Origin of the sequence: Ureibacillus massiliensis 4400831 = CIP 108448 = CCUG 49529, from assembly GCF_000772965.1 — a bacterium.
Taxonomy (GTDB): Bacteria; Bacillota; Bacilli; order Bacillales_A; family Planococcaceae; genus Ureibacillus; species Ureibacillus massiliensis.
This window is the reverse complement of sequence record NZ_JPVQ01000013.1, coordinates 1-57,671: the sequence shown is the minus strand read 5'-3', so window position 1 is coordinate 57,671 and position 57,671 is coordinate 1. Positions and strand designations below refer to the sequence as shown.

The following is a 57,671-nucleotide window of genomic DNA, read 5'->3' as shown; positions in this document are numbered from 1 at the left end:
ATACAGAAATTGAAAGTTGGATTTTAGAAGGTAGGGTTGACTTTGGATTTTTGCGGCTTCCTACCAAAGCACAATTTGAAACGATTTTTTTGGAGCAAGACCGTCTCCTCGTAGTGATTCCCGAAGATCATCACTATGCAGATTGCGATAAGTTTCCTATAAAAGAATTATTAAACAGCCCATTTATGCTATTGGAGAAAGGTGCAAAAGCTGAAATCTCTGAAATTTTTGAGCACCACCAAATTTCTCCGCGAATTTCTTTTACGACATGGGATGACTATGCCATTATGTCCATGGTAGAAAACGGGCTTGGGATTAGTATATTGCCCGAATTAATATTGCAACGTATTCCCTACAAAATAATTGCAAAGGAGCTTGAGGTTCCTGCTTTTAGAAATATCGGAATCGCTATGAGAGAACAAAAATCCCTCTCACTTTCGGCTAAGAAATTTATGGATTATTTACCTTATAGAAAAGAACATGTTTAATTCGAATGAAAGATAGGATATACATATTCTTGAATTTCATCATTTTCATGTAACCTTATAACCTATTTTGTAATTTTACCTCTTTCACAAAATTAAATTTCATCTATTGCAAATACTAAAATTCTATGATACATTACTTTATGCGAAACAAATGACCAATTTTCTCATTTGGTCAATTTTGAGTGAGGTGAGTTGGGTGGCGATTGATCGAAGACAATTAATACTCGAAGCTGCAACAAAATCATTCTCTTTATTTGGTTATAAAGCAACAACAATGGATCAAGTTTCAAAGCTTGCTAATGTCGGTAAAGGGACAATCTATACCTTCTTTAAAAACAAAGAGGAATTATTTGATGAAATCATCAGTTCTCTTATCAAAGATATGAAAGCAGTAGCGGAACAGGAAATAAAACATGATAGCACAATTGATGAAAACGTAAATCGTGTTTTATTCAGGCTATTAGAATTCCGTAAATCTCATCAGCTAACCATTAAGCTTTTCCAAGAAGAACGTGAAATTGGTACACAAGCAGTAGTTGATGTAGTAAACCGTGTGGAGCAAGCCATCATTAACTATATGAAAGGAATCATACAAGAAGCAATCGACCGCGGTGAAATTAAGCCATGTAATCCAGAAATAACCGCGTTTGTAATGCTTAAAATGTATGTTTCATTGATATTTGATTGGGAGCAACAACATACGCCTCTTGACAAGGAAGAAATATCAAAGTTATTCCGATTATATTTTTTTGATGGATTATCCAATAAACCTTTACATCCTTAGGGTTCTCAACATTAGAGTACCCTACTCATTTGCACCAAAATGACCAATTGAACAAAATGGTCAATACATCTAGGAGGTTATTATATGAAAAGGTCAGCCTTTTTAGCAGAACTTAAATCTATCCTCTTAAACCGTAAAATACTTATTCCAATTTTAGCAGTCGCTTTTGTTCCTGTACTGTATGCTGGAATGTTTTTATGGGCGTTCTGGGATCCCTATGCTCATATGGAAGACTTACCCGTAGCGATTGTCAACGAAGATACAGGTGCTGATTTTGAAGGCGAAGCATTACACCTCGGCAATGAACTCGCCAATAAGCTAGAAAATAGCGAGCAGTTTAATTTTCAAATTGTATCTAAAGAAGAAGGCTATGAAGGATTAGAAAATCGAGAATATTACTTGCTTATTGAAATTCCAAAAGATTTCTCAGCAAATGCGACAACTATTCTCGACAACGATCCAAAAAAATTAGAAATTACCTATGTTCCAAACGAAAGTACAAACTTTCTTTCATCGCAAATTGGTGAAACAGCTATAAAAGAAATCAAAGCAGAAATCTCTAAAAACATTACTTCAACTTATGCAGAAACAATGTTCAGTAAAGTAACTGATTTAGCAAGCGGACTAGACCAAGCAAGCGAAGGCTCAAGCAAACTTGCAGATGGTGTCATCGAGCTTAGTGATGGTTCAAAAACATTGCATGAAAATCTTGAACTATTAGCATCTAAATCTATTGAATTTACTAATGGTATTAATAGTGCAACTTCAGGTGCTAGCCAAATCGCAGTAGGAACTGATCAACTATCAGCAGGTCTTAAAGAAGTAAATGCAAACTTACCTGCACTGATTGATGGCACAAATACTGTACAAAACGGACTAGAGCTAATGAAAGAACAACTTCCATCACAGGTTGCAAACGGCATATCCGAGCAGCTTGCAGGAAGTGTAGATAATATAAATGCTGGTATTGACCAAATGGATACTCAGTTATCAGCAAATTTATCATCACAGCTGACAGAAGGAATCGTAAATGGCTTGTCAAATGAGTTAGCCGAACAAATGGTTACTACGCAGTCAACACAAATGGAACAAATTAAAGCTGCACTTGTTGCAAATCAGGTCATGAGTGAAGAACAAGCTAATTCCTTTATCACTCAGTTAGTAAGTAATTCACCTACTAAAGAACAAATTCAACAACAATATGAGACTCAGTTGACAAATCAATTACAGCCTCAAATTACTGCTGGTATTGAAAATGGATTAGATCAAGGATTTACACAATTAAAAACATCTCTAAGTGACCAGTTGCTTTCATCTACAGCAAATTTAGATGAACAACTTGCTGAACAAGTTGCTCCTTCCTTCGATCAAATGCTTGCAGGACTAGGAAAAATTAATGAAGGTCAGCTTAGCTTACAACAAGGTGTAAACGAGCTTTATAAAGGATCTGTTGACCTAAATACAGGTGCAGGTAACTTGAATAAAGGACTAAAACAATTATCTTCAGGCGCAGATCAATTACATGACGGAGCAGGCCAACTAGCTGAAGGATCTAAAGAATTAGAAACCGGTACAGATAAGCTATTGGACGGTTCAAATGAATTAGCCACAAAACTAGCTGATGGTGCAGAACAAGCAAACTCTGTTCATGCAGATGAAGACACTTACGATATGATGGGTGAACCTGTTCTAGTAAACAAACAAGAAATTAATGCCGTACCAAACTACGGAACTGGTTTTGCACCATACTTTATCTCATTAGGTTTATTCGTTGGTGCCCTACTGATTTCCATTGTCTTCCCATTAAAAGAACCAGTAGTGAAACCTAAAAACGCTCTACAATGGTTTATTAGTAAATTTGGCGTGTTAGCGATTATTGGGATTATTCAGGCTCTATTAGTCGACCTTATTCTTTTAGTTGGCTTGAAAATGGAAATTACAAACCTTCCATTATTTATTATTACATCCATTATTACTAGTTTTGTATTTTTAACACTCGTACAAATGCTTGTAACAATGATGGGAGACCCTGGCCGTTTCATTGCAATTATAGTTTTAATTTTGCAACTGACAACAAGCGCTGGTACATTCCCATTAGAATTAATACCAAATGCATTACAACCATTTAGCGCTTTATTGCCAATGACATATTCAGTTCACTCATTTAAAGCGGTTATTTCAAGTGGAGATATTTCATATATGTGGCATAACAATGCGATTTTATTATGTTATATGGCTGCCTTTATCCTAATGACAATAGGATACTTTAAAGTTAGTATGAAACGTTATAGTCGCGTTGCTACAGAAACTAAATAATCATTACTATGACAAGAGCCATTTCATCATGGCTCTTGTTTTTTCTTATGTAGAAATCCTCTTTTTTAAAAGTCCCATCTTTTTTATTTCTCCGTTTTAAATACTAGCAATTCTTTATTAATTCCCACCGTTAAGACATTATTTCCCTATCACAATAATTAAAGAAATATATGCACAATTAATGATGATTGTTGTAGAAATAGGACTTTTTTCTTTCGAATTAATTCTTATAATAGGTAAAGGAGTAGTGTTTTTCGATTAGTTTCCAATTCATTTTATCAAAAACATATTATGGAAATAAAATTAATTACAAAATCACGAGAATTTTCTCTTCTACTCTATAAAATTTAGTTAGGAGTTTATGTTGATGAAAAAGTTAATACCAGTCTTATTTCTATCATTATTGTTATTAGTAGGTTGCTCTGGATCTGGACCAGCTCAAACGGTAGCTAATTTGTATAAAGCAGCAGTTGACCATGATACAGAATCATTTGTAAAAATCATGTCTCATTTTGAAGAAGATGTCATTGGTTATGAAGAAGAAGCCATGGATGACATTGCATCAATGGTCATTGATGCTGGCGGAATCGATAAAATGAACATTACAGAAGTAAACAAAAATAATATTATCGATGAGGCATCAGAATTTCTAACGGACGAATACGGTGAAAACTGGCATGTAGTTTCAGCTGATCTTGGTGATGAAGTGTATTTCGTTTGGGTATTACATGAATTAGATGGAAACTATTACGTAGTTAGTGGCGATGATTTAAGTAAAGATGAATTTTTAAAATAACGTTACAATTTTAAAAGCAGTCAGTGTTTAGAGGAATGTAAATGTCACTTTTACATTATCTTAGAATAAAATAAAACTCCTTGATGGAATTACCCTATTTCCTTCAAGGAGTTTTTTTCAAACGAATCATTTTTTCAATTTATCTCCGATTTTTTCAATTCGATATTTCCCTCTTAAACTGTTTTATAAAGGTGTTGTACTTACTAAAAAATTTGTTAATACATTATATGGGTATTACATCAGTTATATTTAACCTCATATTGATAAACAATTTATTCGGTACTAGGTAGTAATAGATTAAAAAACCATCTTAAATGGTCTTTAGCCAATTAAGGTGGTTTTAATTATATTGCTTTTAATACTTCATCTACAGAATTGCTAAACATATTTGGGTCTTCACTTTTTATGTCTCTTAATAAGTTTATTATTATCTCTTTTGTCTTGTCGTCTAGCTTAGATAGTACACTACCGTATATTCTTCTTACTTGTTCATGATTTAAAATTCTATAATGTAAAACTTCCATCCATTCTCTTGCCCTATCAATAACACTAGGGACAGCTAAAGCGACTAAATATAATCCTTCTTCTATATTTTCTTTATAAAGATGCTCTATGCCATGTACTAATCCAAACATTATTTCATATTGTTCTGTATCATCGTAACGCTTTTTAAACGAATAGCGAGTATTATACGACCATCTCTTGTAAAGATACAACCTAAAATTTAAAATAGAACGCAGAGTAAGAACACCTTTTTACGTTATCCATTGTTTATCGCCACGACCTTTGTCAATCTCTTTAGTTTTTTAGCCATTCCATACAATAACTACCCCTACTATGTAAAATGTCATCTCGCCTAATTCTCGTTATTGTTCAGTTCATCCAACTGTTAACACGATACTCCATGATGGTACAACCATCATGAGCTCTCGATTTTCAATTAAATAATTTTCTTTTTGTCTCACTCTAAAATCCTCACTTTCTTTTTATTCACTAGATTTATGTATCTGTGTCTTTACCATCTTTAACATTACGAGCTTTGTCATTATCTTTAGTTTGTGGGTTTTGCAGTACATAAGTCTTCCTGCCACTTAAAATGTCATCTCGCCTGTTTATCGTACTTCTCACAAAATCCAAATATTAACTCCATGAGGGTACTACCTTCATGAGTTATGAATTCTCAAATAAATCATATTCATTTTATCCCACTTGTTTATCAGCTAAATTAAGGTAAAAAACCTTGAAAGGCATTTAGCCAATCAAGGTTTAGTAATTTTTTGTAATTAACAATACTTTATTTCAATGCATCTTCTAATGTCTTCTTTTCATGTTCTAACATACCACTTACTATAATGCCACAAACCATTTTATTTTTATCTAAAGCAAATCCCACAGTATCATTTTGTACAATAGACACAGTATCATTTTTCGAAAATGAAATTAACACCTTATCAATTCCTATATAAACGTTCAATTCACCATTTTCGTCTATATATGTCTGATCATTATATTCTTCAATCTGAAAAATAGGTACACCTTTAATCAAAGTCATATTATTCATATCCAAGTTTAAACTTTCCATTTTGTGTACATTCTCACTTAAAGTTAGTGTAATAGAACGAATATTACCTGTATATTTCCCTATGCCTACTTCAATTAAAGATTTCCTGAAATCCCCAGTTCTCCAATATATCGTTGGTTCCTTTGATATATTCCAAGAACCGAATTCAATATTAATCGGTGTATAAACATCATATTCAATATTTACAGTCTGACTTTCTTTATATTCTGTTACTTTTAACATAATCATTTCTCCTTCTAAGGCCTATACACAGCGTGCTTTATTACCGGTAGTAATCCGTCTCCACGGGGTTTACTAAATATTAACTCCCAATTGCCTATGTTCATGATTTCTTCATATTTAATGCCTTCCTTAACAGCATTTTTAACAGAGTTTTGGAAACTTGACAATAAAGTTTGACTATTTATCGGCATACCATGTGTAGTTGCATCTCTTGTTATATACTCGACCATATGTTTTGTCCCATTTGGATGTACCCAGAATTTTTTTCCATCTGCTACTAATTCAAATGATTTTGGAATTTTTGTACCTTCATAAAGTGGTTGAGTAATTTTTATATTTTCCCACACTGTACCATCACCTAAAACATTACCCGTACCCTTACCAACTACCTCATCCACATTACTTTTCTTAACGACATCATCTACATTACTATCTATAATATTATCAACTAGTTTGGCACCTTTCAAAACTTTTCCAACAGGAATAATGGAAGCTATGGCAATTCCTTTATCAACACCTGATGCATCGGCATCCATTATGGTATTGATATCATCCAAAATTAAAAAATCCGCTACTTCTTTTCCTACATTTAGAGCGCCTTTTCCTAATTCGACGGCACCGTTTCCAACATCCCCTAAGAATGCTAATAATTTATTTTCTTCTTCTTTGACCTCATCCACATCTGTTGGCGCAGGGCAAGATAGATCCTTTGCGACTTCTTCTTCACGTTTCTTCATAAATGAAACAAAATTCGTCGATACTGTTGCTCCTTGGATGCCGAAGTTGAATAGGGGCTGTTGGCCATTTAACTGAAGGCTTGATAATGAATACGGATTTGTCCCGCCAACCATACCTAGTGCTAACAGCGAATTCATGGCGATTAAGCTGTCCATAGACTGGGTTCGTGCAGCAAGTTGAATCATAAGTGGATTTTGGCTTGCAAATGCCTTCCACTGCTCAGCAGGGAAGTTCACATCCGTCACATCTTCAGTCAACATCGATTCAATGTTTGTAATCCATGTTTGCATCAGTAAAAGATCATTTTGAATGGTCGCTAAAGCCATTGTTTGCGTTAGATCAAAGGTATTTAAATGTTCGACAGTTTGATCACGATGAGATTTCGCTTTAAGCACCTCAGCTTGCACTTCACTATCATCTAAATTTGGTAAACTCACAATATCGCAAACTTGATTCATAATTTGGTTTGTTTCATTCGTCAGCTCTTCTGTTACTTGTTTCGCATGGTTTAATCCTTGCTCAACTTCACCTTCTAAAGCTTCTTGACGGATGAAGCCGGATAAATCTGGTTCAAGTGTTGAAAGGGCGGATGCCATCTCTTGAAGTACAGTTGAAAAACTAGCCTTAAATGTGTTGAAAAATTCGAGAAAGGGTAAGTGGCAGTTTTCGTAATATCCACGTAACGCTTCCCCTCCCTGCCCTTTGAGTGACTCTTCTAAGTTTGTGAGGCCTTGTATGGTAATTTCAATCTGTTTCATTTCACTTTCGAGTCGAGTTAATCGATTTAGATTTCTTTCGAGTCCCTCTTGAAACGTATTTACATCTAATACCTTCATTGCATCACCTTCTATTTTCAGACTAAGGAATAGACGGAGAACGTAATCCTTCCGATACTCCGACACTCATTTCCACATAAGCAACTCCAGAATGGCTACGTTTGAATTCTACGAAAACAGGGCTACTTTGAACTAATTTATGCTCCTGTATATACTGGACAAGTTCCCAATATTTCACTTGTGATTGTTCATCAAACTGATCCTTAATTCTCGTAGTAATCATACGATTCACAGTAAAATAACTTCTAAAGCGGATGTCTTCCGAATTTGGCATCGCAGAAAAATCACTTTCTTCAATAGGACGGAAAATTTCTGCCGTCATTACGGTTGCAGTTGGATCACTGATGATTGCAAAAAATAAATGATCCTCCACATGAAATCCATATTCCTCTAGGGTTTGATCAAAGTCTGCGAAAGCGAGTTCAATTTCTTCTGGTACAAAATTATAGTATTTCGAAGCCACGTTCCGATAAGTAATCTGATGGTTTTCTACAATCATTGGACACCGCTCCGGTCTTTCAATGGAACATATAAATCAATCATGTATTCCCCATAAACCTCGAGTAACACACAAATAAAGGAATCCTCTGTCGGTAAATTTTGCGCCTTCGCATACGTTTGTATTTTGTTGTAAGCTGCATTAAAATCAACTTCATCCTGTGCTTGACGTAATAACAAAGCCCTCTCTAATCGAAATTGATTTAAATAAGCGAAATCCGTAACGTCTTCTTCAAATTCTACTTCCTCATTTATCGGTAAATAGTAGGTGAAGATCCCTTCATTTTCTTGATTTGAATCGGCTTCATAGGAGAAAAACACTGGACCATTTTTATAGATTTCATGATTTAAAGGGAAATCCTCCAATAATTTAACCCCTTCAAGCCAGTTTTCTTTGACATCTCTCATTTGGAACGTAATTAAATGATCGAATTGCAATGAGCGTGTTTCCATTTTAGTCACCCTAACTTCCATTATTTTTTATTCACTTTTGCTTTATCACTTTCCCGTGCTCCCTATTAGTTGAGGCGCTTGTATAAAGGTATCCACGTTCATCAAAGTTGAAGCTTTTAAATCGGAACTTACAATACAGCATCACAAGCTGCTCAGGTAACACGAAGATCATTGTGTAAAAAATAGCAAGCGGTAAAAAGACAAACATCAATGTATCAAAAAAATCGGAGCTACCCATTTTCATCACAAATTGGATTAAAAACACAAGACCAATTCCACCAATAATGGCAATGGGGATATAAGACGTCGTTTCAAACTTTCCGCGCAATTCGTCCGCTCTTGTACCTTTACGATAGTGCCCTTTCTTTAGTAGAACAAAGAATCGGGTAAACGTTGAGATAAATAATAACGCTCCAATGAGAAGGGTAATCCATGTGAACGATAGTAGTGACTCAATTGACGCCCCCTCCTCTTCCCCTAACATAAACAGTGCAGCTAAATAAATAAGGACAGATAGGTTTTGAGAAACGACAATGGACAAAAAATATTGAAACTTTTCGTGCATTTTAAATACTGTGGGAATCCCAAAGAGTAGCGATAATAGTATGAATGCCGCCGTTAACCAGAAATGAATCTTGAAAATGGTGTCCACATTTGGATAGACAGTGTACTCTGCTGCCACGTAATAAGTTAAGTAAAAAATAAGTGCTTGTAGGAAAATCCCCAAAATTAATGTTGTAGCTAGGGAATTCGGGCTTTGTCTACCAGATTCTAGAGGCCCTCGTAAGACGGCAAAATCTTCTTCAGTTAATTTTTTAATCATGGAATTCGTGCCTCCATCTGTTAGTGGAACCAACCTTTAATTTTATCCATGGCTGATTTCCCTGTTTTCTTATTTTTCTTGTTTAACATACCGTTTACGAAGAGCCCTACTCCAATCCCAATTGCCGTACCGACTCCAGGGATTGGAACGGCAGCGGTAAATAATGCAACACTTGCTGCTTGAACGGCCCCACCAACTGCTGTATCAATGGCTGTATCCACCGTTGCCCTAGCATGCGCCTTTGCACCTGTTACCCCATCATCGACAGCATTATGATAATTACTATAATAATTCAACCCTGCAGATACAGGACCTAACGCTTTCGTAAAGCCTTTTGCGTATCCATTTGTAAAGATTCCTTTTACATCGACGATATCTTTGAATGCTTTCCCAGTCCCTGAGAGAGTTGCTTTCCCAACTGTTTTAGCTTTTTCAGTAATTGTTGCTTTGTCATTCCAATAAGCGAGGGATGAGTGATCTTTTAATGCTGCTTCACCAACTGTTGACCATCCAGAGGTACCTGGTTTTCTTGTACCGTATTTCAGGATTGCGCGATTGTTTGCCTGTTGCTGATGATGTTTTGGTTTCCATGGTTTATTTCCTTTAGGCAGCTTGTAGTTTAACTGACGTTGTGCTATCGCATCAGGCGTCACTCTTAAATATTGCAGTGCCTTTTCACTAGCTACAAGGCGATAAACGTTCCGCCCCGTTTTCGTGTCTCGAACCAATTCCATTTTAAGTCCTGCATTTTTTCCTGCCATAAACAGTCCGAAGCTTTCTACCGCACCATTGACAGCCGTGCTAAATCGCTTCATATTTGCAACATCTTGCTTATGTTCTAGAACGGTTTCATCCGCAGAAGTGACATCTCCAGTAGTTTCTTCTCGGCTCTCTCCTGTGACATCATCCATTTCATTTGTTCTGCTTGTTAATGCGGTTTGAAGTGCCGTTGTACTAGCATATTGCGCCCAGTGCTCGGCTGGGAAATTCACGTCGGTTAAACCCTCTGTAATCATCGTTTCAAGATCACGAATCCATGCATTCATTGCAATTAAGTCACTTTCCACAATTGAAAGTGCGCTCGTTTGACTACTATCAAAAGCTATTAAATCATCAATCGTCGTATCACGATGAAGTTTTGCTGCTTGAATTTCCGATTGTACCTCGCTGTCATCTAAATTCGGCAAAGGCACAATATCCGAAACTTCCCTCATAATGCTATTCGTTTCACTTGTTAGTGTTTCTGTCACATCTTTCGCGTTACTTAGGCCTTGTTCGACCTCGCCCTCTAAATACCCTTGATGAATATAACCAGTTGCATCAGGCTCTAGCGTATCAAGTGCAGCTTCCATTTGTGTGAGCACATCATGAAAACTATTTTTAAACAAATAGAAAAATTGCAAAAAGGGCAGGTGGCAATCTGTATAAAATGCACGTATCGCATTGCCACCTTGCCCCTTTAAAGATTCTTCTAACTGTGTGAGTCCTTGAATGGCCGTTTCAATAGTTTTCATTTCCGTCTCTAGTCTTGTTAGTAAGTTTAAATTGCGTCCAAGACCATCATAGAAACTTGAAGCATCTAACACTTTCATTAGTACATCAGCCTCCTAGGACCTGTAGCTGCACCACTAATATTTGTTGAAATGCTTTGATCCTGTTCACGCATATACTGTACAGAATTTCTAGTAGTTTCGATATTTTTCAGTAATACCGTTTGATAGCTTATTAAGATTCGGTCCAACTCCAAAGCGAGCTCATTCAGTTTTGTGACAACATCTAATGTATTTCCTTCGATAGCGGGTTCGGCAGTTGGATTTAGCGATGTCGTCGCATTCTCCATCACACCTAGCTGCTCCTCCACATCCGCATACACCATTTTTACTTCTCCTGACATTTGACTCCTCCCCTTTCCTTTTATTGTTTTTTTATAATTGCTTTTCCTGCTTACACTTTCTCTCCTTGAACCATTTTTGGAACAAGCCAAATTAGAACAATGATGATACACACGAATAACAACCCAATATATATATACTGTAATCCTTTATTTCCACCGTCGTTTTTTGAAATTGACTGACTCACTGCAACCTTCGCTGTTTCTATATCATCTGAAAACAAACCAAGTTTCATAGATTCATATGCAACCGTTTTTCGATCTTGGAAATTTTTTACGAAAAGCTCTGCCTTCATTTTTTCATTTAGATCAACATCTTTAGGAATAAAGTCGAGCTGCTTTTGCTCGTCTGGAATCCCTTTTTTATTCTCTAGCAATGAATTATTGTGAAGGAATTCTTTATTATCCTTAAAGTCATTTTCTTTGTATTCATTAGGATTCAAGGAGTTAATATCATTTGTCATAGCATAGCCGGATCCGTTGCCAGATCCGACCATAAGCCATAAACTTAACGCTAACCCAAACACTAAGCCTACTTTATCCTTCATAAGTCGCTTCCTCATCTAAATTGGTCGCACGATTTTTCATTCGATTTACTATATATGGCACTATTGCAGCAATCCCGATAATCACGATAAGTATAATACTCGCTGGGAGTATCAAGGATTCTGGACCGTATTGAATCGATAAGTACACCTTTGACATCGGATCCTCATAATCAATGTTCGATGCTAATAATGTAAGCATCGGTGTTACGAAGAACGCAATGACCGCTACATTTACAAACCATCCGACAAGTTGACCAATCGTGAAGCCTGCAAAGATGACAGTCGAAACAGCAGTTAATAAAAGAACGGTGAAAATTGTCCATTCTATCGAACCTATTCCAGTTAACGGATAAATATCCATTCCATAAATACTTATGATTAACCCTACGATTAAGTTCAATAAGACAAATAGCGCAATTCGCAAATTTGTTTTATTCGTTTTGAAATAGTAACAGAAATAACCGATCAATAAGCTACTGATTAGCACAATTACCAACACGATTACTGGTGGCATTTTATCCTCTTGAACTGTTGGATCTAAACTATTTACTGAAAGTGGATTAGATAAATGCTCATATATTTGACCGTTCTTTTGCCCGTCAACAAACGCATTTTCTAACACATCATGAATGTCATCACGGTATTTCTCTGTTGTTCCTACGTTTTCACTCCACTTAAAGGACAGTTCGTTTGTATCTGCATTCACGTTTGCAGCTTTGTTGTGGAGTTCCTCTGTTACTGACATGATATTTTGTTGGTTTTGAGTTATGTTGTTCATGGCATTACTCATCGATTGTAAGCTTTGGCTAATGCTTTGTTGGTTCGAAAGAAGTGCGTTACCGTCCAATGCTTCCCCAGATGCTCTTGGCGTCCCTGCAATTAGAATATCCAAACTTTCCTGCACATGACCTGCACTCGTCTTAACAGCATCTAACTGTTTGGACATGGCATCATATTCTGTATCGAGATCTTCCATGTACTCTGTGAAGAATAATTGTATCCCCTCTTCTAATGATGCAAACTGTTCTTGTGATGTAGGAATTCCATCTTGCAATTGATGAAGATAGGTATTGCCATCTTCGTTTATCCCTAGTATTTTGTTCACACTTGAAGCCAATTCTTGAGAAGTTGAACCCGAACTCATACTTGTCTTCAACGCAGATTCATATCGCGCTAATGCTCCGTAATAGTTCAACAATAAATCTGCATCTTTACTGCCTATCGATTTGGAAAACGCCTTTTCTAAGCGCTCCTTTTTCTCATTATTCAAAAGTTCGTAATTTATAATTTCAGTTTCTTTACGTTCGATTTCCCTAATAATCGAATCGTTAATTTCTTGCGTTGAAGGAATGTTCTCCTCAACTTCTTTCTCTACTTCTGATTGGGATTGATCCAACTGTTGTTGTAACTGTGATTCTTGTAGTTGTTTAATGGTTGAATCAACATTATTAATTAGTTCTGACAATTGATTTAATTGGTCATTCATCATTGAATTTACCGCTTCAGTGGAAGAATTAGTTGCTTCCTCCATAGCTTTTTCTGGATCAACCGTTTCTTCTGACTTAATTTCTGGCTGAGCAAGCTGTTCTTTCACTGTGCTGATTTCCTGTACCAAAGCCAACAGTTTTTCACGCTCAGTTTCTAGTGCAGCAATTTTAGAGGACGCAACAAAGTCCTTTGTGTTGTTGACTTGCTCGTTTTCTCCACCGTTATTTACTTGCTTTGTAGGATCTACGGGTAAGCTTCCCGTAATTTTGTTTTTTAAATCAATGACTTCTGTTTCATATTGAACAAGCTTTTCTCCTTCAACTTCCATTAGTAGCTTGATAATTTCATCCCGTTGTTCCACAACCAAATCAGATAAATTAGCAATGTTTTGATGATTTTTTGCCAATTGTTCACTTAGAGCTTGCAAATTCTCAGAAAGCTTGACATTTTGCTCTTCTAGGTAAGTCTTCATGTTTGAATAGGTTGGATCATAGCCATTTACTAAGTTCATGACTGCTGTGATATTTTCACCTTGTAATGTTTTTAAAAGCTGTTGCTGTGACATTTGATATTCCTGATATTGATTTACGTAACTAACGAATTGCGCTAGATTCTCCTGGAATTCTTGTGTCTGCTGGACATTTTCTTCAAATGGCGTGCTATTGATGGAAGACAAAAGATTCTCTAACATACCTTTTTGGTTTTCAATATCATAGGTGACACTTTCTAAATCTGGGCGATAATATTCAGAAATTGTTTCAAGAAACTCCATTTCTTTTTGTAAAATATTATCGAATTCCTGGCGTACCTTTTCTAAATCTTGGGATACGTAGCTCCAATATAACGTTGAGATTTTCCCGTTCACTCGTGCTGCTGCATTGTCAATTTCTCGCAGTACTTTTTCACGGTTTGCTGTATTTAATTGACCTGAAACAGTATATTTAAATTCAGCTTTTACCGGCTGTAGCTCTTCATAAGTCATAATATTTTCTGAAAAATTGGATGGGATGTAAAGAATCGCATCATAATCTTGATTTGCTAACCCGTTTTCTGCGGTGCTTCTACTGACGACAGACCATTCATAATTAGATTCATCCGATAGTAGTGGCACCACTTCTTTCCCAAAATCAAGTGGATCATCTAGCATCTCTGCACCTGCATCCTCATTAACAACGGCAATTTGTTTCGTTCCGCCTGCCTCACCTGATAACGGATTATTGCCTAGACTAAGGAAGTAAAGAATCGGGGCTCCAACAATCAAAATCATGACGATGGCAATCTTTATAATCAGCTTCTTTTGGGTCGTCATGAATAAATCTTCCTTTCAATATCACATAATGGGATTTGTATTTTGACTTCTTTATTGTTTACTACGTAATAACCAAATCCAGCTTGAATTTCCTCCTCCTTCCGATCATAAGGAAGGCTGAAAAGAGTTTGTTCGGATTTTTTCATTAAAAGAATCGCTTGGCGAATTTGTTTCACTTCTGTCGTTAAGGCATCATAGCCCTTTGTTAAATCATTCGAATTTCCTGTTACAATCACATTAAATCCGAGATAGTTTGCGTGCTTCATAAATTTCACGATGCGTTCTTGCAATTTGACATCAAGGTTTGAGAGAAAGCGTGCATAATCATCCACCACAAGTAAAATTGGCGTGAATTGCAGTCCGGTCGTATCATTTAGGCTTCTATTGACATATGCGACTTCACGGGATGAGAGCTCTGCTTCTATTTCCGTTAACCATTCTTCAATACGTTCTTTTGAATCCAAATAAGAAACTGCCTCTTCCTCACTAAAGCTTGCTAATCCTCTTTCAAATGAATCAAACAAACCGATATACCTAATATCCTTTTGGAGCGCAGTGTTCAAGATTACTTTCAACAAATTTGTTTTCCCTTTTTGCGCTTGCCCTAATACGATACAATGCTTATTGTTTAAGAGGTTAATCGCAACTGGCTGAACAAATTCTTCATCTAGCCCAATCGGGAATAAATGCGGCTGTTGCATTTGCCCCACATAATTCTCAAATTGCATCAATGTTAAATCACTTGGAAGCATTGGGATTTTGTTAGGAATAGCGTGACCTGCATATTTTATCTTCAACGATTTCACTGTTTCTTTTACAGCTTCAAGTATTTCAAAATCATTCGCACCATTAGCCGGTAAGAAAATTTGTGAGAAATGGGCTTCATCTTTTTTAATAATTGCCCGACCTGGAATCGGCTCAGGGGATAACGTCATTTTCCCTAATACTGTATATGCCTCACTTTGATCTAATAAATAATGGACAATTTTCGTTTTTAAGTTGTTCATCACTGCTTGGCGAATGGATGAAATGCGCGTTGCTGTAAAGATCATGTAAATACCTAATGATTGGCCATCTCGAACAAACTGATTAAAGCTAGGCTCAAAATCTGGCAATTCTTCTTTAATAAAGTCATAGTTTTCAACAACTACAAATAGTAATGGCAGCTTTTTATCAGAAATATTGTTGTATAGCTTGATGCTACTTACTTCCATTAACTGAAGCTGCTGCTTTCTACGAACAATTTCCTCACGAATCATCCGCAAAAATTTCTCCATTTTGCGAACTTCCTCCGCTAAGAAGAAATCCGCCGTATGAGGTAACTGCTTGAGTGGTAGCATCGATCCATTTCCAAAATCCATCAAGTAATAATGCACTTCTTCTGGGCTATATTGTTCCGCTATGTTTAATAAAATCGTTAATACCGTTGTTGACTTTCCATAACCAGTTGAACCAAAAATACCGAGATTACCATCCTCCATTACGTGATAATGATATGGTGTTTGACTTTGTTTTTCAGGTTCATCTATTAATGCAATGGCGATATGGTCTTGCTCAGTCGATGTAAGTCCTTGTTTAAATAGTCGTTCTTCAAGTGGTGGTAGCCATGGACTTTTCAGCTTTTGGATACCAAATTCTTTTTGCGTCTCTTCTATTTTTGTCACAATGGCCTCGATTTCTGTGATACCTTTGCGTTTACTTTCCTTCGCAGAAATATTCGATAAAGGAATCAAACCCAAATCCGTAACGATGGCGATTTCATCTTCTCCATCCGAATGCTCTGAAAGATAAGGCGCTCCACTCCATGCCGATTGGAAAAGTTCATATACTTCGTTGTTACCAACTTGCAAGTATCCTCTACCCGTTACGGTGATAGAAGCAGCATCCGCATTTTTCAAAATCTCTTTACTATCGTTTGCATCCTGAACCTTTAACGCCACTTTAAATCGAGCATTACTCCAAATTTGATCATCAATAACGCCACCTGGTTTTTGGGTTGCTAAAATTAAATGGACACCTAAACTACGACCGATTCGAGCCGCGCTTACTAGCTCTCGGATGAAATCTGGCTCTTCATTTTTCAATTCCGCAAACTCATCGGAAATTAAAAATAGATGCGGTAGCGGTTCATCTACTAGCTGTTGTTTATAAAGTTGCGTGTAATCATGAATGTGGGTAACGTTATTTCGGTCAAATAATCGTTGACGGCGCTTCAACTCACTTCGGATGGAAGCAAGCGCTCGATTTGTAAAGTTCACACTGCCTTCAATATTCGTAATCGTTCCTAGAAGATGTGGCAATGTTCTAAATGGCTGAGCCATCCCTCCGCCTTTGTAGTCGATTAACAAAAAGGCCACTTCATGAGGGTGAAAATGCACAGATAGCGATAATATATAAGTTTGCAAAAATTCACTTTTCCCTGAACCTGTTGTCCCGGCTAATAATCCGTGGGGACCATGGGCTTTCTCATGAAGGTTTAAATAGACAAGGTCATCTTTCCCCTTCAATCCAATTGGAACAGCGAGTGATTTGGATGACTCATTTTCCGACCATTTTTGTGGAATGTTCAAATCATCTACTTCTTTCACATTCAACATTTCAAGGAATGACGTACTTTCTGGAATAGAGTTCGTGATGCCCGTTTGATGGTTTAATGTGCGTAACATCCGCGCAAATCGCTCATTATCATCTTTTTTATGGAGATCTAGCGTAAATGGGATGCTCACTGCTTTTTTATTTTGAATTAAAATATCTCCTTCAGAATCATTGAGTAAGCGTACGAGTGTGTGTATATTATCCGCCAGACTCTCCTTTGCATCGCTCGCAAAAATTACTGATATTCCAAGCTGTTGATGATCCCCTTCTAAATACTCGAGGATGACATGATCTTCAATTAGCTTTTGGTTCGTGATGACGAATACAAGATGTGGTGTAAAGCGAAGTTTATCCTTCTCTTCCTCTAAATCACGTTCACGAATCATTTCATAGATTCTTGAAAGTAGTTGGTCACGTGTTTTTTCGTTATAAATTAAACCTTTAGCGTACATATTTGGAATGTTGAAATGAGGAAGCCATTTCATCCATTCGATTTGTTTGTAATCTGCTTCGTCAAAAATAAAGACAAACCGTAAGTCATGATAGCTATGGAAAAACGCGAGCTGCCCCATAATTTGGTGAATTTCCCTTTTGACGACACGTTCTTTCCCAATAAGTCCAATTGGTCCGTTCGCTAAATTTGCGACTACCGGGGTATCGCTGCTTTCTTTATACACTTTCTCAAGCTTCTGCGATTGTTCAATTAAGTCATCCATTTCACGATTGGCCATATCATTTGTATTGAGTGTAATGGAATAGCTCGACGGCACTGTCCCTGTCCCTAAACGGAATTGGAGGAAGTCTTCACTTTCAAGTGTCCGTTCCCAAATGCGATCTGAAATTTGACTCGTTAAATATTTCATCCGTTCGAAGGTCGGAAAGTGAAATTCCATAGCCAATCGTTGTTTTTCCAATAACGCTTGAAGTTCTTGTCGCTTATATTCTAGATACGCTGAATAAACGCGCACTCGTTTTTCTCGTTTTCGTTTTTCATTGGCTCTATCTTTAACATATTGTACCGAGGATGTGATTAGTGTCATGACGAACATTACCATCGTGATGATGATAAAAATACCTCGTGGCTGAATCATCGCGACAATCCCCATCACAATCAACATGACAAGTGGCGGTAAGAGAATTAACCAAAGACCTCTATTCGATGGATCATGCTCCTGTGAAGGAAATGATAATGAAACCTTTTCTTTCGGTAAGTCATAGACCATTCTCGGAGTTCGTCTGTATATTGGGTATTTCTTTTTCATTTCCGATTCAGGCTCTTTTAAAAGTGGAAGACAAGACTCGTAATCTTCAAAACTAATGATTTCAAGCACATCTTCTTCAACGAGACGAATGAGCATGAATGGTACAAAAATAATATCTCCCAGTTCAATTGCTTTACGAGACAGTTTTTTCTGACCATTAATATAGAGTGGGCTATTGCTATGATTTTCGAGCATCCATTGTTGACCGACTTTCAAAAGTGAGAAGATTCGAGGCTCTTTATGAACATTCGATTTCCATACAATATCGGCCTCATTACTCTCAGTTGAAAAATAGATTTCCTGTTTCTTTCCGAGGAAATAGGTTTCGTGCCTCGTAATGGTTTGGAAAAGGATAATTTTTAATATTTTCTCGTTGTTAGCATCCTTCCATTCAAAAAACTGCTTCGGATTCACTTTTCCGAGGAATTTTTTATTTTGTTCAACTCTAAAGCCAAATGGGTCCTCGGTGATTGTTAGAAATCCATTGGTAAAGGAGAGGCTTCGGATGGTCACTGTATGGGAAAAATCATTTCCAACTGTAACTGTATCTTTATTTCGTTGATCCAATTGAATGGACTGATAATAGTTGTCATAAAAAAATAAAAGCGTACTCATCAAATCACCTTCTAATAGGGATTTATTATTCATTCGTTGTTTGATTACCCGAAGTTTCCACTGGGTTATCCGCCGATTCTGTCACTGGGTTTTCGTCTGAATTTGTTGTAGGTCTCTCAACAGGTTCTGTTACTGATTTCTCTTCGGTTTCCGTATTTTCTGGAGTATCATCATTCACATCAGCTTCAATTTCATCTGTAGACGGGTTTTCATCTACCGAACTTGTAGCTTTTTGATTACCTCCTTCCTCTTCCTCTAAGGTTTCTGCTATTTCCTCGAGTTGTTTTTGTATTTCTTCTTTTTCCGTATTGATGTTATCAAGCAGTCGCTCTCGCTCTTCATCCTCTATTTTCAGGTTAGCCTTTACAGATTCCTCGTAGTGTAATAACGCAAGCATGATGTAATCCAAATCTTCTAGCTGCCTTGCCAAGCTTAGTGCTTCCTCAGCTTGCCCTCTTCCAATATATATCCAGTATTTGTAATAACGTGGATCCGTTTGTAGTGTGATAGTCTTTAATACGTTTTCTCTTTGCTCCTCCATTAACGTTTCATTGACAATATACGCAAGAGATAGCTCATACTGAATCACTACCGGCATATCTTCCACGTCATACTTAGTAAGCTTATTGATGATCTCACTATAGTTTTTTTGAATAAATGGCCCTTGCACCGCAATGTATGCCTCTTGTCTCGGCTGCAGTATTACCGCTGAATAGGCAGTATAAATGCTAAGCGGAAGCAATACTAAAATGAGCCCAAACAGACTGTAACGCAACCAATTCCATTTCGTTAACTTGATTTTTGTGAAGCTTTTCTCTTGTTTCTCTATCACCCGAAGCTGTTTTTTAATAATATCCAGCAGCTCTGTTTCATCCTTCGCTCCCATAACATTTTCAGCCATAGCACTCAGTTCAATCGACTTTGAAAACTGAATGTATTGCTCAAAGGTAAATTGGGGTTCAACTACAGCTGCAATGGTCGCCCTCGTTTCTTGCCAAAGCCGTTTTTCATCTCGTTCATAAGGTGGAATACTTTCTTTCACTCCATAATGCAAAAAATATGGTGTTAGGCTCTCGTCAATCAAAATATTTTCAGGGCAAAGAAAGATGTGAAGTCGATTGGATGAATGCATTATAATTGATTTCACAATGTTAGAAGCAAACATCCAGCGACTTTTTTCATCAAACGACCGTAATTTCTCAAAGGTGATAAAGTTGGGTTCTTTTTTGTATGTAAAGATTAATTCATCTTCCGTTAATGTAATTTCTTTCTGAATAAAGGGATTCACTTCACGTAGAAGTGCGATTTCTAGCTCATCTTCTAATTTCACTTTCTCATTTTGAAAAGTAAGTGTAATTTGTTCTGACTGAAACTTAAGGGTCGCATCTAACTGTTTTTCTAAATAAGACTGTTTTTTCTCTAACATCTCTATGACTCCCTCACAAAATTTCTAGTCGATCACCAGTTGTGATACCACTTCCCGCTAGTTGTTCATTCCCTGATAAAACCTTTTGTTTGTTTGGCACTCGAACCCAAAACCCTTCCTTTGGTGGATAGGAAATAGATTTTGCTTGCCAAACGATATCGATTAATTCTTTGACGGTATAGTAGTCTGATAGACGTAGGTCAAAACAGTCCCCGTTATAATGTTTTAAGTCGATTGATATTTCTATGTACACCTTCATCACCTCAGGGAAAATCTATTACACTTGTATTTTTTATAAAAGGTAAACTTCCTCATAAACCAATGTGACTTTATGGATTCCTCTTATTTTTTATGGACAACAATCTTTGTATTCCACTACATAAAGGAAAAGAGCGTCTTCATCGTATAATGACGCTCTTTGATATTAATTCTAAGATGAAGTTATAATGTTATCCGCGAATTTGGCTCGCAATTTGACGATCTGCATCATCAAGGGCATGTGCTGTATTTTTCAATTGTGTTGAAACGTCTTGTAATAGTCGTTGCATATCCACAATGGAGGGTCTAAGTGAATCATATTGCTCAGCGAATGCTCGGCTGGATTCACCTTCCCACATACCTTGTAACTCTTGAATCATACTATCCAAACGTGAGATTTGTTCTTCAACTTGTGCACTTTCACTTCCGTAACGGTTAGACATACCTTCTAATTCAGCTGGGGTAACACGAATAATTCCTGACATGAACTTCTCTCCTTTTTCTAGGCTAAGAATATAAATTCGAAAATATACTTCATTTTGCTCGTAAATTTATACACTTTGCCTTTATTCAAATAATTCAGTTTTATTCTAAAGAACATAAATTAGAACGGTCAATAATTATCTGCTAAAATACATTAAAAGAGTTATTTATTCCCAATTTATTTATCAAAAAATAAGCAAACTTTACCATTTTAAGTATTTTTTATTGTGATATATTAGAGGGGCATTAAAGATCTAATTTCATTTCATTCAGCTAAGAATGTTGTACTGAATGGCTATTCTGAACGAACTTTTGAAGAGGAAAATTAGTGATATAGAGGTGATTTCATGTCTTTAGCATATTGGTATGCGCTTTTACGCAAAAAACAAAGTGATCTCAGTCGCTTACAAACGTGCAATGGTCAGTTAACCGGGAAGCAAGGGGAGTTCTCAAGCAATCAGTATCTCATGACTCAGCCAGAGCTTACAGCAACGACTTGGAAAGGGACTTTAGCCACAAGGTTCGATGACATTCGAATCGACGGCATCCTCGCTAGCTACAAAGAAATTCAAACAACACAGTTCAACAATGTATTTTCGATCTTAAGTGATAAAATCCAACAAATTAAACAAGAAATCGAGTCTATCCGCGCAACGATTGCCCGGCTTGAAGCTGACGATGATTAAACATTAGTCTCCTTCAATTAGGTAATACGTATTGGGTTAAACAGAGCAGGACATATATAATAGAAGAAAAGCACTATCGAATGGGATGTCTCAACAGGGATATCCTTTTATTTTCGCTATTATTTAGACGAAATGAAATATCCTGGTTACAATATTTAGCCGAAGAAAAACCCGAGCTATATACGAAGTTATTTTCTGGTTCGTATTAGTTCGGGTTTTATATTTCAATACAACGATGACGATATCCATGTTTTGAATCGCCTTGCTAATATTTTCATCATCATTTATATTTAAATTCCACATTTCCGTCAAGTGAGTTTGCTAGTTGTTCACCCCAGTCCATTTATAATCCGTTACGATTAGCTTAATTTCATTTTCAAATATCCTCAATAACTCTGTACATACGAGTTGTCCAAGAACACCAGACGCTCCAAAAACCATTACTGTTTTCATGATTTAAAATGACTTTCTCCTATACTGTTTTGGTAGATTTTAACATATTTTGGTTCAGTTTTTTGTAATGTCTTTCTAAGAATGAGATGGTATTAAAAAGCTTTCAATCTAATATACTCTCGTCAATTCCATCATTTCAAAATAATAACAAATGCCCATTGTTTAGGAAAAATCTATCCTATATCGTTATTTATAGGAGGCGATAAAATGGGAAAACTAACTAAACTATTAACCTATGTTGGACTTGCTGCATGTCTTATGTTCTCTTCAGTAGGTGGCGCATCTGCAGCAACTGTTCATTACAAAGACGTGAAAGAAACAGATAACTTTTACAAGGCAGTTGAAAATCTATTAGAACAAAAAGCGATTAGTCGGACATTACCAAACTTTCGTCCACATGAGACTGTGTCTCGTGGACAAGCGGCTAGTATTATTGTGAAGGTTTTAGGACTGGATATTAGTAATGTAAAAGACCCTGGTTTTAAAGATGTTCCCCCGTCACATCAGTTTTATCCATACATTGCAGCACTTGCGAATAAAGGAATTGTCGGAGGATATTCTGATGGACGGTTTGGTGTCAATGATCCTCTTAGACGTGGGCAAATGGCAAAAATTTTAGTTGATGGTTTTCAAATACCATTGATTGGAATTTATAATGCCAATTTAGACAAATATAATGATCTTGATAGAAAATACTATGACCAGAGTGATTATGGTCGATCATATTTAGCTTTTAATCAACCTTTTGGACAATATGTATATACGATGGATTATTATGGTTATGTTTCGGGTTATGCAGATAAAACATTTAAAATGAATAACCCACTTACTCGTTCTCAGCTTGCATTAATGATTGAAAAGGTTCAAAAGTCTGTTGATCAGTATGAGTACTTTTATTTTAAAGATTATGATTTAACAAGTTATACTCAATTTGACGATATGATGAGCTATGAACAAGGTACGCAATTCGAGTCAGAAGATCCGTCCATTATTTCTGTAGTTGACGTTATCAATGTTTCTTCTTCAGGATATGAAAAAACGTCACAACCTCCTGATGCAGATATACTATTGATAAAAACTTTCCATGATTATGCTATACTTCAGCCGCATAAAGTGGGGAAAACAAAACTTAACCTGGTTATATACAGTGGTATGGTTACCATTCCTGTTGAAGTGAATGTAACGGAAGAAAATGGCGAATTTAAATTATCTTTTAATAAACTAGAACCAGTCAATACTTCTTCACCTCACGTCGAACTAACACCCGAACAGATAGAAGAGATGCTAGAGAGGTTGAAAGATATTCCAGAGAATCTTTAGACCCAATAGTAGTTTTTCACAGATTCTGTACAGATTGAGAATAATTCCACGAGGCTCTAAGTTCTCGTGGAATTTTTTTGTAGTTTCCTAGTTCCATAACCGGTATAAACTTCAATAAATGATAAAAATGATTACCCATTTAAATCTTTCCGATACTAAGAAACTCAACCTCTCTCACCCCATTGCCCTAATTAACTCAAATAACTTTAGTATGCTTTCTGGAAATGTACGATCTTTCATCGTACACAAGTATACATTACGATTTAGAAACTCGTTATGCACTGGACGTGTTAGTAGGTTTTCCGATAAATGCTGTGAAACATAATGTTTTGGTAGGATAGCAATTCCTAAACCTTCCTCTACTAATACCTTTATCATTTCAAATCGTTCAATTTTATATTGAATATTTGGCTTCACATTTTCCTGTTTGAATACTTTTAATATTTGTGCACTCGTTTGAAATTCTGGCATACCAATTATTAATGATTCTTCCGTAAAATCTACAAGTGTTATCTGATCCTTTATAGCAAATGGATGATCTCTATTTATTAGGACGACATATGGCTCGTTATATAATAATTCGCTCTTAATTTCAGCATCTACAATATGCTGGTTCGTAATGACACCATGTACATCTAAATCTAATAATGCTTGGCGTACAGTTTGATTATATAATGTATCAATTAATGTAATTTGATTGTGTGGGAATAGTTTTCGATATTCAATGATAACCTGTGAAAATAAATAATTCGCTGATTCAATCATACCTAAACGAATTTCTATATTTTCCCCTTTTGCTAATTCTTTTAGCTCCAGCTCCACTAACTCAAATTGTGAAATTAAGTTTTTCGATCGCTCATAAAATTGAAGGCCTAATTCTGTTAATTGAAATTGTTTTGTCGTTCGTTCAATGAGCGGAGCACCAATTTCCCCTTCCAATGTTTTAATTGCATTACTTAATGATGGCTGTGAAATATGCAAGGCTTTTGCAGCTCTTGAAAAACTTCGGTACTTCACTGTTGCATCGAAGTAATACATCTTCCGTAAATCCATCTTCCCACCCCATTTATAGTTTGAAGCTATTATATTATAAAAAATAAGTATTTGATATTATAAATGATCAGAAAATATAATGAATATATAAAATTTTCAGTTTTCAGAAGGTGACCTCTATGTATAGAAAAGCAGATTCAGAGATTTGGCAAGGTCGAATCGATCATAAAACAGATCATACTTACTTTCGTTATCACCAGGTTGTTAAAACAACTACGACAATGGAGCAAGATTCGATAGTATTAATCGGTTTTGCTTGTGATGAAGGAGTAAGGCGCAACCAAGGTCGAACAGGTGCAAAAGAAGCACCCTTTGCAATACGAAAACAACTAGCATCACTACCGTGGCGTCATCATACCAATGATAAATCACTAATAGATTTTGGAAATGTCATTTGTGAAGGTCATGATTTGAAGAGTGCTCAACAAGAGCTAGGTGATAAAGTTTCCGATATTTTAAAATACGGAAAAGCCATTATCCTTGGAGGCGGACATGAAACGCTATATGGCCAGTATTTAGGTGTACGAAAAGCAGTAGGTCCAGAAGCTTCAATTGGTTTATTAAATATTGATGCGCATTTTGATTTACGAGAATATGACAAGCAAACCTCATCAGGGACAATGTTCAGGCAAATTTTAGATGAGGATCCCAATACGAACTATTTCGTGTGCGGTATCCAACAGTATGGAAACACCACTGCATTATTTAATACCGCGGATCATTATAAGGTCCAATACTTTTTAGATGAGCAATTGAATTCCGTTAAGTTTACTGAAGCGCTAGATCACTTTATGAGGACACATGATGTTTTACTCGTTACCCTTTGTATGGATGTTTTAAGTGCAGCGGAAGCACCTGGGGTTAGTGCACCCTCACCGTTTGGTTTATCTGCAATAAAGGTACGTGAAATTTTACGTAAAATGGTTTCGTCAAAAAAAACAGTAAGCTTTAGTATATGTGAAATCAACCCTTCATTGGATGTAAACAATCAAACTACAAAATTAGGAGCTTACTTTATAAATGAGGTTGTAATGCAGTATATAAATAATTAAAGGGGGATATATATGGAATTAAATCAGATTACAACATTATGTTTAGCTGTTACATTATTTTTAATCGGTTCATTTTTAGTAAAAAGGGTCAATTTTTTAAATCGATACTGTATTCCAGCACCTGTAGTTGGAGGGTTATTATTTGCGATTATTGCAACGGCTTTAAAAAGTTTTGGGATAATTGAATTTACATTAGATACTTCATTACAGTCTATTTTCATGATTACGTTCTTTACGACTGTTGGTCTTGGAGCAAGTTTTAAACTTGTTAAATTAGGGGGCAAATTACTAATTATCTACTGGATAGCATGTGGATTTTTAGCGTTAATGCAAAATGTCATTGGTGTTTCATTAGCTCAAGTACTTGGTCTTCATCCATTACTTGGTGTAATGACAGGGGCGGTTTCTATGGAAGGTGGACATGGTGCCGCTGCTGCTTACGGAGAAACAATTGAAGGCTTCGGTGTCTCTTCTGCCCTATCAGTTGGTATGGCTGCTGCCACATGCGGTTTAGTTGCTGGAGGACTAGTCGGTGGACCAGTCGTACAATATTTAGTTCGTAAATTTAATTTAAAGCCATCAACCGATGAAACTGAAGAGTATGTTGAAAAAGACGAACGTCCAGTGACTGAAAAATCATTTATGTTACAAGTATTTTTAATTACTTTCTGTATGGCTGCTGGGACATTTGTGGGAGAACTGTTTTCTAATTTAACAAGCTTCGCATTACCAGGTTATGTTGGTGCTATGTTCGTAGCTGTTATTGTACGTAACATTGTTGATCGCATCAAACCGCAAGCAATTAATATGAAAGAAATCAGCCTAATCGGTGATATTTCCCTTGGTATTTTCTTATCAATGGCATTAATGAGCATTAAGTTATGGGAAATTGCAGGCTTAGCTTTACCATTACTAGTAATCGTATTAGCTCAAGTTATCTTTATCGTATTATTTGCGATGTTTATTCTTTTTCGCGCACTTGGGAAAAACTACGATGCAGCGATTATGGTGTCCGGTTTCCTTGGTCACGGTCTAGGTGCTACACCAAACGCGATGGCCAACATGGCAGCAGCTGTAGACAAATTTGGCCCATCTCGTAAAGCCTACCTCGTCGTGCCAATCGTGGGTGCCTTCTTGATTGACGTATTCGGGATGCCGATTATTATTACGACTATTAATTTGTTTAATTAGTTGACGTGTTAAAAAAGGACTTTAAAAACGCAAATCCTTGAGTAATTGGGTTTGCGTTTTTTTTTCGTGTAGTGACTTATTTCTTTATACTACATATTACATATAATTGAAGTCGTTTATTTAGAAGGAAGTAGCTGTCATCCTCGGTATTGTCTAGGAATTGCCCAAATCCAAGTGGAGAGAAGCTTTACGCTCCTCTAGATGTTCCGAGATTGTTGAAAAGAGTGCTACTGCATTTGAGCATGCGGATGTGATATGGTATCGGGAGTCCCAATGTTCACGATTCATATAATTCTTCCTTTATTTAAAGTACAATTAAACCTCTTAAAACTTATGATTTTCAGAAAATAAATCACTTAAACGTTTCATACCTTCTTGAATTTTTTCCGGAGTATTTGCCGAAAAATTTAGACGCATGAAGTTGCGCCCATCTTGTGGATTTATATAATATGGAGCGCCTGGAACAAAAGCGACTTGATAATCGGCTACTGCTTTTTTCAATAATTCCTGTGTATTACATTCGCCCGGCAATTCTGCCCAAATAAATAATCCACCATCCGGTTTTGTATAGTTGGTGCCCTTTGGAAAATAAACTTCCATCCAATTTAACATCGTTTCCATTCTTTCCTTATACAATTGACGGATTGATATTAAATGTTCAGGGAGAAGATTACGGTTTAAAAATTCTGCACATACATATTGAGCCAGCGTGGTTGTATGTGTATCCGCAAATTGTTTTGAAACGGTCATTTTTCCTAAAATTTTCTCATCCGCTACAATTGCTCCTACACGTAAACCTGGGGAAATAATTTTTGAAAAGCTATTGATTAAAATAACATGTCCACTTTGATCAAACTTTTTAATAGGTGAAATTTCTTCTCCTCTGTAACGGAGGTCACCATATGGGTCATCTTCTAAAACAATGACATTGTTTTCAGAGGCAAGTTCTGCAATCTTCTTTCTTCTTTCCTCTGGCAATGTTTTCCCTGTTGGATTTTGAAATGTTGGTATGGTATAAAGCATTTTTGGTTGATGTAATCGAATTTTCTCTTCTAAATCTTCGATCATAATACCATCTTCATCCATTTCTAATGGGATACATTTTACAAAATACTTCTTAAAAAGCATTAACGTACTTAAAAATGATGGAGACTCTACTAAAACAACATCTCCTGGGTCTAAGAAAACATCACATGCTAAATGAATCCCCTGTGTAGCTCCAGTAGTGGTCATAATATTATCTATACTTACACTCAATCCTTTAGGAACTGCAAGATGATTTAAATAAGCTTCACGTAATAAATCTAATCCTTCTGTAATACCATATTGCAAAACTTTAGTTCCGTTTTTTTCCATAGCTTCATTCATGATTTCTTGAATAGTTTCAATCGGAAAAGCTTCATTTGCAGGACTACCAGCACTAAAAGCAATCACGTTTGGATCGGCCGTCAGTTTTAAAATCTCACGAACCGCTCTTGCCGAAACTTCATTCATACGATTAGAAAAGCTGTACATATCTACACTCCCCATAATTTTAATTTAAAATATAAGTACCCTTTACCCTATAAAGATTACAGGTTATCATATTCACACAACATAAAAATAGCATGAAAATTCAGTTAACTGTAAAAGAATTATAATCACCGATAAAAAAAGGTGTCAATATATGGACATTTATTTGATTTCCACTCTTCAAAAGTATTAAAATTTGAACATTTTCATTTCTTTTCCTATTTTTTGGTCTTGAACTATAAACATTTTTAGAGGTTTTCAATGATATGGGCTCCTTAAATGCAAAAAACTTACGAAACTTGTGGTTCCGTAAGTTCTACTAAACTACCATTTTGCAAAGATATCTCTCATTACATCTAAATGGGTTTCTATTTCATCTCTAACTAACATACTAAGTCCTTTTTCTAATAGAAAAATCAGGGTCCAATGGGATTTGGAGCTTTTTTGAATAATGCCTTGTAGTTGTTCGATTGGGATACGATGCCTTAAATTATAACGATACCGTAGCACTCGATAATCGATTGTATTATACATTTCAATGATATAAGGATTTCCACAAGCATTGACAATGGTTTGGTGGAAGTCATGATCACATTGCTCGAACCCCTTTAAATCAGGTGTTTCACATATCGCATCATATTGAGCAGCTAACGTTTTTAAACGTTCTAATGTACTATCATCTATGTTTTGTGCAGCGAAGTAACCCGCTTTACTTTCGATGATTATCCGCGCATGCGTCATTTGAATCCAGTCTTCTGGTGTCACTGGAGCTATGTAAGGGTATTTACTTGATTGCTTTAGAACTAATTTTTCTTCAATAAGTCGGTCAATCGCAGCACGAATAGGAGATCGACTAATGCCCAATTCGTTTGCAATTTGAGCCTCATGAAGTCTTGCGCCAGGAAAGATTTGCATCGTAATAATTTTTTCAAACAAATAGTCATACACCAAATCTCCTAAAACTCCGAAGGGATTCTCCTTTACTTTCTTCTGGAACTCTAACTGATCCATTTTTGGCTCATCCTCTCTTAAATACTACCCTAATTATACGAAACTATGGAAAAGTTATATTAGAAACCTTTCATATATAAATATATTTTATCAAATCATCACAGGTATGTTATATTTTTCAACTCTCATGGGAGTAAGAGCCTGCTTGTATATCACATATTATAAAATCTAAAAAGATGGGATTCTTTAGAGTTCGGGGGTTTCTTGACTTTAAGCATTTGGGAGGTGGTTGGTAATTATTAGAAAAGCCAGCAACTAAGTATTATCTGCCGGCTTTTTAAGGTTATGAAATTAAAGAAATATTATCCTAACATTTTATTTCTCGTTATAACTACTTCAGCCCGGTTTCTTCGTTTCAAGCTTCTTTCCGTTAATCTTCTGCTCTTTTCTATGAGCAGCATGATAAATTCATAAATTTTTTTAAATAACTTATATCTTCCCATTTAATATTTCAACAGGATTGACAAAATTTATATAGTTAAAGCCCCAATTATTTTGAAGGTTATTTAATTCTTCTGCATAATTCATATTGTAACATGCAAAATATATCTTTGGTTCGCAATATCTTTTTGTTAGATATTGATAAGCGCACTCTAAATACTTTAACTTATCTTGATGGCTTTTCTTTGCTTTTTCAAAAGCGTATGTTTTCGGTATTACATTCCCAATATCTGCTTTGCATTCAACGAATTCTAAAGGGTTAAAATCATTATAATAATAAACAAGGTCACATTTTATTTCTGAATTTCCAACAATCAAATTATTATCTTTAATGACCGGTTCAACAAAACACTTTTCATGTTTTAACCCTTTGGTTACAGGTCCAAAATAATAAGTTACACTTTCTAAAATTTTTGAACGAGTGTCACTGAATTTATCTGGTACTAACTCATAGATACTCTTCAATTTTCCTGCAAGATATTCAATTTTTTCCTCAGTCAAATTTTTTTCCAACGATAGAAATGATTTTGCCTGCTCATAAATTTCAGATAGTATATTATTAGGATTCTTTTTATATATTGAAAAGAGTCTAGCAATCCATAAAAATAGTTTAGGATATTGTTTTATTTCATCAACAATTGCGGTAACTAAATGTTGATTACTAATATTTTTACTTTCATGAAATGTTAAAGACATTCGAACACACCTAATACTTTGGAATAAGTTTATATGTTGGCATAATTAAAGCTGGAAATCCCATTCTAGTCGTTATTGAACTAACAATTTCTCTTGCATACGGCCAAGCATTGAAAGGTACATTATTTTCAACAAACGTCTCGATTTCTTTTTTATAATCTACTAAAAAATCTTCTTCACTCTCGATTTGAAGGGAATATTCTAAATTTAAAATAAATTCAATTTTAAACAATATGCTATCTTTATTTAAAGATTTATTATTCTCTATTTCTATTTCATTATTATTTACAGCTAATATTTTAAAAGAAATTAATGTCGAAAGTTCCACACCATGTACTATGGTGTTAATAATATCATGATTTAGTACAATATCTAAGTTTCCCTTTTCATTGAAATTTTCGTTTTGTGCACAGTTCAAAGAATTTAACTCGATTTTATCAAGGGATATTTTTTCTATGAGTTTATTGTATTTTTCATTATTCATAAAATCTCACCTATGCAATATCCTTTTTATGGAGATAATATAAATCTTTAATTATAAGAGTTTCTTTTTTCTTAACATTTAAAGTGATTTCAATATTTTTTAGACCAGGTATTTTTTCAACATTAAGATCTAGTCCTATATAAGTGCCAATTTCTCGAATATAATTTGAAATGTATTCTACTCTTAGTAAATCAATTTCTTTATTTATTAGTTCATTTGCAATTTTAATATGGTTATTTATGATTCTTGTTAGTTCTTTATAAATATCAATATTAACATTCTTTAGTTCAATCTCATTTGAAATTTTGTTCAATGTAGAAATACCATGAATTTTAAACTCTTCTTCTGAACGTAAGAAATCTTGTACGATATGAAGCAACTCATTATTCTCTTTATAATTATTTTTATTCTGTTTAATATATTGAAGTAGATAATTTTTCACTTTTATAATTCCAGTTTCAACTACTTCTTTAAACAAATTTAAACGAAATTGAATTAACTTAACATGGTCTTCATTGTTGTCATACTGTTGCTGGTTAATTGTTAAGTGGGAATAGATTAAAGAATTTTGTTTTTGAATATTAATATTTTTCATAATCACAACTCCCTTTAACAAATTATCGCCCTCCCATAATACCATATTTGGATTATTTTAGTAAACTATTTCTAACTATCATCTCCAAAATTTATGAGAGGCATACGTGTTATATGATGCTTTTGGTATATTTGTTTAAATCTATTTATAATTCCCTAAATTACTTGATAATCTGATTTATTTCGTATTACTTGTAATTGTGGTTTTTCGACTTATTATCACTATTTTCTATTTTTCGTAGGTTTATAAAGTTTCCTTATATTTTATTACTTCCCGATTTAGTACTTAAAGTTGATTTCTTCTTCGTTTCAAGCTTCTTTCCGTTAATCTTCTGCTCTTTTCTATGAGCAGCATGACAAATTCATATGTTTCGTAATTTGCCTCAGGTATCAAGAATTCATCAGATGTGTGTTCGTTATTGTAACCAGCTGATAAATTGACGCTGTTGATGCCTTGCTCTGCCCAAATACGTGTATCGCTACTACCACCAGCGACCGTTTGCCAACGTCCCCATTGCATGATGCGACCAATGCTTTCCACTTCTCTTGCAAACTCATCTGAACAGAAAGGAAGGTAGCCCCCGCAAGATGTTACGATATCACCCGTGCCACGACGATCAATGACAAATGCCATATCCACATCCCATAAAAATGATTTCGCTACTTGTTTTGCACCACGCAAACCGATTTCTTCTTCCACTGTGAAAATAAACTTAATTGTCCCATTGAAATTCGTCTTATGAAGTGTTTTTGCAACTGCCAATGCAACACATACTCCCGCTCTATCATCCGCTCCTAAAACACCTTCACTTGATGAACAAATATTACCGTTTTTTAAAATTTCACGGCCTTCTACAAAATCATGAACGGTATCCAAATGGGCATTGATTAAAATCGTTGGCCCATTTCCTTTTTTTATTTGTGCCAGCACATTGCCGTAATGGTCAACTTCAAGGTGGTCAACGTGTGGTCTTAAGGAATGTACAACAGTATCACGAATCTCCCCTTCTTCCCCACTAACACCATAAATCGAAAGTAATTCTTCTAATAATGCGTAGTACTTTTCCTCTACCAGTAATGGACTGTTCTCTGTCACAATCTCTTCAGCCTCTGCGATTGTTAATTTGGATAAAGCAGTAGCGAACTTCGGTAGTTCATAGCGGTTTGGTTGAAACTTCAGTTCATAATTGCCCATACGACATGATAAACCTACATGTTCTAAAAAAAGTTTTGCTCTTCTTGCCTCTCTAACTGTTGCAAAATAAATATGCGCTCTGCGACGATCATGTCCATCACAGCTATTTGTAGTCGTACAAAGTAGGCGATTCAGCTGCATCACTAATCCACGCACATAAATGTCTATTGTGTGGATGGCAAGAGTTTCTGGTGAAAATAAATTTTCTCCTGTTGACTCATAAAGTTCTTCTAGTATGTTAATAAACTCCGCTTCCACCATTTCATCATTTAGATCGATGCCTTGTTGATGTAACATTTCAGTCACTTTTACAAAGTGTTGTTGATTATCTTTGTTTGAATCCGTGCAATTAATGCCAATTTCATTTGCCTCTACCATAATTCCGTAACGCATCATTAATTCGATAATTGATGTTTTGTTCATAAACAATCCGCTCCTTCAACTATTGTGTCCGCTTTGTTTAACGGTATATGAAAGTTATAGCATGGTGCGCCGGACAACTTTGTCCAACGACGGTATAGAATTACTTATTGAAAATTCCGCGATCCCCACGGCTGTTATTAGACAAAATTATAGAGTTATCGGACAATCTACGGGACTTATTAGTCAAAATCATAGAGTTATCAGACAATCTACAGGACTTATTAGCCAAAATTCAAAAATTATTAGAACTCGCCTGAATGTTGGCAAACGCAAAGTAAGATAAATACTTTACCTAATGCAAAAAAAACAGCAAACCTTCACTCGTTTGCTGCTAACCTGTTATTCTTCTTCATCAATATTTAATTGGGTAAAATCAAATTTTTCAGTTTCCCGATAGACGTATATATAATTTTCGAGGACAAGCTTTACTTTTGGGGCTTCTGGGTTGGAACGGTCTAATTTAAATAATTCAATATCATGTTCATCTTTAAGAACCTTGCATTGTTCGTGAATGCGATCAATGTTTCTTCTTATTGAATCAGCTGTATTTCGACCATCCAACAACTCCTGCAGCCTTTCAACCGTTACATAGCCATCACTAGTTATTTCCTGCATAATGACATGGATTAGCCTCGATAACGCAGATGGAAAGTCTTTCGTTCTCCACTCGCCTAATTTAATAAATGTCGCACCTTCTACTTCACTAATGAACAAACAATCCTCTTCTAAAACTTCTTTGTATCGCAAATATTCCGTTAAGGAGATAGCCCGTTTTTCTCCATTCACAATGGCATAATATTGCTCGCGCTCATTCATTACCATTAGTAAAGCTTTTGTCATCGTTCGCCCCTCAGTATCAAATGACTCAAAATCCACCTCAATCTGCCCTAACTGATCCAAACTCTCTTTCAGCAACTGCCCACCACAAAAACCAATATACATATGGGCTTTCACCTTTTGCGCCTCTTCTAAGGGAACTGTACAATTGCGCTTGTTATGTACTCGTAACGCCTCTTCAAAATAACGGATGGCTCGGGAAAAGTTCATCTCTTCCATAAGAAAATATCCATAACGGTAGCGGACAACAGCATTATTCGGCTCAGTTCTTAAAATCTCGCGAAATTGCTGTTCTAGTTCTTTGCGCTTTTTCTCAATGATTGGTCTATCCTGAGTTCGTGAATCATGGAGAAAAATCCGTTCACGTAAAGGTCGACTTTGCGGGTCCACTTTTCTGAAATACTCCTGCTTCGAACGCTGTAATCTTCGCATCCTCTCTTCGGCTTGCTTCGCATCACTTTCTTTCGACGCCACTTCAAGTTCACTCATAACCTCTTGAAATGGATGTTGAGCTTCATTTGGTTCAATATTGAACTGTTTACATAACCGTTCATACGCACGTTTGAATTTTTCGAGATCTTTGTTCATGGAAGCCTCCTTTGGCTATTATAAGTTACACACCCTTTAATGTACTAAAAGCCATAAATTATTTGAGTTATTGATTCTCTCTTCATTTGTATTTCTATATTGATAAATGATGTCAAAAAGAACTCCCATAATAAACCCCTCTCATTCTTCCATCACTATTTTGATTGTAATAACTTCTAAACATATCCCCTTCAATAAAAGCTTTTCTTACTATTTCTTCGAGTTTTACTTTCTTCTGATCATGCGTTTCTTTTTCAATAGCAAGCTTAAAATCAAAACTCAAATTGGATATCTGGCTTATCCGGGAGTGTTAATGTTGGTTTTATGTATAGCAAATAATATTTTCCATCTTCCGATAATGTTAGATTTTCTTCTTTCAAATTTTCTAGAGGAACTTCTACTTTTAGGTATTGTTTGTTTTCATTATATTTAATTTTTATCTTATGGTCTTTCGGATTTGATTTGAAAAACTTGCTATCTTTAAAATTAAGATCACTTTTTCCCATTAAATAACACACCTTTATATATTCTTATACCGCGATAACATGTCCTTTAAACCAACATCAATAGAGCAATTCCCTTCATTGTTTAAAGAGGAACTTTTCCTTTAGTATAATTATAATCAATTAGTTAGAATATTTAATATCATTTGTCGAAATAAGGTAATATAAAGTAAAGGTGGTTTTACATTGAAAAAAACAGTCCACGTTGTTGGCGCAATTATTGAAAATGAAAAGAATGAAATCTTCTGTGCACTAAGAGGTCCTGAGATGTCTCTACCAAACTATTGGGAGTTTCCAGGTGGGAAAATTGAAGATGGAGAGACTCCTGAACGGGCACTAGCTCGCGAAATTAAAGAAGAGTTCAACTGCTCGATAGAAGTTGGAGCTAAAGTTGAAGATACGACTTATGAATACGAAAAAGTGACTGTTCGCCTTGAAACGTATATGGCTAAACTTGTTGATGGAGAGCCAGTTGCTCTGGAGCATGCTGAGGCGAAATGGGTGTCGCGTGAGGAGATTACTAAATTGGACTTTGCGCCTGCGGATATTCCTGCGGTAGAAAAAATTGCAAACCAAAATAATTTGAAGAAATGGTGATTATTAAATGAATCAACAGCAACTGATCCAGAAAATTGAGAACTCCTTACATAAGGGATTTATTGATCAAAACAAACCAGTTTCTGCAACATTTAAACCCAAATTACTTACAAACAAACACCATGAATCCGTCTTATCGACATTACTTCAAGAATTAAAAACTTGTAAGACATTTTACTTTTCTGTTGCCTTTATTACTGAAGGTGGACTAGCTACACTAAAAACAATGCTCTATGATTTGAAACAAAAAGGCGTTAAAGGGCGTATTTTGACTTCAACATTTTTAAACTTTAATCAACCTAAAATGTTTAAAGAGCTATTGAAGTTAGATAACGTTGAAGTCCGACTAACTGGAGAGAAGGGCTTCCATGCTAAGGGTTATATTTTTGAACACGAAGACTATTATTCCCTTATTGTAGGTAGTTCGAATCTAACAGATAGTGCACTTAAAGCAAACTATGAGTGGAATGTCTTTTTAACCTCATTAGAGAACGGCGAAATCATCCAACATTTTAAAAACCAATTTGAAACTGCTTGGGATGAAGGGATTGTTTTAACAGAGGAATGGATTGCTGATTACAAGCAAGTTCACGTGTTACAACCTTTTGTAAATACTGTTTCTTCAAATGCACTAGAGCTTAATACAAAGTATTTAACCAATTCACTAGCTGAAAGTCTATCTATCAAACCAAATAAAATGCAGTCTGTCGCTTTAGAACAATTAAAAGAACTTCGTGCAACTGGTGCAGAAAAAGGTTTAATTATTTCCGCGACTGGTACCGGGAAAACATATTTGTCTGCCTTTGATGTTCGTAACTTTGGACCGAAAAAGATGTTGTTTATCGTTCACCGCGAACAAATTTTGAAGAAAGCTATGCAGGATTATAGAAAAATTCTCGGAGGGCATGAAGAAGATTTCGGCATCCTTTCTGGAAATTCAAAGGAAGTCAATGCGAAATATTTGTTTGCAACAATACAAACTGTTTCAAAAGATAACTATCTTCAACAATTTGCAGAAGATCAATTTGATTACATCTTAATAGATGAAGTCCATAAAGCTGGTGCAGATTCTTACCTAAAAGTAATAAACTACTTCACACCAAAGTTTCTATTAGGTATGACTGCAACACCTGAACGTACAGACAGCTTCAATATCTATGAATTATTCGATTACAATATTGCCTATGAAATCCGTTTGCAAGCAGCACTTGAAGAGGATATGCTCTGCCCTTTCCATTACTTTGGAGTTTTAGATTATGAAAAAGATGGCGAACTAATAGATGATGCTACTGAATTAAGAAATCTCGTTTCTTATGAACGTGTTCATCATATTATTGAAAAAATTAACTATTATGGACATTCAGGTGATCAAGTTAAAGGCTTAATTTTCTGTAGTCGAAAAGATGAAACATATGAACTTTCTACCGCTTTAAATCGTGAAGGACTTCGAACAATTGCTTTAACAGGTGATAGTTCACAGGAAGAACGTGAAGATGCAATACGGAAATTGGAGAATGGAGAACTTCAGTATATTCTAACAGTTGATATATTTAACGAAGGTATTGATATCCCCTTCTTAAACCAAATTGTCATGCTTCGCCAAACACAATCGAGCATCATCTTCATTCAACAACTTGGACGTGGGTTACGAAAGCATGATTCAAAAGATTATGTAACGATCATCGATTTTATAGGAAACTATAAAAACAATTATTTAATCCCAATTGCATTATCTGGGGACCAATCAATGAATAAAGATAATGTTCGCCGTAGAACAGTAAATACGGATTATATTAGCGGCGTTTCTACTATTAACTTTGAAGAAATTGCAAAGAAACGAATTTTCGATGCAATTAACAATACTAATTTATCAACTTTGAAGACATTGAAAGAAGCTTATACAGAAGTGAAAAATCGTTTAGGTAGAATCCCTACACTACATGATTTCATGACTCAAAACTCGCTAGATCCAGAAGTAATTATTGGATACGCGGATAATTACTACAAGTTTCTATTAAAAATAAACGAGGATATTCCGTCACTTACTGATTACGAACAATCAATAATAACTATGGTTTCCAAGGAATTTTTAAACGGGAAAAGAATTCATGAAATAATATTAATTGAATCGATGTTAAATAATGATTCTATTAATAAAGAGGATTACATTCAAAAGCTTCAAGATTTCGGTACTTATGTAGATGAGGATACAATTACATCAGTTGAAAATATCTTTTCATTACAATTCTTCGTTCAAACTGATATTAAAAAGTATGGATTTAAACCAATTATTGAAAACGTTAATGGAAACTATCAATTCAATGAGGAAATCCAAGAAAGTCTTCGGGACTCTAATTTCAGAGGATATATCGAGGATATTATAAAATGCGCGTACATCAAGAATGCAAAATATGATAAAACAAAAGCTATGACACTATATGAAAAGTACTCCAGAAAAGATGCTTGTAGACTACTTAATTACACTAAGAACGAAGAAGGTACGCTTAATGGGGGAAGAGTTAAAGATAATGTTTGTCCTATCTTTGTAAATTATCACAAAAATGATGATACTACTGCTAAATATTTAGATGAGTTTTTATCAAATGACTTATTCCAATGGTGCTCTACTAAAAAACGTACAGTGGACGCTAAAGATATCTCCCTTATCATTCATTCGGCTGAAAAAGGAATTACAGTACATTTATTTGTTAAGAAACATAACGGAGAAGGTAAAGATTTCTACTATCTTGGCCCAGTTACTGTTGATAGCCAAACAGCAACAAATGAGAAATTGGTAGACGAAGATGGTGAACATAAGGTTGTAACAATGAATATGGTTTTAGAACAACCTGTGCAGTATGATGTTTATCATTATTTGGTGGAGGAATAGTAATACGGAGCTGTATGTAATTTAGCTATCCGTCTCTAGATAATTTCATAGAATGAATTTTTTCCTTTTAAGAAAGGATGGTTATGATGGATAAAACGATAAGTTGGCATGATTTATCACAAAATAGCCTTGTTGTACTAAGAGATAAGGAACGAAATATAGACATTGATTTAAAAATTGCTTTATGGGATAAAGAAAAAGTAATTTTAGAATGTGCAGATTTTATCTACACAATTGTCATAACAAAAGATACTTGGGAAGATGGCCGGGTCATTTTTAAAGAGAAATCAAAAACTATTTAGATGGTTCACTCGTAACTGTTTAACACTAGATTCGAATGAAGTAAAAACAATTCTACCTTATAAAGATTCTGGACTAAAAATCCACTTGTTTACGAAAAAAGATGACGGTAAAGGTAGCAACTTCTATTATTTAGAGGAAGTTGAAATTGCAGAAGATAGTGCGAAAAACGAAATGATGCCGGATGGAAAAGGTAAAGATCTTTCAGTAGTTATGATGAATTTGGTGTTAGAGCAGCCTGTGCAGTATGATATTTACCATTATTTAGTGTATGAATAAGAGAAAGGGACTGTTTTCCGGGGAATTATGGAAACAGTCCTCTTCTTTTTATAGCTTAGATTACACCATCCAACCATTCAATAAACTCTTCTTTTAATTCTTTTTTTCCAACCTCAATGACAGATTCATCTTTTATTTCAGGAAATAATTTAATAAATGTTATAGGTTGTTCCACTTGTTTCACTGCAGTCCCATCTTCACTTGCATACAGACAGATTACACGATTGACAATAGAGCCACGACTATTATACATTCTATTCTCTCCACTATAAAAGAACTGGTTATAAGATATTAATTGATCAAATGTATCTTTTACATAATCTTTACTATAAATGCTTTGGAGCTTTCTGAATTTTGCATCAATTACTATGCTATCTTTGAATAACAGATCCCCATTATCAACCTTTTTATAAACATCCATTTTTATATCTGGTCTCTTTTTCAATAAGTTTGTAAAGAATAGTTCTCCTTTTTCGGACGCCTCATTATTTGAATGAGCATGATATTTGTCATACCATACATGAATTATGGAATTACTATTTTCAAGTGTAAATTTATGTCCACTAGGGATTTTATTTTCATAAAACTGATCAAGCATTTGTGGATGAAAACCTTCTGTCGAATCAAAACCTAACTCTTTGAGAATATTGAGAGTAGTGAAAAGACAATAATATTCAAATATCAGCCACGTAGGTTTATAAATTTTAATTAATCGCTTTTTATTTCCCTCATTCTCTTTAATTTTCTTGCTCTCCTGATAAAGTTCATCTAATAAAAAATAAACATTTTGTTTTAAAAGAGGTTTCTTTTGTCCAATCTGAATATCACTTAAAAAGCTATTAGCTAATAAATGAACCATTCTATTTTTAATTGAATCTAAAGAATTAATCCATCTTTCATGTTGGTTTAAAATACCCATCTTTTCTTTAATTTCTTTTTCTTTAATCAATATTTGACTATTTAAATTAAGAATAACAGTTTTTGCGATATTCCACTTTTTATTGAGTCTATTTTTTTCTGACTCTAATTCTCTACGCTTCTGCTCAAGTGTAAGTGTTTCCTCTTGTAAAATTTGATGATTTCTTCTTATTAGGGTTAAAGCTTTAGAAATTTCACTTTTCCAATTATATACAACATATTTTATCCATTTATTTTCCAAAGTATTGTAAACGTTACTCTTAACTTTATTAAAGTACTTACCACTATCTGAATAACCATTCATTAGTTCCCACTTAACGCTCTTAATTCCAATCTTGCCTATTTGTTTTGACTGCTTATATTCGTTTGTTATTTGGGTGTAGGGATTTTTCTCTATTTTAGACAAAGCATATACTATCAAATTTTGAGTATCGGTAATGAATCTTGCGTATTCATAAAACCATTTTGTTTTTAGTTCTTCAGAAGTTATTTGAGAGTAGGATTGATTACTTAATACATAATCATAAATTATTCCTTCTGCTACCCCCTGTAAGTATGAGTGTATTTGTTCTATTTGTTTACTATTTAAATGAGTTGGTGCAACTTTTATGGCTGTTGTATACTTTTCACCTTTGTAATATATATCTATTAAATAACTTCCCATTCTCCATGGATATACCCCTTCATTTATATCACTATATATCCATTGAATTTCATTATCATCAGTTGTCAATTTATATGACAATGTAGTTTGGTTATCTGCTTCATCGAATAGAGAAGTTTGAATTTCAATGTAAGACTCACTATCCCAGGATTCTTCATCAACAACATAAAATTGTAATCCTATTTTCCAATTTTCTTTAATAGTAATAAATTCAGAGTTGTTGGGTATCTGTTCATATTTCCATACTTGGGTAATTTCAACATTATCTGCAAGTGAGTATGCGAATTTTACACAAAAAGGAAGTTTGGTTCCATTATAATGTAAAACCATTTCTCATCAACTCTTTACTTTTTTGTTTAAGATATTTACGTGAAATTGCAAATTTATTTTCTTCTTCTGTTAGGATGTTTCCTAGTTTACCATTTTTATAATTTTCTTCTTCATCTATCCAACCTACTAAAGATTCTATCTGCTCTCTATGTCCACGTACTTTTGTTAGGATTCGTTGTTTAATTTGGTAATCAAATGCCATTTCGCGAGATAACAAATCATTACCATCTTCATCTTTTGGTATATTATCCAGATAATGACCAATACTTTTCACAATTCTGAAACTTACTCCAGTCTGGCTGTCAAAGTTACTAATTTCCTCATGGATCTTATCTAGTATTAATAACTCGGAATCATCTAAAGCTCTTAATCCCAGAGGTTCCTTAATCCAACTTAAAAAGTTTTCCGCACTAATTCCTCCTATTTCATGCAATTCATTTTTTGTTTTACTTTGATATTCATCTATGTCCTTTGATGCTTCCTCTTCTTCCCGTTTTGAATCTATAAAATTTTTCTTTTCTAGTAAAATAACATTACTTCTATCTAGCATTCTATTTGAAAAATCACGTGTTGTTTCATCGAAATTAGCTGTTCCAACAAATAACAAATTCGATCCAATTGAAATTTCTCTCAATTCAGGCTGATGTGTAATGTTTTTTGGGCCAAAGAGTTTTAGTTTTCTTTCTTCCTTTTTACCTTCTAGTAGAGAGATAAATGGACTGAAATAATGTTCTACTTGCCCTAGATTCATTTCATCAAATACAACCATGTGCATTTTTTTAGGATTTCTCTCAGCCTCAAGTATAAAATTAACCAGACCTACTTCACTCTCTAAGAATATACCTGTTTGAGGGTTTAAAAAACCCAGCACATCTGATGGTTCTGTATACGACGGACTAACAGGTACAAAAAGTAAATTATCTCCTTCTTTTAGACCCAGTGCATCAGCATATAGTCGAGCGAGTTCACTTTTTCCTGTTCCACTCATTCCACCTAGTATGGAGAAGTTAGCGGTTTTTAATGAAGTGTGAAAATTAATAATGTCATTGAATTCGTAAATTAAGCCTCGTTTTTGGGCCAAAAACTCAATCCATTCTATAAACTTACTTTCAGATATTATTGCATTATGGTTATCGAAACTTTCAGGAGTGCTACTAAAATCATCATTATTTTCACTTATCTTTTTAACCTCTATCTTTTCACTTTGTTTATAAGAATCTACAATTAATTCTCCCTTTTCATCAAATTCATTTAATAATTCCATTTTATGATTCGTAGAGATAAATTGAATATCATTATATAGAGCTCTAGCGTACTCAAATGACCAATTTTCAGGTAGTGGAATTCTTCTAATTTCTTCTGGTTTTCTACAAATATAGAGAGTTTCACGCGCTTGGTATTTTTCTAGTGCATCATCACCAATTTGATATAGATACTTATCACACACAATAAATTGAGGAATATCCAATTCATGATTGTACATTGTTAATTCTAATGGCTTTTCATCTAACAGAAACTTCTCAAATCTGTTGTGAGTGATACCTTGTTTGATAGATGGGATAGGTATATAACTTAAAACCCCCATATCTTCATCTGGTTCCACCATTACTATTTCTAAATTGTAGTGATATTTATCTCTATTTCTTTCATACGTAATTTTAGGTTTAAATAATATAAGTTTTCCTTCAAAGTGGTTACGAATAAAATCTACTTTTTCTTCATCACTTAAATCCATATATTCAAATCTCTGTAAATATCTTCTGTTTCGGTTATCAAATGTAACATAAACATCACTTGATGTCTTACCTAATCTTTCACCTAATAAGAGTGGTTCAGTAGAAAGACTTTTAATATAAAACACAACTTTATCTGGCCCTGAAAAGTCAGTTAAACTTACAGAACGACCAAGATCTCTTCCCAATGTCGGTAGACTATAACTATCTTCAGCTAATTTACCTAAAATATAACAATCTTCTATTTTTCGCTTTTCCTTTTCTGTGAGAACCTCTTCGCCAGGTTTAGTATTCAAACTCATATTCTAACTCCTCTCTATATATAAATTGAATTATTTCTGCCATATACGACGCAATATCAAAATGACCTAGTTCATAATATTTCAACTTATTCTTTTCTAAATAAATTTTAATCTTTCCCCATTCTCTAGTCTCAAAGGATACTCTAGTAAAGAATAAAATTTTATCCCTATATGGTTGTAAATTCTTTATTTTTTTATCTTCAGTAAAATCTTTTATTTCTCTCACATATACATCTAATGGAGTATTTTTAAATTCAGCAATTTCACTTGTAATGATTAAGAAATTTTTTTCTTTTATTAAATTGTTTATTAATGTACTTAATATCTCAGAATTTTTACTTGCTAATTTTAAAGTATTTTGTTCTTCTTCTAAAAGTTTAATATTACTCTGTAATAATGAAATTTTAATTTTCAAATTATCATTATCTTCTTTTAATGAAATAAACCTATTTTTATAGGTTATCAACTCATCATTTTCTAATTGTAGCATCTTATTATTTTCTATTATCTTCTCTTTTTCCGATGCTTCCCTTTTATATTTTAAATTTTCGAAACTATATTTTACTTCTTTGAGAATATAGTAATACTCGGGATTAATATAGTTTTCATTTTCAATAATAAAAGCAAATAGTACCAAGAGGAGCTTTTCTTTTGGACATTTAATTAATTCTTTGAAAAGAATCTCTACATCACCTTTTATTTTTTCTCTAAATAAGTAATAATCATTTTTTAATTCCCCTTTTTCTAATAGATTTTCATAGCTCTTTAAATTTCTGTATATTTCATCTTTACCTAATTGTGTATTTATTAGAGATTGAATTTTATCTTTTGTTGTTCGTTCCTCTATTAAACCTTTGAATATAAAATCATTATTCTCCATATTTCCCTTCAAAAGATCTTTCTTTTCTTCAAAGATCTTTTGAAAATTAATGTATAGATATGCAAACGCTTGATACGGCCTAATTTCGTTATCTAGTTCTATTTGCATAATAAATTCCTCTAATGTATTACTCTTTAAATTCAATTCATCAGCAATTGTGTTAAGCATTTGCTGATAATTTAATGCTCTTTTTTTCTTGCGTAATAGACCATTGTTTAGATATTCTTTAATAGCATTTCTTAACCTTATTACAGGTGCATTTTGAATATTTTTATCAAATCCTTGTATCTGCACATTGAATCTACTCGCTATAGTTGCCATATCCTGTTTTTCTAATATGGATAAGAACCAATCAAATTCATTCAAAAATTGCCTCCTCCTTATTTGCATGTCTTCATTTCCAGGATATCATCCTAAGAAATTGTAAGCAATTTACATTAAAAATCATTATTCACTTATTGTTGTTTTGATACATATCTAAAAACCCTTTAAAAGCTCATATCATTACAGACCACTTATTTAGTGATTTAACTAATTACAACTACTTTTTTTACATCAAATACTTTTTTTATTCTCTTCTCTACCATCTCTTTCACCTCATCTTCTTCTAGAAGATCAAGCACCAAGGCCCCACCGGATATGTTAAGGTACTTAGTCGATTCAACAAAATGATCACGCTTAATAACAACACCCTCATCACGCAGAGCAATCAGTGCTCGTAAAATCCCTTTAGTAATCGCACGGTTTGATGTGAAGTTACTTGAAAAGAACACGACACAACGTGCTGAGAAGTCCGCTGAGCAGAAGAATTCTGTTAACCAATATGGGTTTTCTTGATTGTTTTCATCATATGTCATGTATCCTACCCACCATAGACGAGCTAGTGCGTGGACGAACAACGAACGTTTCGCACCGTTTTCAAAGAACATGGCAGATTTGATACGTGTATCGTTTTTCTTTTCAATGTCTTTCGCAATTCGGTAATAGATGTAGTCGCGGAAATACACATGGGCAAGGCCAGACCAGAGCTTTTCTTGTGTTGCCAAAGAAACTGGTAGATCTTTCAATGATTCATAGACGATTTTCACATTTTCATAATCTCTAACTAAGTAATCTCCCCCCATATGTAGTTCAGGCTTCTCAAACTCAATCTTCGACTCTAGTAATCGCCCCTCTTGACCAAAGTACTCATCAAACCAAGCATCGTCCCGCTTATAGTAGTGCTCTTTATAGGTTTCAAAATTTACACGAAGGTCTTGTAGGGCGTCTTCAGATAAAAATTTGATTTTCATTGATTATTCCATCCCTTCGTTTAGTTTTTGGATTTCGTTGAATGCTTTTTCTAATGGGTTTTGTAGGACCATTTGAGCTGCGCGAAGAACAGGAATCGTTCCATCAATGACTTGTGTTAATGGAATGTTGTTCTTTTTGAAGATTTGCTCAAGGACTTGGTACCATTTGTATTCGCTGTAGTCCGCGCTATCTTCTTTTAATGTGTAAAACACTTCCATTAGGCTCGGCAAAATCACCACGGAAAGGATCGTTTCCTTTAATCGCGAACCTGAATTGATTGCGTATTGATCGTAAATCGCTTTTGGTAACTCAATAATAATTTGTGGTGAGTTGAGTGAAACGACCAATTCCTTCGCGCTTTCTGATCGGCGAACCGTTACAATGGAAGGCAAGTTTTGTGATTCCAAGTCTTCTTCAAATAGAGTGACCTCAACTGCTTCACCAAGTGCTAGAATGTTCCCCTTCTCATAGGTGATCGTTGCATCAGAATAGAAATCATTCAAGTTTGGATTTGTATATTCTTCAATTGTTTCATTGGCCAAGATAAATGGATGCACATCGATTTTTCCGCGCAACAGATTTTCAGGAATGTTTGCCACAATTTTTGTTTCATCCGATTGATAGATTTTACGGAAACTTGTTTGTGGGCACTCCACGTGTAAAGCGTATTTTGCTTTTCCTTCATTAATAAGACTCGCAATCTTACTGTCTTGAAGATTACAGTTTAGATTGATATAAAGTTGGCCAAATGTTTTCTGTGCTTCAACTGTTGTTTCAAACTTCGAGCCAATATAATCATCGTTCTCTACGGAGAGCACTGGGTATGGGAATGAATTATTAAATTTCATATAGGTCCACCTCCATCACGCAGTATTGCTCGTAATCTACTTTTACTTTAATATTTTTTGGTTTCTTACCTGTTAAGTTGATAAAACGTACTACATTTTTATCAATGCTTGTCACTTGGATGTCAGGTGATTGAACATCAAGGATTGGCAAGATGTAATCACTTTGTTCACCTGATACTTTGAATTCAAGTTTCCCTTTTTCGAATTTCTTCTCAGGTTTGATGTTTACACGATATAACCCTTCATTCTTCTGAAGGCATACGTAACGTTTTTCCACATCAATTGGTTTATTTTTTTCCTTTTCGCCTTTACCTTCTTGTGCTCCACCAGTACCTTCATCAGAAGGGCCTTGCTCACCGTGAGTATTGCCAGTTCCGCCACCTTGACCAAGACCTTCATCACGTTCATCATCGGAATGGCCTGCTTGATCGCCTTCTGGAGTGATGCCCGCTTCAGCAAGCGTGTCTTCGAAGTCTTCTTTTCGTTGTTTTTTCTTTAGTTTCTTTTTTGATTTTTCCTTTTTCTTTTGAGCAATAGATTTGATTTTCAGCGTTAGAGATTCTTTCTTATCATCCCCTTCACCTTCCACTGTTGTCGTGTCAGGTAGGAAGTCGCTTAAACCAAAGGCATCCATTGTGTCTGTCGTTTCAGCCTGGAATGTTTGCTGCACTGTTTCGCGAACGAATCTGCGTAAGTCTTTAAAGGCTGTATCTGCTTCTTTCGGCGCTTCTTCAAAACGGTTCGGCTCCCAACCTGTGTGGGCTGGGTTTTCCATTTTCTTAAACACTTGGTTCATGTGCTTACCTGTGATAATAAGGATTCCAGTAAAGGAGATACTTCCACTGATACGATTTTGTTCGAACAAACGCATCCCCGCTTTACGCGTCATGAGCACACGCCGATTCAGATCTTCACCTTTCATGATATACAGGGTTGCTTCGCCTTCATCAAAGTTACCAATCTTTTTATAAGATTTCGCCGGATACGAAATTTGAATACTATCTTCAGAAGTTAATAGTCTAAAGTAGTTCTTCACATGGCGGTAATCTTCTTTTGTACCATCTAGCTGTGCAATGAGTGAGCCAATGTTTTCGTGTGAAATGATTTCATCTTCCACTTTCACAACCAGTTTGTTTTGCCAGATTGTAATGAAGAAGTTGAAAATCACAGAGTTACGAACTGCTTCTATCCAATTTTGATCTTTTGGTTGGAAGGCAGAGACGAAAATGTCCGTTCCTGATTCTTGGCGATTAAAGCCTGAATCTAAATTAATCAGACCTGGTATAGCATTCGAGTTTTCATTGTTCGTAAAATAACCCGTTCCTAAAGTAATTTGGCCAGGTTGTTTTTCAAATGACATGATGTTAGCTACACCAATGTGAGATTGATAGTTTGATTGATCTTGTGACGAGTAAAATAAAATTCGGAGCTTCGAATTGGCAAAAGGAGCGGACTTTCCAATTCCGAAACTTCCACCTGAGCTATCTCCTTTGTTTGAAGAACCTGCTTCTCTTATTAATGAACTCCATGGTGTACCAAGTTCCCCTGTTTGTGCCCCTTCTAATCCTTTCGTGTTAAAGTCGCTAATTCTTAAGAACGGTATTTTGGTATCGTTTAATATGTATTTTGCTTGCTCAACGAACTGTTCTGTTTTTGGATTTTTGTTTTCCCAAGTGATTTCGCATTTATTGAATGCTTCTAATAATTCCGCTCGTTGTGGGAACTGATTGTTCGAGAGTTTGAAACTTTTGAACTCCACTACTACTGGTTTGGTTTCATCCTTTATAGCGTCCAGTGAATTTTGACAAATCTCACGCGTCAACGAATCCAACTCATTCCCTTTAAACGTCTCAATCCCTGCATTATTGATGGAATTAATCGTCCCACCAGCTGCTGCGGGGAAGTTCCAATAAGGTTGCATGTCGATCCCCTTTCCATACTATCGTACTATGACTATTGTAATATTATAACAAAATTAGATCTGGTAGTAATTAGGGATAGATTGCCAGTGTTGTTAGAAATAATAAGAACTTGAACAATACCATTCTATCTATTAAGTGAGGATTTTTCTGGTGAATTACTTTAGAAATGGTTCTAGGCTTATCTTTTAACTAATTAAACTAGGGAATCTTAAAGCTAATAAGATATATACAGATTTGTATATTATTTACTATAATTATCCATATTCGTGAAAAAACAATCGGAGGTATGCACCTAGTGTTTAAAAGAATAATACTATTCTCTACTCTAACAACTACTTTATATGGTTGTTCTGTAGAAGAAACATTTGAAAAAGGACAGGATTTATTAGAGAAAGGAGAAGAAGTAGTTAACGTGGCTAGTTCAAAAGTAAACGAAGTAACTTCTCTTTTTGATGGGAACATCCGTGAAATTCAAAATTCAAATGTTTACGATGAAGATTATACCTTCAAAGAATTAATTGCTACTACAGTAGAAAACCCACAATGGACAAGTGAAACAGATACATATGTAACATTGCAAGGAAAACTAAAACCAACTTCGGTAGACTTAGCTCAATACAATGGCTTAGAGGAGATCATACTAGACTTTCCGTTTGATGAAGGTAGCGGTATTTCGCTTGCTAACGCCGGAGTTTTTACTACTATAGATGGTGGTGCTATTATTGACGGTACTGCATATGAACTGTCGGGTGATGAGATAATTGGGATATTAAACATTATATACGAGACTAATTAACGGTTTTATGGACATAATAAATAGTTGTTTTTACATAAGGTTAATCTCCCCGTATAAACATTTGGAAAATGTTAATTTACTCTATTTTACATTTTACTAGTAGTAGTATAGATAGTTTTCCAATAAGAACATACGTGCTATAATTTATTTGTAATAGTTTGGTAGCTCGAGGGTGGTTGGCTACTCCCCACGTTTGAAAGGGGGTGGTCCTGTGACAGTATTTGAAACACTAATGTTTGCAGTCGCATTCGCAGCATTGATTGTATCAATACTATCATCAAACCATAAAAAATAACCCATCCTTGAGTTAACGGCTCAGATGGGTTATCGATACCTAATGCAGCCAATCCCCTTGTAGGGACCGACTATTATATTGACCGCTTGATGTTACAGCATCAAGTAGTCTCTTTTAAGTTCCACTTTTACTTCCTATATTATACAAAATATTTATTCCTATAACAAGAATCTTTCCTGTTGTAATCTTAACTTAACACCCAAACACAAATTCCTCAATCCCCATTTAACAACTCTCATTTTAGCAAACAAAAAATCAACTTCCCATAAATACTCCGCCAAGATTCATCCAAATTAACTGTTAAAACCTCTAATGAAACCCTCTCACTCCAACGATACGACTCTTTTACCTCCTTACCATTGAACGGATAAATGAGAATTCCACGCACCTGAATATCATCTTCCTGATGCATCAAGTACGTAAATAATTGATACATATTGTGGCTATGAAAAGAGGCTTTGCCATAATATTCTTGGAAGACGTTTTTATAAAACTTTGCGTCCATGATGATTTTTCGTTTCTCATACTTATGTGTAAGTGAAATATCCGTACGCATCGTAGGTAAAAGGCTTTGATTCCCTTCTAGTTTCCATTGCATTTGTTCTACGGAAACTCGGTAGTCCTGTTGCTCAATACGATAAAAATAGAATAAAAACTTCTCGAACAATTGGTTTAAAGCCCCATCATCAAGTTCTGCGGTAAATAAACTCCAATTACCACTCTTGTGCGAAAGCAACACTAACTCATATAGCATTAACGCGATATGCATCATTTTTTTATAGTAGATATTATTGCGATGATAGGAGATTCTTAAAAACATTTGCTTTGTTAGCTTGATATCCTCGACTTGTGCAAGATGTTCAACCCACTTATAACAACGTATCCGTGTCTCTTCTTTAATTAGTCGATTTCGTGAAAGCATTGTTAATGTGGCTTTCATGACCTGATTAAAAAGAATGTTCATTGAATACTCATCTTTTTCACAGACCATGATTGGGCGTTTAGCCAATAAAAGATTGAGCGATTCGTTCATTAAAATCCGTCCTGCTAGCTTATCGGTCTGCTCCACCAATGGTACATAATTTTTTATGAATCCTTTTTGATGAAGGAACTCTACCTCTTTCAAAAATCGTTTTGCAATAAAGTCATAGGATATCAGATCTTCATCTACATCATTAAAACTTTTGATCAACTCAGGCATTTCATTGACATAGCTGAGAAGGCAAAACAAATTGCGAATCGGTACTTTAAATGTTTGGGACATTTTAGACACCCTCTAACAACCGATCTACTACTTCCAATCGATCGAAGAAATACTCTTCTAACAATGGGCGAATCTCAAATTCGATTACGTTTTCAAACCAAACAGTCTCTTCCATCTCATCTAAAGAGCTCGTGAAAAATGAATGTCCAATTGCAAAGCCTGTTCCCAATTGAAAGTCACTTATAATTTCGTTATTCCATTTGGTAACCGCTGCTAATATACGGTTCATTAGTAAGTCTGATACTCCATTTTGAAGCAAATGGTTCTGCCATTTTTCATTAAATGTTGGATTTAATGTAACAAAACCAAATCGACGTCTTAAAGCTACATCTAACTGTGCCAATGAACGGTCAGCTGTATTCATTGTACCTATTAAATAAACATTACTAGGGACAGTAAATAATTCTTTCGAGTATCCCATCGTTACAAAATCATCACGCTTGTCCTTTTCTATCAGCATGAATAGCTCACCAAATACTTTTGAAACATTCCCTCTATTTATTTCATCTATAATAAAGTAGTAGTCCTTTTCAGGGTTCTCCCCTGCTTTCTTACAAAAATCGTAGAAGATACCGTATTGTAATGAAAAACCATTGTTGCTTGGACGATACCCCATCACGAAATCTTCATAGGCATAATTTTGATGAAACTGAACAAGTTCAACGCGATTCGGATCTATCTCGCCAATTAAAGAATATGCTAAACGCTTAGATACAAAGGTTTTCCCTACACCGGGTGGTCCTTGTAAAATGATGTTTTTCTTATATCGAAGTAAGTTTGCAATTTTATCGTACTTAGCTTCATCAATAAATACATCACGAAGAAAATTCTCTTTTGTATAAATGGTGTTTTCAATATTATCAGTGGATGCAAAATACTCCTCTAATGCAACTTTTAAATTGGGCTTTAAGATCCAAGAAAAGTGGCTGTTTTCAACATATTCTCCATTAAACAATACAGACCAATATGAATTTCCCCCTTCTTTATTTTGCTCAGGATGCTGACCGAGTTCTTTTAAAATTCGTTTCGCTAGGTTTACTACTGCTGGAATAAATGAAGAGTAATGCCTGTTTAATGCTTGGCCTAGCTGACTAGCAGTAGCTGCACCACCTAGATTCAGCATAACCTTTAAGTATTCAAGGTCACTCACCGTAAAAATGGTTTTATTATGAACGAGTGTTTTCCACACTTCTATACTAATTTCAGAATCATTCATACTGGATGACCTTTCTGTATTACTAGTTTCTTTAAACAATTCAATAACATCTACTATCTTTTGGTTTAGCTGTTCTAATGTAAATTGATTTATCTGGTATACACTATCAATATCTTCAGTGCCTCGTAGTGGATGTTGGTCACCATATGCTAATCCATATCGAATCCGTTCCCCATCGATTTTTACGAATAATTGAGGTGCTACCCGATGATTCACATATTTATCTTCATACAATGCTAACCAGCATTCCGAACCTCCAAAGTATTGATTCCAATTGAACCCATTTAGAACCTTCCCTTTTACAAACACGATGTCTGAACATACGTCAAATCGTTGAATGGCTTCATGAATCTTCTGTTGTTCTAGCTTAACCTTTTCTTTTTTATCGATATAGAATAATTCGAAGATAATAGAGAAATTGTTCCACGCCTGCAAAATGTTTGTATCGTAATTTCCCTTCACCTGATCCTTAACTTTTTCTAATTCATCAATTGTAAGGTTCCCTGTTTCAATTAATTGATCTAACACGTGAAAGCGAATCTTTTTCACCTTTTCTTCCCCGCGGTATTTTTCACGTGTTGATTTGAGCACTTCTAGTGGGATATCCTTTAGAGCTTGTAACATCTCCCCTGGATTCTGTTGATACTCTCTCAATTTTTTTGCTAAGCCACTCAAATAAACGACAGCACTTTCAACAATGATTTCATCATATTGCGTACTACAGAAAAGGTAATCTTGGACATCGAGCATAAAGATATTTGGGTGATTTTCTTGCATTTTTTCAAGAATGACCTCACAGATTTCTACATACGTAGAGTAATTTTCGTGAACTAAACCCAATTTCATATTGATTCCAAAGTTTTTCTTTACTTCTTTAAAAACTTCCTCTTTATATAAAGGATATTTCTTCAGGTCATAGGCTGCTAACATATACCCAAAAAGCGGTGCCCCTAGTGATAGATTGGCATCATATTCACGTCCCGCTTGTCGAAATGCTTCAATTCGTTTTTCAAGAGATTCTGTTTTATCAATAAGCTTGTTCCAAAGTATAGCTACCTCATCCGGACGAGCTTCAGCAAAGCGAACTAAATCTTGTGTATTGCTCCAGTGAACGAAACTACCTGATGATGGGTTTTCTTTCTGTAACTTTTTTGCAGCTTCCACCACTGTATCTGTAGATAATTCAATTTCTTTAAAGTAGTTATTTAAACTAGTTAAAATATCATATTTGTACCCTTCATCGTATTCCTCATGGTTTTTGAACTTTAGATATTTTGAGAAAGAGATATCCAAATATTTATCTTTTAATATACATGCTTGTATAAAATCTCGATTCATCATTCCACCTCAGATTTAGACTTATTATTATAATTATAATCAACTTTTCTATTGTGGACTAAAACCAACTAGAAAATGTAGAAAATATGATGTTCTATACCCGTACTTAAACACACTGTACCTATTCAAAAGTCCTTGGAGATAGTTCTAAAGTTTGTAAAAGGAGAATACATTTTCCTTAAGATGTAGAAGCTATTAATAACGAGTTATAAACAAATTTTTAATTCTAAATCAGGTTATATTACATAATGATTATGGAGGTATTTTGAGTGGAGCAATTTACGGAGCAGTTAAAAAGTTTAGCAAAACGTATTGGAACATTAAGAGATTCAATTGCAACTGAGGAAGCAACAAAAACGGCTATCGTTATGCCTTTCTTTCAACTTTTAGGATATGATGTGTTCAACCCATTAGAATTCTGCCCGGAATTTACTGCAGATGTAGGTATTAAAAAAGGTGAAAAAGTTGACTATGCCATCTTAATGGATGGAGAACCTATCATCTTAATTGAATGTAAGAGTATCAGCGAAAAACTTACGAAACACGACTCTCAACTCTTCCGTTATTTCGGTACAACCTCAGCCAAATTCGGGATTTTAACTAATGGTGTAGAATATAAATTTTTCACTGATTTAGAAGAAACAAACAAAATGGATACGACACCATTCTTTGTATTCAATATTCATGAATTACGTGATAGCCAAGTTCAGGAAATTGCTAAATTTAGGAAAGAAACATTCGATGTTGATAACATTGCTAGTGCTGCATCAGAACTTAAATATTTAAATGCTTTAAAAACTTATTTATCTGAGCAGTTTGAGAACCCTAGTGAAGATTTCATTAGATATCTAGTTAACCAAATTTATGATGGTGTAAAAACAAAAAATACAATTGAGAAGTTTACCCCAATCATTTCAAAAGGATTAAAACAAATTATTAACGAAAAAGTAAATGATAAATTGAACGCAGCTTTAAAATCGACGGGTGATAATAAAATTAATATTACATTACCGGATTCAAAGGAAGTAACGCCTAGTGAAAATGAAAAGGAAAACGAAAAAGAACATGAGGAAACAAATACAATAGTTACGACAATAGAAGAATTAGAAACCTATTCCGTAGTTAAGGTGATTTTGAAAGACGTAATCTCGCCAGATCGGGTTTTCTATCGTGATAACCGAAGCTATTTCAATATTTTAATTGACGACAGTATCCGTAAATGGATACTTCGAGCATATTTCAATGAAAACCGAAACTATATTGTATTAAATAACGGTCCTAATGATAAGGAGCGGACAACAATCGAATTTAATCAACCTATTGATTTAATTGATTATCAAGAACAAATTTTAGAAACAGCTAAACAGTATACTTGATTAATGGATTGTTATTGATAGCTTCCAAATTGAATGTTTTACATTGCTACTAGTTTTTGAACTAGTAGCTTTTTTTAATTTCTTATTTGCGGTATTTAATATTTTGCACCTCACTTCTTTGAAGCTTATAAAACTCTTCTCGTATCCCTGCATACAAGATGAAAATTCCTTGAATAATGAGTAATACTTTTTTTATATAAATATACTTTTACTAGAAAATATTACTAGTATTTCTTATCATAAAGAGGCACCTTACTAACTTTTTATGTTAAAATTTGGGTATGCTATAATGATCCCTTCTATCGCCTATATTAAGCTTGATGCTTCACTCATTGCTAAAATTGAAATCAAATGGTTGGGAGCTTAGGCTTTTGGTCGGAGATTAGTTATATATTACATAACTCAATGCAAACATTAGAAAATGAGGTGATTTAATGTACTTTTTCTTTCCCTTCGGTAAAAAGAAACAAGAACTAAAAGATACTGCAGTAGCAACTACAATAAATACCAATCAGTCGAAAATGGATGATGAGTATTGGGCAAACCGCAAAGGTGAACTTGGTGAGTATAAAATTGATATACAGCTCGATCAGTTTCCCAAAAACTATAAACATATTAGTGACTTGATGATTCAGAATACATATTCATCTACAGGTTATTCTCAAATTGACCATATGATGATCACACCATATGGCATATTTGTTATTGAAACAAAAAATTATCAGGGAACGATTTATGGAGGGAAAAATCGAAAAACGTGGTTAGTGAATGGGAAGTTTAAAATGATGAGTCCCCTAGTTCAAAACTACGGTCATATACAGGCTATTAAAAATAGTATAGATTTGAAATATCATGAATTCTTTATATCCATGGTTTCTTTCACAAAACGCTGCACATTTAAGATTGATGAGGAATTAAGAAAAATCCAATCTAATGAATTAGTCGTTTATGATATTGAATTGACTGAGTTTATCAATCGGAAAGTTGCAATCAATAAGCTAGTACATAAAAAACCCATCTTATCAGATCAAGATATTGAATCCATTTACAACACTTTGTTAGATGCCAATATTTCTGATTCAGAAATTCGAAAACAACATGTTGAGAATATAAAGAATAAGAAATATGAAAGTGCAAAAAAGTCAGAAGATAATAAATGTTTCGTATGTCAAAAGCCCGTTTCTGATAAAGTGAAGACATTTTGCTTGTCCAATAAAAAATTTAGTGGAAATATCTACTGTTTTGAGCATCAGAAAAATATTTAGAAAATACACTACTGGTTACATTAATAAAGAAGCAGAGACAACTATGTGAGTGTTCCTGCTTCCTTATTTATAGCAGACATAAGGCCTTGGTATGAGGTTGAATTACGAAATAAAGGGTGATTTGGTTGCCCATGGTTTAAAACCTCTAAACAAAAAGGTTTAATGTCTGATATACTTAGCAATTTAAGAATTTCCTTATCTTGTTTTTTATAAAATCCATTCTCTTCTCATGTTACATTTTAACACCATTATTATGCTTACGTGTTTTGATATTTATTTTCCCATTTAACCAGGAATAAGCACTGCCAGCAATAACTCTTTCTAACTCATTGTTAGTATTATTACTTATTTCATCGAACAGTTCTAAAAAATTATCCCAGGTTAATATACCGATACCAAGAAGTTTTGATAATTCATGATTTCGATGTGGTAGCTCATCCATAATTCTATTGATAGAATGTTTATATTCATTTGTAACAGCTACACCTTTTGACGAATGTTTTCCATCAAGAATGAGTAATGAAAAATAAAAATCTCTTTCATTTACATATTCCAAACCTACATCAATATTCCGGATAACTTGGTTTCTATTTACATCATGGGTAGTACTCATGCTAATATCGCTCTTATATTTTGCTTCAATTATCCATACAAACTCATCTGATTCTATAATAATATCAATTTCAGATGTACCTTCAGGAGTTTTATAGTTGGAAGATGGATTCAATTTTCTCCATAGATGGATATCAATGAAATCCAATTTATATCCAAATTCTTTTTGAAAAGTTTCAACAAAGATGTTCGGTAACCAACTTTTCGGATCGATTTGTTTTAAACTACGGAACACATTCCAAGTTATTGCATCTTCACTATTTTCACTTTTTAGGTGTTCTAGTTTCAAGCCACGCCAATGTTTGAATTCTGTACTATATCGATCAATTATTAGTGAATCTCGAAAATTCTTACCACTGTTTGTTTCCATCTCTTCCCCCACAATTGACATTTATTATTTTAAGAAACTTTCTTTGTATACCTACAACTCGGATAATTTTTACACCCATAAAACGAACCATACTTCCCCCTCTTAAGAATTAGTTCTCCACCACATTTAGAACACGAGTTTTGCTTGATATTTTCTGTTTCTTTTACTTTTTGACTTCTAAGATTAGTTTTTAGTGTGTGGACATGTTGTTTTTTCAGATGCTTCTTCTCTTTTTTATCTTCAATAACCAAACAATCAAGAGCTTGATTAATTGTTTGTATTTCGCAAGTAAAAATTGAGCCATTTATTAATTAAAAACTGAGCCACTTAAACCGAACTATTTTCAAGCCATTCTTTTGTATCTAATATTCGATAAGATGGTCCAACCGTGTCTATCATATAAGCTCTATGTGTTAATCGGTCTGTTAAAGCTGCTGTTAAAACTAAATCATGAATTACTTCTTCCCAGCGATCAAATGATGAATTACTCGTAACTATTGTAGATGCTCTCCCTGCACGTAGGGAAAGATGAGTAAATAATAATTTTGCACTTTCTTTATCAAAAGAAATATAACCTAGCTCATCTATAATCACTAAATAAATACTTTTCAAACCTCAATTCAAATGAACGTAACGTTCTTTCAGAACGGCTTTCCTTTAACTGATTTACAAGTGGTGACACTGCTGTTTATTGCAAAATAAAAGTGCAGACTAGTGCAAAGAATTTGTACAG

At 34.7% G+C, this 57,671-nt stretch carries 49 protein-coding genes and 1 pseudogene (1 of these 50 running past the window's edge); 15 read left to right on the top strand and 35 right to left on the bottom strand.

Annotated elements, in window-relative coordinates; genetic code table 11:
* The 4 genes from CD30_RS08875 to CD30_RS08860 all read left to right on the top strand — a co-directional run.
* On the top strand, nt 1–488 hold the 3' portion of the coding sequence (locus CD30_RS08875) for a LysR family transcriptional regulator (protein WP_036175485.1). 385 nt of this gene lie to the left of the window's left edge; only the last 488 of its 873 coding nucleotides appear in the window; its start codon lies off the left edge, out of view; it ends in the stop codon at nt 486–488.
* Nucleotides 489–684: 196 nt separating this feature from the next.
* Nucleotides 685–1,272, top strand: a complete 588-nt coding sequence (locus tag CD30_RS08870) for a TetR/AcrR family transcriptional regulator (RefSeq protein WP_036175482.1) — start codon at nt 685–687, stop codon at nt 1,270–1,272.
* Nucleotides 1,273–1,356: 84 nt separating this feature from the next.
* Nucleotides 1,357–3,588 (top strand): YhgE/Pip domain-containing protein, encoded by a 2,232-nt coding sequence (locus CD30_RS08865; RefSeq protein WP_036175479.1) that lies wholly within the window; start codon nt 1,357–1,359, stop codon nt 3,586–3,588.
* Between the two features lie 367 nt (nt 3,589–3,955).
* On the top strand, nt 3,956–4,384 hold the full coding sequence (locus CD30_RS08860) for a hypothetical protein (RefSeq protein WP_036175476.1): 429 nt from the start codon (nt 3,956–3,958) through the stop codon (nt 4,382–4,384).
* A 344-nt stretch (nt 4,385–4,728) separates the two neighbouring features.
* Here the strand turns inward: CD30_RS08860 and CD30_RS08855 are convergent, their stop codons facing one another.
* The 14 genes from CD30_RS08855 to CD30_RS08790 form a co-directional block, all read right to left on the bottom strand.
* A complete protein-coding gene (locus tag CD30_RS08855; protein WP_052126118.1) occupies nt 4,729–5,100 on the bottom strand; it encodes an Imm30 family immunity protein in 372 nt (123 codons plus the stop codon).
* Nucleotides 5,101–5,678: 578 nt separating this feature from the next.
* Nucleotides 5,679–6,188 (bottom strand): hypothetical protein, encoded by a 510-nt coding sequence (locus tag CD30_RS08850; RefSeq protein ID WP_036175473.1) that lies wholly within the window; start codon nt 6,186–6,188, stop codon nt 5,679–5,681.
* A 14-nt stretch (nt 6,189–6,202) separates the two neighbouring features.
* A complete protein-coding gene (locus CD30_RS19470) occupies nt 6,203–7,762 on the bottom strand; it encodes a ribonuclease YeeF family protein (RefSeq protein WP_052126117.1) in 1,560 nt (519 codons plus the stop codon).
* Between the two features lie 22 nt (nt 7,763–7,784).
* A complete protein-coding gene (locus CD30_RS08840; RefSeq protein WP_036175470.1) occupies nt 7,785–8,261 on the bottom strand; it encodes a DUF5085 family protein in 477 nt (158 codons plus the stop codon).
* Nucleotides 8,258–8,713 carry a hypothetical protein gene (locus CD30_RS08835; RefSeq protein WP_036175467.1) on the bottom strand — a complete coding sequence of 152 codons (456 nt, stop codon included), beginning with the start codon at nt 8,711–8,713 and terminating at the stop codon, nt 8,258–8,260. Before CD30_RS08835 ends, CD30_RS08840 begins: the two co-directional genes overlap by 4 nt.
* Before the next feature lie 31 nt (nt 8,714–8,744).
* Complete coding sequence (locus tag CD30_RS08830; protein WP_036175464.1) at nt 8,745–9,536, bottom strand: hypothetical protein; 792 nt, start codon at nt 9,534–9,536, stop codon at nt 8,745–8,747.
* Between the two features lie 20 nt (nt 9,537–9,556).
* The gene (locus CD30_RS08825) at nt 9,557–11,128 is read right to left on the bottom strand and encodes a ribonuclease YeeF family protein (RefSeq protein ID WP_036175461.1); all 1,572 of its coding nucleotides are present in this window, start codon (nt 11,126–11,128) and stop codon (nt 9,557–9,559) included.
* Nucleotides 11,128–11,430: a YwqI/YxiC family protein gene (locus CD30_RS08820; protein ID WP_036175457.1), complete on the bottom strand. Its 303-nt coding sequence runs from the start codon at nt 11,428–11,430 to the stop codon at nt 11,128–11,130. The genes CD30_RS08825 and CD30_RS08820 overlap by 1 nt, the downstream gene beginning before the upstream one ends.
* 50 nt (nt 11,431–11,480) lie before the next feature.
* Nucleotides 11,481–11,975 (bottom strand): type VII secretion protein EssA, encoded by a 495-nt coding sequence (gene essA / locus CD30_RS08815; RefSeq protein ID WP_036175454.1) that lies wholly within the window; start codon nt 11,973–11,975, stop codon nt 11,481–11,483.
* The gene (gene esaA / locus CD30_RS08810; protein ID WP_036175451.1) at nt 11,965–14,772 is read right to left on the bottom strand and encodes a type VII secretion protein EsaA; all 2,808 of its coding nucleotides are present in this window, start codon (nt 14,770–14,772) and stop codon (nt 11,965–11,967) included. The genes essA and esaA overlap by 11 nt, the downstream gene beginning before the upstream one ends.
* Nucleotides 14,769–19,244, bottom strand: a complete 4,476-nt coding sequence (gene essC, locus CD30_RS08805; RefSeq protein WP_036175447.1) for a type VII secretion protein EssC — start codon at nt 19,242–19,244, stop codon at nt 14,769–14,771. Before essC ends, esaA begins: the two co-directional genes overlap by 4 nt.
* Nucleotides 19,245–19,269: 25 nt before the next feature.
* Nucleotides 19,270–20,670: a type VII secretion protein EssB gene (gene essB, locus CD30_RS08800; RefSeq protein WP_084077754.1), complete on the bottom strand. Its 1,401-nt coding sequence runs from the start codon at nt 20,668–20,670 to the stop codon at nt 19,270–19,272.
* A 13-nt stretch (nt 20,671–20,683) separates the two neighbouring features.
* A complete protein-coding gene (yukD, locus tag CD30_RS08795) occupies nt 20,684–20,923 on the bottom strand; it encodes an ESX secretion system protein YukD (RefSeq protein WP_036175443.1) in 240 nt (79 codons plus the stop codon).
* 196 nt (nt 20,924–21,119) lie between these two features.
* Nucleotides 21,120–21,413: a WXG100 family type VII secretion target gene (locus CD30_RS08790; protein WP_036175440.1), complete on the bottom strand. Its 294-nt coding sequence runs from the start codon at nt 21,411–21,413 to the stop codon at nt 21,120–21,122.
* Between the two features lie 345 nt (nt 21,414–21,758).
* Here CD30_RS08790 and CD30_RS08785 point away from each other — a divergent pair, with 345 nt between their 5' ends.
* Nucleotides 21,759–22,097 (top strand): YwqH-like family protein, encoded by a 339-nt coding sequence (locus CD30_RS08785; protein WP_036175437.1) that lies wholly within the window; start codon nt 21,759–21,761, stop codon nt 22,095–22,097.
* Nucleotides 22,098–22,418: 321 nt separating this feature from the next.
* On the opposite strand, the gene CD30_RS20630 is transcribed toward CD30_RS08785, so the two are convergent.
* Nucleotides 22,419–22,550: a hypothetical protein gene (locus CD30_RS20630; protein WP_268871085.1), complete on the bottom strand. Its 132-nt coding sequence runs from the start codon at nt 22,548–22,550 to the stop codon at nt 22,419–22,421.
* A gap of 207 nt (nt 22,551–22,757) precedes the next feature.
* Between CD30_RS20630 and CD30_RS19465 the strand changes: the two genes are divergently transcribed.
* Nucleotides 22,758–23,870, top strand: a complete 1,113-nt coding sequence (locus CD30_RS19465; protein ID WP_052126116.1) for an S-layer homology domain-containing protein — start codon at nt 22,758–22,760, stop codon at nt 23,868–23,870.
* A gap of 174 nt (nt 23,871–24,044) precedes the next feature.
* Here CD30_RS19465 and CD30_RS08775 read toward each other — a convergent pair whose 3' ends face one another.
* The gene (locus CD30_RS08775; RefSeq protein ID WP_036175434.1) at nt 24,045–24,923 is read right to left on the bottom strand and encodes a LysR family transcriptional regulator; all 879 of its coding nucleotides are present in this window, start codon (nt 24,921–24,923) and stop codon (nt 24,045–24,047) included.
* A gap of 119 nt (nt 24,924–25,042) precedes the next feature.
* Here CD30_RS08775 and hutG point away from each other — a divergent pair, with 119 nt between their 5' ends.
* On the top strand, nt 25,043–25,975 hold the full coding sequence (gene hutG / locus CD30_RS08770; protein WP_036175431.1) for a formimidoylglutamase: 933 nt from the start codon (nt 25,043–25,045) through the stop codon (nt 25,973–25,975).
* A gap of 6 nt (nt 25,976–25,981) precedes the next feature.
* A complete protein-coding gene (gene gltS, locus CD30_RS08765) occupies nt 25,982–27,166 on the top strand; it encodes a sodium/glutamate symporter (RefSeq protein ID WP_036175428.1) in 1,185 nt (394 codons plus the stop codon).
* A gap of 324 nt (nt 27,167–27,490) precedes the next feature.
* Here gltS and CD30_RS08760 read toward each other — a convergent pair whose 3' ends face one another.
* The 8 genes from CD30_RS08760 to CD30_RS08725 all read right to left on the bottom strand — a co-directional run bounded on the left by CD30_RS08760 (nt 27,491) and on the right by CD30_RS08725 (nt 35,453).
* On the bottom strand, nt 27,491–28,681 hold the full coding sequence (locus CD30_RS08760) for an aminotransferase-like domain-containing protein (RefSeq protein ID WP_052126115.1): 1,191 nt from the start codon (nt 28,679–28,681) through the stop codon (nt 27,491–27,493).
* A 321-nt stretch (nt 28,682–29,002) separates the two neighbouring features.
* Nucleotides 29,003–29,689 (bottom strand): GntR family transcriptional regulator, encoded by a 687-nt coding sequence (locus tag CD30_RS08755; protein WP_036175426.1) that lies wholly within the window; start codon nt 29,687–29,689, stop codon nt 29,003–29,005.
* A 429-nt stretch (nt 29,690–30,118) separates the two neighbouring features.
* Complete coding sequence (locus CD30_RS08750) at nt 30,119–30,826, bottom strand: hypothetical protein (RefSeq protein WP_036175423.1); 708 nt, start codon at nt 30,824–30,826, stop codon at nt 30,119–30,121.
* Between the two features lie 10 nt (nt 30,827–30,836).
* On the bottom strand, nt 30,837–31,310 hold the full coding sequence (locus tag CD30_RS19460) for a protein-export chaperone SecB (protein WP_052126114.1): 474 nt from the start codon (nt 31,308–31,310) through the stop codon (nt 30,837–30,839).
* 10 nt (nt 31,311–31,320) lie between these two features.
* Entirely contained in the window at nt 31,321–31,926 is a 606-nt protein-coding gene (locus tag CD30_RS08740; protein ID WP_036175420.1) for a hypothetical protein, read from the bottom strand.
* A gap of 264 nt (nt 31,927–32,190) precedes the next feature.
* The gene (locus CD30_RS08735; protein ID WP_036175417.1) at nt 32,191–33,522 is read right to left on the bottom strand and encodes a M20/M25/M40 family metallo-hydrolase; all 1,332 of its coding nucleotides are present in this window, start codon (nt 33,520–33,522) and stop codon (nt 32,191–32,193) included.
* A gap of 339 nt (nt 33,523–33,861) precedes the next feature.
* Complete coding sequence (locus CD30_RS08730) at nt 33,862–34,947, bottom strand: tetratricopeptide repeat protein (protein ID WP_036175414.1); 1,086 nt, start codon at nt 34,945–34,947, stop codon at nt 33,862–33,864.
* 272 nt (nt 34,948–35,219) lie between these two features.
* Nucleotides 35,220–35,453 carry a hypothetical protein gene (locus CD30_RS08725; RefSeq protein WP_036175411.1) on the bottom strand — a complete coding sequence of 78 codons (234 nt, stop codon included), beginning with the start codon at nt 35,451–35,453 and terminating at the stop codon, nt 35,220–35,222.
* Nucleotides 35,454–35,636: 183 nt separating this feature from the next.
* Here CD30_RS08725 and CD30_RS08720 point away from each other — a divergent pair, with 183 nt between their 5' ends.
* The 4 genes from CD30_RS08720 (at nt 35,637) to CD30_RS08705 (ending at nt 39,516) form a co-directional block, all read left to right on the top strand.
* Nucleotides 35,637–36,047: a (deoxy)nucleoside triphosphate pyrophosphohydrolase gene (locus tag CD30_RS08720; RefSeq protein WP_036175408.1), complete on the top strand. Its 411-nt coding sequence runs from the start codon at nt 35,637–35,639 to the stop codon at nt 36,045–36,047.
* Nucleotides 36,048–36,054: 7 nt separating this feature from the next.
* Entirely contained in the window at nt 36,055–38,937 is a 2,883-nt protein-coding gene (locus CD30_RS08715) for a DUF3427 domain-containing protein (RefSeq protein WP_036175405.1), read from the top strand.
* 86 nt (nt 38,938–39,023) lie between these two features.
* The gene (locus CD30_RS08710) at nt 39,024–39,239 is read left to right on the top strand and encodes a hypothetical protein (protein WP_036175402.1); all 216 of its coding nucleotides are present in this window, start codon (nt 39,024–39,026) and stop codon (nt 39,237–39,239) included.
* Entirely contained in the window at nt 39,199–39,516 is a 318-nt protein-coding gene (locus CD30_RS08705; RefSeq protein WP_036175400.1) for a DUF3427 domain-containing protein, read from the top strand. Before CD30_RS08710 ends, CD30_RS08705 begins: the two co-directional genes overlap by 41 nt.
* Before the next feature lie 55 nt (nt 39,517–39,571).
* On the opposite strand, the gene CD30_RS08700 is transcribed toward CD30_RS08705, so the two are convergent.
* The 6 genes from CD30_RS08700 to CD30_RS08675 all read right to left on the bottom strand — a co-directional run bounded on the left by CD30_RS08700 (nt 39,572) and on the right by CD30_RS08675 (nt 48,405).
* Nucleotides 39,572–41,428 carry a hypothetical protein gene (locus tag CD30_RS08700; protein ID WP_036175398.1) on the bottom strand — a complete coding sequence of 619 codons (1,857 nt, stop codon included), beginning with the start codon at nt 41,426–41,428 and terminating at the stop codon, nt 39,572–39,574.
* Nucleotides 41,412–43,463 carry an McrB family protein gene (locus tag CD30_RS19455; protein WP_052126113.1) on the bottom strand — a complete coding sequence of 684 codons (2,052 nt, stop codon included), beginning with the start codon at nt 43,461–43,463 and terminating at the stop codon, nt 41,412–41,414. The genes CD30_RS08700 and CD30_RS19455 overlap by 17 nt, the downstream gene beginning before the upstream one ends.
* Nucleotides 43,447–44,709 carry a hypothetical protein gene (locus CD30_RS08690; RefSeq protein ID WP_036175396.1) on the bottom strand — a complete coding sequence of 421 codons (1,263 nt, stop codon included), beginning with the start codon at nt 44,707–44,709 and terminating at the stop codon, nt 43,447–43,449. Before CD30_RS08690 ends, CD30_RS19455 begins: the two co-directional genes overlap by 17 nt.
* A 161-nt stretch (nt 44,710–44,870) precedes the next feature.
* Nucleotides 44,871–45,635, bottom strand: coding sequence for a DUF6339 family protein (locus CD30_RS20540; protein WP_235802031.1), 765 nt, complete (start codon nt 45,633–45,635; stop codon nt 44,871–44,873).
* Nucleotides 45,636–45,638: 3 nt separating this feature from the next.
* On the bottom strand, nt 45,639–46,484 hold the full coding sequence (locus CD30_RS08680; RefSeq protein ID WP_052126112.1) for a hypothetical protein: 846 nt from the start codon (nt 46,482–46,484) through the stop codon (nt 45,639–45,641).
* Nucleotides 46,474–48,405: a hypothetical protein gene (locus CD30_RS08675; protein WP_088350745.1), complete on the bottom strand. Its 1,932-nt coding sequence runs from the start codon at nt 48,403–48,405 to the stop codon at nt 46,474–46,476. Before CD30_RS08675 ends, CD30_RS08680 begins: the two co-directional genes overlap by 11 nt.
* Before the next feature lie 296 nt (nt 48,406–48,701).
* Here CD30_RS08675 and CD30_RS08670 point away from each other — a divergent pair, with 296 nt between their 5' ends.
* The gene (locus tag CD30_RS08670) at nt 48,702–49,202 is read left to right on the top strand and encodes a hypothetical protein (protein WP_036175394.1); all 501 of its coding nucleotides are present in this window, start codon (nt 48,702–48,704) and stop codon (nt 49,200–49,202) included.
* Nucleotides 49,203–49,732: 530 nt separating this feature from the next.
* Here CD30_RS08670 and CD30_RS08665 read toward each other — a convergent pair.
* Together CD30_RS08665 and CD30_RS19450 are read right to left on the bottom strand one after the other, a co-directional pair.
* The gene (locus tag CD30_RS08665; protein WP_036175392.1) at nt 49,733–50,761 is read right to left on the bottom strand and encodes an McrC family protein; all 1,029 of its coding nucleotides are present in this window, start codon (nt 50,759–50,761) and stop codon (nt 49,733–49,735) included.
* Nucleotide 50,762: 1 nt separating this feature from the next.
* Nucleotides 50,763–53,315, bottom strand: coding sequence for an AAA family ATPase (locus CD30_RS19450; RefSeq protein WP_052126111.1), 2,553 nt, complete (start codon nt 53,313–53,315; stop codon nt 50,763–50,765).
* 269 nt (nt 53,316–53,584) lie between these two features.
* On the opposite strand from CD30_RS19450, the gene CD30_RS08655 reads away from it, so the two are divergent.
* A complete protein-coding gene (locus CD30_RS08655; RefSeq protein WP_036175390.1) occupies nt 53,585–54,691 on the top strand; it encodes a type I restriction endonuclease in 1,107 nt (368 codons plus the stop codon).
* 434 nt (nt 54,692–55,125) lie between these two features.
* On the top strand, nt 55,126–55,956 hold the full coding sequence (locus CD30_RS08650; protein ID WP_036175387.1) for a nuclease-related domain-containing protein: 831 nt from the start codon (nt 55,126–55,128) through the stop codon (nt 55,954–55,956).
* A gap of 232 nt (nt 55,957–56,188) precedes the next feature.
* Here the strand turns inward: CD30_RS08650 and CD30_RS08645 are convergent, their stop codons facing one another.
* The 3 genes and pseudogenes from CD30_RS08645 to CD30_RS08640 all read right to left on the bottom strand — a co-directional run.
* The gene (locus CD30_RS08645) at nt 56,189–56,938 is read right to left on the bottom strand and encodes a hypothetical protein (RefSeq protein ID WP_036175384.1); all 750 of its coding nucleotides are present in this window, start codon (nt 56,936–56,938) and stop codon (nt 56,189–56,191) included.
* A gap of 29 nt (nt 56,939–56,967) precedes the next feature.
* Complete coding sequence (locus CD30_RS19760; protein WP_235802030.1) at nt 56,968–57,189, bottom strand: topoisomerase DNA-binding C4 zinc finger domain-containing protein; 222 nt, start codon at nt 57,187–57,189, stop codon at nt 56,968–56,970.
* 76 nt (nt 57,190–57,265) lie between these two features.
* Nucleotides 57,266–57,626 (bottom strand): annotated as a pseudogene (locus tag CD30_RS08640) (ATP-binding protein); the annotation flags it as partial.
* Between the last annotated feature and the right edge of the window lie 45 nt (nt 57,627–57,671).

Excerpts from the sequence above, each read along its gene's own strand:
- CD30_RS08645 (WP_036175384.1), bottom strand. The coding sequence starts at position 56,938 with ATGGAAACAAACAGTGGTAAGAATTTTCGAGATTCACTAATAATTGAT.
- CD30_RS08725 (WP_036175411.1), bottom strand. The coding sequence starts at position 35,453 with ATGGGAAAAAGTGATCTTAATTTTAAAGATAGCAAGTTTTTCAAATCA.
- CD30_RS08790 (WP_036175440.1), bottom strand. The coding sequence starts at position 21,413 with ATGTCAGGAATTATTCGTGTTACCCCAGCTGAATTAGAAGGTATGTCT.
- CD30_RS08730 (WP_036175414.1), bottom strand. The coding sequence starts at position 34,947 with ATGAACAAAGATCTCGAAAAATTCAAACGTGCGTATGAACGGTTATGT.
- CD30_RS19450 (WP_052126111.1), bottom strand. The coding sequence starts at position 53,315 with ATGAATCGAGATTTTATACAAGCATGTATATTAAAAGATAAATATTTG.
- CD30_RS08705 (WP_036175400.1), top strand. The coding sequence starts at position 39,199 with ATGGCCGGGTCATTTTTAAAGAGAAATCAAAAACTATTTAGATGGTTC.
- hutG (WP_036175431.1), top strand. The coding sequence starts at position 25,043 with ATGTATAGAAAAGCAGATTCAGAGATTTGGCAAGGTCGAATCGATCAT.
- CD30_RS08830 (WP_036175464.1), bottom strand. The coding sequence starts at position 9,536 with ATGATTAAAAAATTAACTGAAGAAGATTTTGCCGTCTTACGAGGGCCT.
- CD30_RS08750 (WP_036175423.1), bottom strand. The coding sequence starts at position 30,826 with ATGTCTTTAACATTTCATGAAAGTAAAAATATTAGTAATCAACATTTA.
- CD30_RS19460 (WP_052126114.1), bottom strand. The coding sequence starts at position 31,310 with ATGAATAATGAAAAATACAATAAACTCATAGAAAAAATATCCCTTGAT.
- CD30_RS08840 (WP_036175470.1), bottom strand. The coding sequence starts at position 8,261 with ATGATTGTAGAAAACCATCAGATTACTTATCGGAACGTGGCTTCGAAA.
- CD30_RS08710 (WP_036175402.1), top strand. The coding sequence starts at position 39,024 with ATGGATAAAACGATAAGTTGGCATGATTTATCACAAAATAGCCTTGTT.
- CD30_RS08865 (WP_036175479.1), top strand. The coding sequence starts at position 1,357 with ATGAAAAGGTCAGCCTTTTTAGCAGAACTTAAATCTATCCTCTTAAAC.
- CD30_RS08860 (WP_036175476.1), top strand. The coding sequence starts at position 3,956 with ATGAAAAAGTTAATACCAGTCTTATTTCTATCATTATTGTTATTAGTA.
- CD30_RS19455 (WP_052126113.1), bottom strand. The coding sequence starts at position 43,463 with ATGAGTTTGAATACTAAACCTGGCGAAGAGGTTCTCACAGAAAAGGAA.
- CD30_RS08775 (WP_036175434.1), bottom strand. The coding sequence starts at position 24,923 with ATGGATTTACGGAAGATGTATTACTTCGATGCAACAGTGAAGTACCGA.
- CD30_RS08835 (WP_036175467.1), bottom strand. The coding sequence starts at position 8,713 with ATGGAAACACGCTCATTGCAATTCGATCATTTAATTACGTTCCAAATG.
- CD30_RS08825 (WP_036175461.1), bottom strand. The coding sequence starts at position 11,128 with ATGAAAGTGTTAGATGCTTCAAGTTTCTATGATGGTCTTGGACGCAAT.
- CD30_RS08650 (WP_036175387.1), top strand. The coding sequence starts at position 55,126 with ATGTACTTTTTCTTTCCCTTCGGTAAAAAGAAACAAGAACTAAAAGAT.
- esaA (WP_036175451.1), bottom strand. The coding sequence starts at position 14,772 with ATGACGACCCAAAAGAAGCTGATTATAAAGATTGCCATCGTCATGATT.
- CD30_RS08675 (WP_088350745.1), bottom strand. The coding sequence starts at position 48,405 with ATGCAACCTTATTGGAACTTCCCCGCAGCAGCTGGTGGGACGATTAAT.
- CD30_RS08760 (WP_052126115.1), bottom strand. The coding sequence starts at position 28,681 with ATGTACAGCTTTTCTAATCGTATGAATGAAGTTTCGGCAAGAGCGGTT.
- CD30_RS08735 (WP_036175417.1), bottom strand. The coding sequence starts at position 33,522 with ATGAACAAAACATCAATTATCGAATTAATGATGCGTTACGGAATTATG.
- essC (WP_036175447.1), bottom strand. The coding sequence starts at position 19,244 with ATGAGTACGCTTTTATTTTTTTATGACAACTATTATCAGTCCATTCAA.
- CD30_RS08680 (WP_052126112.1), bottom strand. The coding sequence starts at position 46,484 with ATGAAATTTAATAATTCATTCCCATACCCAGTGCTCTCCGTAGAGAAC.
- CD30_RS20540 (WP_235802031.1), bottom strand. The coding sequence starts at position 45,635 with ATGAAAATCAAATTTTTATCTGAAGACGCCCTACAAGACCTTCGTGTA.
- essA (WP_036175454.1), bottom strand. The coding sequence starts at position 11,975 with ATGAAGGATAAAGTAGGCTTAGTGTTTGGGTTAGCGTTAAGTTTATGG.
- CD30_RS19470 (WP_052126117.1), bottom strand. The coding sequence starts at position 7,762 with ATGAAGGTATTAGATGTAAATACGTTTCAAGAGGGACTCGAAAGAAAT.
- CD30_RS08700 (WP_036175398.1), bottom strand. The coding sequence starts at position 41,428 with ATGGTTTTACATTATAATGGAACCAAACTTCCTTTTTGTGTAAAATTC.
- CD30_RS08785 (WP_036175437.1), top strand. The coding sequence starts at position 21,759 with ATGTCTTTAGCATATTGGTATGCGCTTTTACGCAAAAAACAAAGTGAT.
- essB (WP_084077754.1), bottom strand. The coding sequence starts at position 20,670 with ATGTTAGAGAAAAAACAGTCTTATTTAGAAAAACAGTTAGATGCGACC.
- CD30_RS08850 (WP_036175473.1), bottom strand. The coding sequence starts at position 6,188 with ATGTTAAAAGTAACAGAATATAAAGAAAGTCAGACTGTAAATATTGAA.
- CD30_RS08755 (WP_036175426.1), bottom strand. The coding sequence starts at position 29,689 with ATGGATCAGTTAGAGTTCCAGAAGAAAGTAAAGGAGAATCCCTTCGGA.
- CD30_RS08715 (WP_036175405.1), top strand. The coding sequence starts at position 36,055 with ATGAATCAACAGCAACTGATCCAGAAAATTGAGAACTCCTTACATAAG.
- CD30_RS20630 (WP_268871085.1), bottom strand. The coding sequence starts at position 22,550 with ATGAAAACAGTAATGGTTTTTGGAGCGTCTGGTGTTCTTGGACAACTC.
- CD30_RS08820 (WP_036175457.1), bottom strand. The coding sequence starts at position 11,430 with ATGTCAGGAGAAGTAAAAATGGTGTATGCGGATGTGGAGGAGCAGCTA.
- CD30_RS19465 (WP_052126116.1), top strand. The coding sequence starts at position 22,758 with ATGGGAAAACTAACTAAACTATTAACCTATGTTGGACTTGCTGCATGT.
- CD30_RS08665 (WP_036175392.1), bottom strand. The coding sequence starts at position 50,761 with ATGTCCCAAACATTTAAAGTACCGATTCGCAATTTGTTTTGCCTTCTC.